We start from the raw sequence: 57,671 nt of genomic DNA, 5'->3' as shown, positions 1-57,671 counted from the left end.
AGCACCGACTCGCCGTCCGCCGGGATGTGTGACACCCGCACCTCACGGCCGTCGACGACCAGCGCGCCGACCTCGGTGAGGGGGACGCCGAGGGACTCGATCACGTGGCCCAGCGTCGAGACGCCATCGGTGGCCAGCAAAGTCGCGGCACCGCGCCGGCCGGGCGGGACGAACAGGGCCAGCTCGGGGGCGACTTCGACGTGGATCTCGGGTGCTTTCACCTGGTCAGGATGGCATGGGGGAGGGGTGGGGCCTCAGGGATTTTCCGTCCCGAGGCCGTGCTGGAGGGTGGTCAGGGTGCGGTCCACCAGTTCGGCGAAGTCGTCGCGGTGGTCGTTCTCGGCCCAGTACAAGGACGTCTCCATCAGGCCGCCGATGAGGGACATCGCCCAGACCCTCACCTCCAGGCTGTCCGGGTCCCGGCCCGTCCGCTCGCCGATGGCGGTGCAGAGCATGCGGCCGGTGACCGACATGCTCTCCATCATGCGGGAGCGCACCGCCGGGACCTGGACCATCAGGTGGGTGCGTAGCCGTGCGACCTCCATGTCCTCCTCGATGCCCGTGCGGACGGCCTCCCGCATCACGTACCGGATGGTGTCCGGCCACGGTTCGTCCGCGGGGCGGGCCCGTAGTTCCTCCAGGAGGAGCGGGTCGTACTCGTCGGTGAGGACGATGTCCTCTTTGGTGGGGAAGTAGCGGAAGACGGTCGACGGTGACACCTCCGCCCGGTCGGCGATCTGCTCGATCGTCGTGGCGTCGTAGCCCTGCTCCTGGACCAGCGCGTACGTCGCGGCGCGGATCGCCTCGCGGGTCTTGATCTTCTTCCGTTCCCGCAGTCCGAGCGGGGGGCGGTCGGTGGAGGGGGTGGGGGTGGTGGGGCGTGCGGCCGTCATGCCGTCATTGTCGGGCATCGGCCTTCGGCGTGACCAGGTCAGGGCCGGTGCTTCGCCCACCTTGCCCGCTCCGGGCCGTCGGTGCGCTCGGCAGGAAGGCGGCGGCCAGCAGCGCCGCGACCAGGGCCGCGCCGCCGCAGACCAGCAGGACGAGGCCCATGCCATGGACGTACGAGCCGTTCGCCGATGTCAGGAGATCGGCTGAGCCCGTCTGTTCGGCCACGAGATGCGCCGCGACCACCGAGTCCCCGGCGGTGTCGGCCGCCGGCGCGGGCAGGCCGGTGATGTCGAGGCGGTCCCGGTAGACGCCCGCGAGCAGGCTGCCGAGCAGGGCGATACCGATCGCGCCACCGACCTGGCGGAGCGTCATCAGCAGGCCCGAGCCGCTGCCGGCCCGGTCGGTGGGCAGGGTGCCGAGGGCGCCGGACATCGCGGGCACGATCGAGAGGCCGAACCCGGCCCCGGCGAACGACAGCCACAGCGCCGTGAAGCCGTAGCCGGAGTCGACCGTCGTACGGCTGCCGAGGAACGCGGCGAAGGACAGCACCACCAGGCCCGCGCTGACCACGGACCGGGATCCGAAGCGAACGACCACGGGTTGCGCGGCCCGCGCGCCGACCAGCACGCCGCCCATCAGCGGCAGCAGTCGTACACCTGTGCCCAGGGCGTCATGGCCGAGGACGGCCTGGAGGTACGGGGGCAGGACGAACATCAGGCCGGACAGGACGAACATGACGAGGGTCGCGGCGAGTGCGTTGAAGAGGAACCCGCGGTGGGCGAGCAGGCCCATGTCCAGCATCGGTCGCACGGCCCGCCGCTCGCGCAGCACCAGTGCGGTGATCAGCACGAACGCCGCGGTGAACATGCCGAGCACCAACGGGTCGCCCCAGCCCCTGGTGGGTGCCTCGATGATCGCGTAGATGAGCGAGCCGAGGCCCGCCGCGGTGAGGGCGGTGGAGACGGTGTCGACCCTGGGGGACGCGGGGTCACGGGTCTCGGGCAGCAGGAAGACGCAGGCGGCGATGCCGATCGCTGCCATCGGGATGTTGATGAGGAACACCGAGCCCCACCAGAAGTGGTTGAGGAGCCAGCCGCCGATGATCGGGCCCAAGGGCAGGCCGAGCGTGGAGCCCGCCGAGACGATGCCGATGGCCTTGGTGCGTTCGTCGGGGGCGAAGAGCGAGGGCAGTACCGAGAGGGCGAGCGGGGTGACCAGTGCGGCCCCGACACCCATCACGGCACGGGCGACGACGACCGCGTTCACGTCCTGGGCCAGCGCGCCCACGACCGAGCCGACGAGGAAGATCCCGAGCCCGACGATCAGCATCCGCCGTCGGCCGAAGCGGTCGCCGAGGAGTCCGGCCGGGAGCATCAGCGCCGCGAAGACGACGATGTACGCGTCCGCCATCCACTGCTGCTCACCTGTGGTGGCGCCGAGCTGCTCGGCCATGGTGGGCAGCGCCACGTTCAGGATCGTCATGTCGAAGCCGAGCACCAGCACGCTCGCGACGAGGGCCCCGAGGGCCCACCAGCGGCGGGGATCGGGAGGTACGGGGGAAGACTGAGTGACAGTAGCCATGAAATGAGAGTAGCTGTCAAAAGATGCTTACTGTCAACCAGTGGCAGCGCTCGCAAAGTGCCCAGGCATACGAAAATGGCCACGGCTCGGGAGCCGTGGCCAGGAAGAGGAGCGGGGGGTGCTATCCGTGCTGGTACGCCACCATCGAGATCCCCACGTAGTGCACGACGAACGCGGCGAGGGTGAAGGAGTGGAAGACCTCGTGGAAGCCGAACCAGCGCGGTGACGGGTCCGGGCGTTTGAGGCCGTAGATGACTCCGCCGGCGCTGTAGAGGAGGCCGCCGACGATCACCAGGACGAGGACGGCGATGCCGCCCGTGCGCATGAAGTCGGGCAGGAAGAAGACGGCCGCCCAGCCCATCGCGATGTAGCAGGGGGTGTAGAGCCAGCGCGGGGCGCCGACCCAGAACACCCGGAAGATGATCCCGGCGAGTGCGGCCGCCCAGATGCCCCACAGGAGCCACTGGCCCTTGGCGCCCGGCAGGAGCAGCATCGTCAGCGGGGTGTAGGAGCCCGCGATGATCAGGAAGATGTTGGCGTGATCCAGTCGGCGCAGGATGCCGTCCATGCGCGGGTTCCAGTTGCCCCGGTGGTACAGCGCGCTCACGCCGAACAGCAGGCAGGCCGTGAGGGCGAAGATCCCGCAGGCGATGCGTCCGCGTGTGGAGTCCGCGAGGGCGGTGAGCACCAGGCCGGCGACGAGCACGGCCGGGAACATGCCGAGATGCAACCAGCCCCGGAGCTTGGGCTTGATCTCCTCGGTGATCTGGTTGATCTCGTCAGTGATCTGGTGGGCGATCTGATGCGGCAGGGATCGCGCGTCGGGGTCGCGGCCGTCGGCCGCCGTCTCCGTGTGCGCGTCGGGGACGGGCGCTGTCATGTTCTGCATCGTACCTACGGGGCCGTAACTTACGGGACCGTGCGGACTGTTCGTGTCGCCGGAAGTGGCCATCGTCTCACGTGGGAGCGGGGATCGGGATGTCCGCGTGAATTGCGGATACCCGCGGTGAAGCGGCGGTGACATACGGAAACCTCCCAGGTGGACGTTGTTGAGTGGTGATGGTCACGATGCTCACGTGGGCGGCCCTCTGGACATATGGGCACTCCCGTCGGATGATCAAATGAGTGCGGTCGACACCGGATGAGCGCCCAGGCATCCCCTCGTGAAGCATCCGGGTCGCAGCCCCCACGGGGCCTCCAACAAAAATCCCTCATCTAGGAGCAATCGTGGCGACCGACATCGCGGCTCCCCCTTCAACCGTCCCCACCACCCACCGAGAACTCGTGGCGTGGGTGAACGAGATCGCCGAACTGACCGAGCCGGACAACGTGGTCTGGTGTGACGGATCCGAGGCCGAGTACGAGCGCCTGTGCGGGGAGCTCGTCGAGAAGGGCACCTTCCGGAAACTCGACCCGATCAAGCGCCCGAACTCCTACTACGCGGCGTCCGACCCGACCGATGTCGCCCGGGTCGAAGATCGCACGTTCATCTGTTCGGAGAAGGAGGAGGACGCAGGCCCGACCAACCACTGGAAGGACCCCGCCGAGATGCGGGAGATCTTCCAGGGTGAGAAGGGCCTGTTCCGGGGCTCGATGCGCGGCCGGACGATGTACGTCGTGCCGTTCTGCATGGGCCCGCTGGGCTCGCCGCTCTCCGCCATAGGCGTCGAGATCACGGACTCCGCGTACGTCGCCGTCTCCATGCGCACGATGACCCGCATGGGACAGCCGGTGCTGGACGAACTGGGCACCGAGGGCTTCTTCGTGCGGGCCGTGCACACGCTGGGTGCCCCGCTGGAGGAGGGTCAGGAGGACGTCCCCTGGCCCTGCAACAGCACCAAGTACATCTCCCACTTCCCCGAGAGCCGCGAGATCTGGTCGTACGGCTCCGGATACGGCGGCAACGCGCTGCTCGGCAAGAAGTGCTACGCCCTGCGCATCGCGTCGGTGATGGCGCGTGACGAGGGCTGGCTGGCCGAGCACATGCTGATCCTGAAGTTGACGCCACCGCAGGGTGAGTCGAAGTACGTGGCCGCCGCGTTCCCGTCGGCCTGCGGCAAGACGAACCTGGCGATGCTGGAGCCGACCGTCCGCGGCTGGACCGTCGAGACGATCGGCGACGACATCGCGTGGATGCGGTTCGGTGAGGACGGGCGGCTCTACGCCATCAACCCCGAGGCCGGGTTCTTCGGTGTCGCGCCCGGCACCGGCGAGCACACCAACGCCAACGCCATGAAAACGCTGTGGGGCAACTCCGTCTTCACGAACGTGGCGCTGACGGACGACGGCGACGTGTGGTGGGAGGGGATGACGGAGGAGACTCCGGCCCACCTCACCGACTGGAAGGGCAACGACTGGACGCCGGACGCCGACGCGCCGGCCGCCCACCCCAACGCCCGCTTCACGGTCCCCGCCTCGCAGTGCCCGATCATCGCGCCGGAGTGGGAGGACCCCAAGGGCGTCCCGATCTCGGCGATCCTCTTCGGCGGCCGCCGCGCCACGGCGGTGCCGCTGGTGACGGAGTCCTTCGACTGGAACCACGGTGTGTTCCTCGGCGCGAACGTGGCGTCCGAGAAGACCGCCGCGGCCGAGGGCAAGGTCGGCGAACTGCGCCGCGACCCGTTCGCGATGCTTCCCTTCTGCGGCTACAACATGGGCGACTACATGGGCCACTGGGTCGACGTCGCCAAGGACAAGGACCCGGCCAAGCTGCCGAAGATCTACTACGTCAACTGGTTCCGCAAGAACGACGAGGGCAAGTTCGTCTGGCCCGGGTTCGGCGAGAACAGCCGCGTCCTGAAGTGGATCGTGGACCGGCTGGACGGTAAGGCGGAGGGTGTGGAGACGCCGATCGGCATCCTGCCGACGGTCGATGCCCTGGACACGGAGGGGTTGGACCTGTCCTCGTCCGACCTGGACTTCCTGCTGACCGTCGACAAGGAGGTGTGGCGGGAGGAGGCGGCGCTCGTTCCCGAACACCTCAATACCTTCGGTGACCATACGCCGAAGGAGCTGTGGGACGAGTACCGGGCGCTGGTGAGCCGGCTGGGCTGAGTGTCCCTCTGAATCTCCGCGGCCGGCCGGATATGGGTTGCCCTGACCAGCGACATCTTCTCGGCCGGCTGCGGATTCTTTGTTTCGCCGGGGAGCTCGGGAGTTCGGGGTTGGTTGGCGACTGCGGGTGAGTGGGGGTTGTTCGCGCAGTTCCCCGCGCCCCTAAAAGACAAGACCCGGCCCCGCGGGCCGAAAAAAGCGGGGCGCAGCCCCTGCTTTCGATTTCAGGGGCGCGGGGAACCGCGCGAGCAACCGCGAACAACCCGCACCCGCCTCACCACCTCATCCACCCGAGCTCTTCCGCGTAAAGGGGGTCGAAGGGGCGCAGCCCCTGGGACACTCGGGGCATCCGCACCGAACCCCGAAATGAGGTGACCGGGGTGCGTACACCCGTAAGTGACCCCATGAAGATCGGCCCGTACAAGATAGTCGGCCGCCTGGGCTCGGGCGGCATGGGCTGGGTCTATCTGGGCCGCTCCCCGGCCGGCCGCGAGGTCGCCGTAAAAGTCGCCCGTCCCGAACTCGCCGCCGAACCCGAGTTCCGCGAACGTTTCGCCCGTGAGGTGGCCGCCGCCCGCGTGGTCAGCGGCGCGTACACCGCCGCCGTGGTCGACGCGGACCCGACGGCCGAACTCCCCTGGCTGGCCACGCTGTACGTCCCCGGCCCCTCCCTCGCGGAAGCGGTCCGCGCCGACGGCCCCCTCCCCGAGGCCCAGGTCCGCCCCCTCGGCGCCGGCCTCGTCGAGGCGTTGCAGGCCATCCACGCCGCCCGCGTCGTCCACCGCGACCTCAAGCCGGCGAACGTCCTGCTCGCCCAGGACGGCCCCCGTGTCATCGACTTCGGCATCTCCCGCGTGGACGGCGCCCCGGGCCTCACCCGCGTCGGCGTCGTCGTCGGCACCCCGCCGTTCATGTCGCCCGAACAGATCCGCGGCGACCGGGTCGGCCCGCCGAGCGACATTTTCTCGCTGGGCGGGGTCCTGGTGTACGCGCTCACCGGCCGCCCGCCGCACGGCAGCGGGGAAGGCGTGAGCGTCGAGGTCGTACGAGGTGAGCCCCGCCTCGACGGCGTACCGTCGGGACTGCGGCCCCTCATCGCCCGCTGTCTGGCGAAGCGGCCCGAGGAGCGGCCGCGACTCGCCGAACTCCTGGCCGAGTTGGTGGGGGAGGCCAGCGGGGCCGAGGTGTGGCCGCCGCCGCAGGTGGCCCGGACCATCGAGGTGCGGTACGAGGAGCTGAAGGAGCGGCACCGGCGGCGTGCGACGAGCGAGTCCGTGCCCTCCTGTCTGATGCTGCACGCGCAGGCGCTGCTCGACGCCGGGCTGACCGATGCCATGGTCGCCGGGGCGGTGGTCCGTGACGGTGCCTGACTCCTACCCGGGCCGTGGCCCCTACCCCGGCCGTGACTCGTACGGGGGCCGTGACTCCGCCTCCGGCCGTGACTCCGCCCCCGGGCGGGACTCGTATCCGGGGCGCAACACCGAGATCCACGACCTCGGCACGCACTGGCGGCAGTTGGTGCAGAACTGGGTCGCCCGGCGGAATTACCACACGGTCCACGACACCGTCTCGGTGTCCCTGCAATTCGATCTCCATGAGGCGGGGCGGACGGTCACGCTGAGATTCATGACCACCAAGAAACTCCTCGTCGCCTTCGCCACGGACGGGAATTTCCTGCGGCACGACCAACTCGCCCTCGCCGCCGCCGCGTCGAACGCATGGAATACCGAACAACTGAACCCCATGCTTTCCGTGTGGGATGTACGCGGGCCGCGCCCCTGTCTCGCGGGAGTCTGCGATCTGCCATTGACATGCCGTATCACCCAGGCGGACTTCGATGCTCTGGCCAATGACTGGGTGGATCGGGCGCGGCAGATGTTCAGTCGTTGCCATCAGGTGTTCAAGTTGTAGAAGTGAAAAGCATACCGATCGGACGTCGGCGGAAGTCGCCGTAAGTACCCCGGCGGAATTCACCAAACCCTTCCGGCCGCGCGGCTGCCTGCTCCACTATGGGAGAGGCTTTTCAGGGCCGCGGGGGCGTGCCTTTCAGGCCACGGGGGGTGGTAGCTGCTTGCCAAGGAGTGTGCACGAGGTCGAATTAGCTCGATCGTGTGATCGTCCGCTTGCGGGCTTGCGGCGCCCTGGGCTGATCGGGCTAACGTGGTCGTGCGATCTGGGACGCCGGGTACGGCGTCAGCGTGCGGGGCCCCTGCTCCACCGGAGTGATGGTTCAGGGCCTCCCCGTCGCCTCTGGCCGTACCCAATTGGCCAGGTCGCGCAGGGAACTGGCCTCCCGGGAACGGACCACGCACGGGATGCGTGTCGCCGCCCCGGGGTCGAGTACGCCGGGGACCAGTACGCCCAAGACCGTTCGGGGCGTGCGGCTGAGGCGGGCTCACTCATGCTCAGTCCACAGGAACGGTTGGTGCGATGGGTGCGATCGGGCGTTTGTCGTTTCTCGGAGTGCTGGTGGGGATGGCGGTCGCGCTGGTGCCGGGGATGACCTCGGCCGGCGCGGCGGCCGCCTCGTGCGACGACCGGCTCACCGAGCAACTGGAGTGCTGGGCCGAGGTGATCAAGGACGGCCCCGTCGTGATCACGCTGAACGCGCCACTGAAGTACGAGGACATCGGCGAGCGGCAGCGCCACGCCATCGAGACGCTGCGCGAGGACCGCCACCCGCTCGTGGTCCAGGTGCGGAACGGCAAGCGCACCGGTGAGGGCGGTACAGCCCTGTTGGTGCTGGCCGAGGGCCGGCTCGTCCACCCCGAGGCCACGATCGACCGGCTGCGGCCCGGCCCGCTGAACAAACTGAGGGCGGCGGGGCTCTGCGCCGGCCAGGAACCGCTGTGCGGGCTGGTCGAGGGCGAGGGCGATCAGCCCGAGCCACTGGACGGCAAGGCGCTGATCGACGCGGGCTTCGCCGCCGACCTCTCCACCCACGTCGACGCCATCAACCCCGTACCGGGCGCCCAGAATCCGTCCAGGCCCGAGCCCTCCACGGCCGAGCCGAAGTCCCCCACGGCCGGCAAGACGTCCGCCGAGGCCATCGGCCGGAAGAACTCCGGCTACAGCGACGCCACCTGGACCGCCCTCTGGATGGGTCTCCTCCTCGCCCTGCTGCTCCTCGCCTTCGTCATCGTGATCCGGCGCTCCAGGGGCCCGGTGGCCGTGGGGCACCGGCCGGCGATGTCGCCCGGGCGTGCGCTCGGCGGTCCCGCGCGGGCGGCGCCGGCCCACGCGGCGCGCGGCGGGGGCGTGAGCGGTGACGAACGCACCGCCCGGCTGCGGGTCGCGCCCGTGCCACGGCACGGGCGGCAGGTGGGGGCCCGCCCGACACACGCGCGGACCGCGGTCGTCCGCACCGAACTGCATCCGCAGGGCTATGTCGAGCTCGACCGGGTGCTGCGCCGGGCCGTGTGGGCCGAGCCCGGGCGGCCGCCGCCCGCGCCCGGCGGGCTCGTCGACGTCGCCGACGCGCGGGAACGCGACTCCGACGTCCTGTACGCCTTCCCGCCCACCGCCGCCCGGCACGCGAAGGGCACGCCGAGGTAAGGCCGGAAACACCGAACCGCAGCGACAGCGAACGTCAGAAAAACCAGGGGGATGAACGATGCACAGCGAATACCCGCCCACCCTGCCGGCGGAGTACGCCGACATCGAGTTCGAGAACAACGCCCAGCGCATGCCGCTCGTGCTCTGCCTCGACACGTCCAGCTCCATGGCCGGCCAGCCGATCCAGACGCTCAACAACGCGCTCGCCGAGTGGACCCGGGAACTCCACGACGACGTGAGCCTCAGCTACAGCGTGGAGGTCGCCGTCGTCACCTTCGGCGGGCAGGGCGTCGGCGCCTGGCGCGGGCCCCACCTCCTCGACCCGCGCACCCGGACGAGCCCCTTCATACCCGCGCACGCCTTCCAGGCCCCCCAGCTCATGGCCGCCGGCGTCACCCTGATGACCGAGGCGCTGGAGCTGGCGATGCACATCGTCGCGGCCCGCAAGAGCGAGCTGCGGGCGTCCGGGCTGCAGTACTACCGGCCGCAGATCTGCCTCGTCACGGACGGTCTGCCCACCGACCCGACCGGCCATCTCACCGACTCCTGGCACCGGCTGGTCCCCGTCCTCGCCGAGGAGCAGCGGGCCCGCCGGTTCCGGCTGTACGCCATCGGGGTCGGCGGGATCACGGACACGGGGGAGCAGGTGCTGCGAGCGTTCGCGCCGAAGTTCAACGCCCGGTTGCAGGGGTTCCCGTTCCGGGAGCTGCTCCAGATGATGTCCGCCAGCGCGGGCGCCGAGCAGAAGGGGGCGGGGGACGAGGTGTTCGAGAAGATCTTCAGCCAGTTCAAGACGCAACGCCCGGCCTGGGAGGCGTGAGTTGACCGCCGCCCCGCCCTGGCGCATCCACGGCCTGAGCGTCGAGGGCTACCGGCACCGGCGTCAGGGCCTGCCCTGCCAGGACGCCTGCGCCTACGCCACCACCTCCTCCGTCGCCGTGCTCGCCGTCGCCGACGGGGCGGGGAGCCGGCCCCGGTCGGAAGAGGGCGCCCGGCTCGCGGTGAAGCTCGCGGCGGAGCACTTCGCGCGGCGGGCCGGGGCGGCCGTGGAGGTACAGCCGGGGGAGGCCGTGCACGAGTTGCTGCGGGACGCCCTGCACGATGTCAGCAAGGACTTCCTCGACCGGACCGGCGCCGACGCGCAGGACTTCGCCACGACGCTCACGGTGGTGGTGCTCGCTCCGGGCTGGATCGGGCACCTCACCGTGGGGGACGGCTTCGTCGTCGTACGGGCCGGGACGGAGGACGGGGAGCGGCAGTTCCATCTGCTGCCGCAGGCCGCGGCGGTCAGTGAGTACAGCAACGAGACGGTGTTCCTGACCTCGCCGGACGTGGCGCGCTGGACGCACACGGAGTGCGTGTCGGACGACGGGGTCGACGGGGTGCTGCTGTCCACGGACGGTCTCGCGCAGGCCATGCTCAACCGGCCGGCCCAGGGCGCCCAGTCCCCGAACCCGTCCTTCGCCGACGCCGTCTTCCGCTCCCTCGACGCCGCCGCCGAGGACGACCGGGACAACAACCTGGCCGCCCTCCTCCGCTCCGACCGCCTGACCGCGCTGAACGCCGACGACAAGACCCTGCTACGAGCCGTCCGCACGACCGGGCGATGAGCTGCGACAGGCGACGACCGGCCCGGACACCGGCGACAACCCGTGACGACTTGCCCGGACACCGGCGACGCCCCGTGACAACCGGCCCGGACACCCGGCGGCGACGCGTGACGGCCGGCCCAACGAACACTCGGAGGTACGGCCATGAGCGGCCGCACGGTCTTTCTCGACGGTAAGCGGGTCACCCTGGCCGAGCTGCCCCTGAAGGGCGGCGGGCAGGCGGCCGTGTTCCCCGTGGTGGGCGACACGGGGATCGTCGTCAAGATCTACCGGGACACGCCCGGGCCGGACCAGGAGCGGCGGCTGGCCCGCATGCTCACCATGTCCCCGCTCGCCGCCCGCCCGACGGACGCCAGCCAGCCGCCGGAGCTGGCCTGGCCCACCGCGATCGCCCGGGGCACGAACGGCGAGTTCCTCGGCTACGCCATGCGCCGCTTCGGCGAACCCCAACACGTCCAGCTGGTCGGCCTGTTCACCCGTGTACAGCGGCTCAAGCTCTTCCCGGACCGGGCCGACTGGCGGTTCCTGCTGGGCGTCGCCTGGAACCTCGCCTTCATGACGGCCCGCATGCACTACGACAACCTCGTCATCGGCGACTTCTCCAGCAGCAACGTCGTCGTCGACGGCAACGGCTTCGTCACCTTCCTCGACTGTGACTCCATCGCTTTCACCGACCCGGTCACCGGCGAACTCTTCCCGTGCCTGATGCACACCACCGACTACTCGTCCCCCGAGCGCCAGGCCGGCGGTCCCGCGACCCGGCAGAGCGACGACTTCGCCCTCGCCGTCCTCGTCTACCAGCTGCTCACCGCCGGCAACCACCCCTTCGGCGGGGTCCCGCACGAGAGCGCCTCCGAGTCGACCGTCAAGGACAACATCGCCGCGAGCTGCAGCTATGTCGTCCGCCCCGAGCGGGTCACCATCCCGCGCGGCACGATCGACCCGTCCGTCCTGCCGACCGAACTCCTCACGCTCGCCAAGGCGGCCTTCGGCCCCGGCGTCCAGGACCCCGCCGCCCGGCCTCCGGCCGAGGCCTGGCTCCGCGCCCTCGACAAGGAACGCGGCCAGGTGCGGGCCTGCACGGTACGGCCGCTGCACACCTACGGCTCCCACCTGCCGACCTGCCCCTGGTGCACCCGCGCGGCGGTCACCGGCCACGACGTGTTCAACGGGCCCCGGCCCACGTCGGTCCCGGTCCCGCCGCCCCAGCCCGACCAGCCCCCGTCCCCGTACGCCGCGCTGAAGCTGCTGGCCGTGGTGATCGGGGTGGTGCTGTTCATCGTGATCGTGACCAACCTCTGAGACGGGCGGTCAGCCCGACCGGTCCTCCAGATACCGCGTGTGGGACTCCTGCCGCCGGGCCTCGGCGTCCCGCAGGGCCGCCGCGAGTCGCCCCAACTCGTCATGCAACAAGGTGAGTTGGCGTTCGAGGTGGCGCTCCGGCGGTTCCGTGCCCGGGGTCAGGCGGGTCCACCAGCGGGTGCGTACGAAGGTGTCGACGGCCTCGGGGACGTCCTGCCGTACGGCCCGGGAGAGGGCGTGGATGCCCTCGGGGTCGCGGGCGAGGACCTCGGCGACCCAGCCGGGGTCGAGGAGCGCGGTGAGGAGTTCGGTCAGCTCGGTGAGGCGGCCGGAGGCGGCGGGCGGCAGCTCGATGCCGGCCAGGTACGCGCGGAGGGTGCCGAAGTCGGCGCGCAACTCGTCGAGCTGGGCGGACGGGTCCGGGAAGTCCGGCAGCGGCGGGCGTTCCGGCGGGGCGATCAGGGCGCCCGCGCCGTACAGGCCGACGACCACGACCGGCCAGTACGGGCCCGCGATCCCCGCGAAGGTCAGGCCGAGCCCGGCGATCCCGAGGGCGCTGCCGGTGAGGTTCTTGCGGGACTCGATGTACGCCAGCACCTTATTGGTAGCCACGGATCTCCTCGAAGGCGCCGTCCAGCGAGCCCTGCTGGGCGTCGAAGAGACGGCCGCCGGTCAGGTCGGCGATGTGCTCCAGTTCGCTCTTGTCGGAGTCGCCGAAGAGGATGGGGAAGACGGGGATCTGCCGCTGGGCGGCGGGCAGCCGACCGTAGAAGTCGTCGAAGTCGGCGGGGCTCGCGCCCTCGGTGTTCTCGCCGTCCGTCATCAGCACGATCGAGGTGAACGTGTCCCGGTCGGCGGTGCCGAGATGCTCGTACGCCTTTTGCAGCGAGGTGTAGATGGCGGTGTCGCCGTAGGCGGACAGCTCCCGGGTGTCCGCGCGGATGCCGTCGAGCCCGGCCTTCGGATCCTCGGGCCGTACGACATGTGTCCGCACGCTCTTCACATCGGACCCGAAGGGCATCAGGGTGACCTCCTCCCGGTCACGGAAGTCGCCGGTCAGCTCGGTGAGGGCGGTCTTCAGCCGGTCGAGGCGGTCGCCCTTCATCGAGCCCGAGGTGTCGAGGACGTACACGGTCCTGGAGGGGCGGCGCAGCTCGTTCTCGTACGCGTCGAGGAGCCCGTCGGCGACCGACCGGGTGCCGGGGAAGGGGAGTTCGCGCCGCCGGGTGGTGTCGAGGCCGGCCGCGGGGCTGACGGAGGCGACGACCGGGCGGCGCAGGGTCTCTGCCGTGATCAGCCGCTGGATGTCCGGGGTGCGCAGGGCGTCGGTGAGCCGGCGTACGTCGTCCCGGACGTCCTTGCTGGTGGACGCGAGCGAGGAGAGCGGATAGTCGGCGGTGACGACCCCGTCGCGCGGCCGGATCACCGTCAGGTCCTTGCGGGACTTCAGCACCGACTCGTAGTTGAGCATCGCGTCGACGTCACCGCGCCGGTCGTACGCCTGGGCCAGCCAGCCCGACGATCCCGACGTCAGTTTCTGCCCCGCGAAGAACTCCTTCAGCCGGGGCGTCGCCTGCGCGACATCGGCGTCCGTGAGCGCGGACTGGGCGTCGGAGAGCCCTGACGCCACGGAGACGAGCGTGGAGAAACCGGAGTTGGAGCGGGAGGGGTCCGTCATGCCGTACGTCAGGTTCCCGTCCGCCACCGCCTCCTCGATGTCCGACCAGGTGACGCTCTCCGGCTTCCAGCCCAGCTTCCGTACGGTCTCGTTCTTCACGCCGATCGCGACCGGGCTGGACATCACCGGCGTCTGAGACACCACCTGCTTCGCCGCGTCCGGGCGCAGCCGCAGATAGTCGTTGGAGGACAGCCAGACGGCGTCGTACGCGTCCTTCGCCCGCCCCTCCGTGAGCAGGTCGACCGCGTCGAGCGTGCCCATGTAGGTGGGCCGGACCTTGATCCCGGTGTCCTTCTCGACCTGCTCCAACACCGGCTTCATATCGGCGAGTTCGCTGGAGGCGAGGACGCGGAGGGTGCCGGGGACGTACTTGGTCGCCTCGGCCGCCGGGGACTCGGTGGACGAGGTGCATCCGGCCGTCACCAGCGCGAGCGCGAGGGCGGCCGCCGCGCGGTGGGCGGAGAGGGTTCCCCTTCTCATACGAGCCCACCCCCTTCCAGTGCCCCCTGAGACCTGCTCCTCTCCAGGTACTGCGTCGCGTGCTGGAGTTCGGAGGTCAGGGACTCGACGGTGGCGGCCATGGTCTCGGTGGCCTGCACCTTGTAGGTGTCGATGGCGTCGAGGGTGCGGTAGATCTGCTGGAAGGCCGAGCGGAGTGTCTCCGCGCCGACGGCCGGGTCGGCGGCGATGCGCTGGATCTCGCCGCTCTGGGTGGCGAGCATCTCGGCGTTGCCGCGGATCAGATCCTCCGTGGTGCCGCGCAGGGCGTTGACCTGGTCGACGACCTTCTTCTGGTTGTCGAGGGCGGAGGCGAGCATCACCGAGATGCGCAGCGCCGAGACCGTGGTGGTGGCGGCCCGGTCGACGCCCTTGATCAGCTCCTCGTTGTTGCGCCGTACGACGTCCATGGCCAGGTAGCCCTGGGCGCAGACGGCCAGCTGCGTGAGCAGGTCCTGGTGCTTCTGCCGGACGGGGAAGAGCACATCGGCGCGCAGGGTGTCACCCTGCTGCGGGTCGACCCCGTCGAAGTGCGTCTGGATGTGCTCCTCGACGGCCGTGTCCAGGGCCTCCGTCAGGACGACGTACTCCTGGAGCTTGCCCATGGTCTCCCACAGCCGGACCCGCTCGGTCTGCAACGCCGCGTTGTCACGCCGCAGTTCGTCCTGGCCGCCGCGAAGCGACCCCACGATCTTGTTCAAGGTCCCCTGCGCGGAGGCGTACTTGGCGACGTGGTCGCGCAGCTTGTTGCCGCCCGGCAGCCGGGACAGGAACTTGCGTCCCTTGCTCGCGGGAAGGTCACGCGGGTCCAGGTCCTCGACGACACGCCGCAGTTCGACGAGCGAGCCCGCGACCTGCGACTGCGCGTCCCCGCCCTTGCTCGGCAGGCTGCGCACGGTCCGCTCCAGCATCCGGTTGGACTGCGCGGCGGCCGTCCGCATCTCGCCCGCGCCGAGCGCGGTGATCTCCCCGACCCGGCCGGCGAACTCCGGCGAGCGGGCGTCGAGGGCCGCGAGCCCCCGTACGTACTCCTCGGCCTTGCGGGCCATGTCCGTCCGCACGGACTCCTCGACCGGCACGAGCCCGCCGGCCTTCTCCCGGGGCACGGCCGCGACCGGCTCGGGGGGAGTGAGGGTGAAGGTGCTGTCTTCGTCGTTCATGTCGTGTGTTCCCCCGTAGTCCTACTGACCCCTGGCCCGGCGCGCCATCTCGTGCAGCACCTCGGAGGTGGGCACGGGCGCCTGCCGGACGGTCAGCTTCCGCATCAGATAGGTGGTGTGGTCGGCGGTCGCCGCCGTGAACTCGGTGGCCGCACCCTGCGGCCGGAACCCGTGCCGGGCCGCCAGCTCGCGCAACTCCGGGTCAGCGCTGAGGAGTTCGCCGAGTGCCCGGCCCTCGTCCGTGACCGGTACGACGGTGTGGTCGCTGAAGACGGTGGTGTCCGGGTAGAGGACGACCAGGTCGTCGACGTTCTGGCCCTCCGTGAGCAGGGCGGCGACCTGCGACTCGTAGACGAGCACGAGCGGATTGCCGACACCGCTGACGAAGTCACGGAACGCCGCGTCGGTGCTCGGCTGCTGGGCGCCCTGGACGCTGATCAGTTCGTGCATGAGCGGCGCGGTCCTGTCGAGGTCCGCCTTGTTCGCGACCACCCGTCCGCCGTTGGCGACGTTGGAGGCGGCGGCGAGATAGAGCGCCCCCGAGTTGGAGGTGGTGGGATCGGTGGTGGCGATATAGAGGAGCCCCATCAACTCCCCGTACTTGTCTGCCCCCTTGAGGTCCTGCCAGGTGCGGCCGCTCTCGGCGGCCTTCAGATAGGCGCCCATGTCGAGGACGCCCCGGCCCCCTTCGAGCGTGGCGAGCCCGTTCTGTCGCAGCACGTCGGCGGCGCCCCGGTGGGCGACCACGACGAGTGGCGAGTAGAAGGGGCGCGGCAGCGGCTCGCGAACGTCGTACTTCTGGGCCAGTTCGTCGGCGGGTGCCTTGCTGGACGGGAAGGCGAAGTCGTACCCGTTCAGATCCAGGCCGTCCATGGCCCAGGATCCCGACGTCTCCGTCTTCACGGTGTAGCCCTTGGCGGCCAGGGCCTTCACCACCTCCGGGTCGGCGAAGAACTCCGCCTTCTCCGACCCGATCACTCCTCGCACGGTCTTCGTTGCCGTGCCCGTGTCCTCTGTCCGGCCCGCCACGACGGCTGCCACCACGCCGCCGATCAGCAGTACCGCGAGGACGATTCCCGCAATGCGTCTCACACCGGGAGAGTGCTCCCGGAACCCAACGTTCCTGCTCGATGCGGGTGAACGGGGGGTGAAGCGGTGGTCCCGGAACGCAACGGGTGGCTTCGCCGGGCCGGGGGGAGCTCGGGGGGTTCGGTTGTTTCGCGGGTGCGGGTGGGTGGGGGCTGGTCGCGCAGTTCCCCGCGCCCCTTGACGGCATGGGTCGCGCCCGGGGTCTTTCAGGGGCGCGGGGAACTGCGCGAGCAACCACGAACCACCCGCAGTCGCCCCACAGTCGACCCCCCGAGCTATTAGGCGCTCAACGGAACACCGGCATGCGCATCCATCCGCTCCGCCGCCAGAATCGCCGCCGCCGTATCCGCACGGGACGCCGCGACGACGAGGGCCCGCCCGGCGAGGGCGTGGGCGCGCCGGTGCAGCTCGCAGACCTCGCGATCTCCGGCGGCATCCGAAGCGGAGCGCACCGGCGGACGCCCGCCCCGCAGCCGGGTGACCTGCGCGGCCAGCGCCTGCGCGGCCTCGTCGAGGTCGTCGGAGGGGGTCAGCGCGCGGAGCTCGTCGGTCGCTGCCAGCAGTGCCGCCAGATGACCCGCGAGCTGGATGTCCAGCTCTTCCTCACGCGAACGGTGAGGGAAGTCGGAGGAGGTCGTGCCGGCCATCGTGTGGACCGACTTTGTGCGGATCGGCTCGTACATGGGATGGCCTCCAAGCTCTTCGGAAGACCAGCCTACCTTGGAATCGGTCTAAAGTTGAGCAAGGTCCGAAGGGCGTGGCGCTACGCCTGAACGCGTGGCGCTACGCCTGTCCGTATCCGTCCAGGAAGGTCCCGATCCGGGTGATCGCGGACCGCAGGTCCGCCACCGTCGGCAGGGTCACGACCCGGAAGTGATCGGGTTCGGCCCAGTTGAAGCCGGTGCCCTGGACGACCATGATCTTCTCCTGCCGGAGCAGATCGAGGACCATCCGCCTGTCGTCCTTGATCTTGAAGACATTGGGGTCGAGGCGCGGGAAGAGATACAGCGCCCCCTTCGGCTTCACGCACGAGACACCCGGGATCTGGGTGAGCAGCTCGTACGCGACGTCCCGCTGCTCCTTCAGTCGCCCGCCCGGCAGCACCAGGTCGTTGATCGTCTGCCGTCCGCTGAGCGCGGCGACCACCCCGTGCTGCCCCGGCATGTTCGCGCACAGCCGCATGTTCGCGAGGATCGTCAGACCCTCGATGTAGGAGTCGGCGTGCGCGCGCGGCCCGGAGATCGCCATCCAGCCCACCCGGTAGCCGGCCACCCGGTACGCCTTCGACATGCCGTTGAAGGTGAGGGTCAGCAGGTCGGGGGCGACCTTGGCGGTCGGGGTGTGCGTGGCACCGTCGTAGAGGATCTTGTCGTAGATCTCGTCCGAGCAGACGAGGAGGTTGTGGCGGCGCGCGATGTCCGTCAGGCCGCGCAGCATCGCCTCGTCGTACACCGCGCCCGTCGGGTTGTTCGGGTTGATGATGACGATCGCCTTGGTGCGGTCGGTGACCTTCCGCTCCACGTCCGCGAGGTCCGGCATCCAGTCGGACTGCTCGTCGCAGCGGTAGTGCACGGCCGTACCGCCGGACAGGGAGACCGCCGCCGTCCACAGCGGGTAGTCCGGGGACGGTACGAGGACCTCGTCGCCGTCGTCGAGCAGGCCCTGCATCGCCATCACGATCAGCTCGGAGACGCCGTTGCCGATGAAGACGTGCTCGACGTCCGTCTCGATGCCGAGGGTCTGGTTGTGCATGACGACCGCGCGGCGCGCGGCCAGCAGCCCCTTCGCGTCGCCGTAGCCATGGGCCGACGACACGTTCCGGAGGATGTCCTCCAGGATCTCGGGCGGACACTCGAAGCCGAACGCGGCCGGATTCCCGGTGTTCAGCTTGAGGATCCGATGCCCCGCCGCCTCAAGCCGCATCGCCTCCTCGAGCACCGGGCCCCGGATCTCGTAACAGACGTTGGCGAGCTTGGTCGACTGGATCACCTGCATGTCCGTGAGCTTACGGCCCGGTAACGCGTTCCGGACCGTGTTTTCCACCACGTGAGACAGTCGCTATACCCCGAAATGCTCCCTCCACCGTCCCCCCTATCTCCCCTCGTACCTCCTCTCTACAATCAGCCAAGGTCCGGGCGCTCCCCCACATTGCCACCGGCCACACGGCAGACATCGCCATACGGCACGCGATACGAAGGCAGCGCAACGAGATGAATGGGGTGGGCGGCGTGGACAGGGCGCACGGGCCGGACCGGAGCGACAACGCCGACGTCCCGAATCCGCCGAACGTGTACCACCCCTTCGGCGACCCCCACGCAACCCCCGCCTACGAGGCCTTCAGGGACCCCGCCGCCGCCCACGGCTGGCAGAACGCCTACGACGACACCGTCCAACTGGACGAGGTCGTGTGGGAGGGTTCGGATTCGGCCACGGGGGGTCCGGGTGGGGGCGGCTTCGGCGGACATATCTCGGGCGGGGACGGCTTCGGCGGAGACGTCTCGGGTGGAGACGGCTTCGGCGGAGACGTCTCGGGTGGAGACGGCCTGGGTCGGGACGGCTCGGGCGGGGGCGGCTCCGCGGTGGCGTATACGTCGGACGGGGCGGGCGGTCCCGAGGCGAGCGGTCCCGGTGCGAAGGGCGGGCCCGGCACCCTCGAGGCTCTGGACGCGGTCGGGCGTCGCGCGCGGCCCGTCGGCGGGCGGCGGGTCACGCTCGGACGGCGTCGGGCCCGGCGGCGCGGCGCGTTGATCGCGGGCGGTATCGGCGCGGCGGTGCTCGGCGGCGCCGCGGTGGCGGGGGTGGCCGGTCTCGGCTCCTCGGATCAGGAGAGCCCGGGCACCCCGGCGTCCGTCGAGTCCGCCCCGGCCGACGCCCGGTCCGGTGACGCGGATGCGGCCTCCCCACCGGCCGGCGGATCTGCCGATACGTCGGCCACGGCATCCTCGTCCCCGGGTGACTCGTCCCCCGGCACCTCCACGAACCCGTCCCCGGCCGCCACGACCCCCGAGTCCTCCGGCTCCACGTCCCCGACCGCCGCCCCGTCCACCTCGCCCTCCGCCACCGCCACCTCCTCGCCCCGGGGCAACTCCAACGGCAACCAAGGCCGCGGCCAAGGAGCCACGAAGGAGCCCAAGTAGCCCACGAGGTCGCTCGGGAGGCGGCCCGCGAGGGGACGTCGCGCGCCGGTGGCACGGAAGCGGCGCGAGCTTCCGGCATACGTCGTATTCCGTCGTATTCCGTTGTAGTCCCGTCGAAGTCCGTCGATGGTGAAGCATGCGCAGCGGCCCGTTGGGTCAGCCATATGAAGTGACCGGTCGGGCAGGCGAGCTGACGCCTCGTCCGTGCCGCGCCCCGCCCTCACCCGCCTCCCGTCCCTCGGCACCGACCCCCACCCCCCGGCCCCCTGGCTCTCTGGCCGAAGATCGCGCGGCCGGAACCAACTCCTTGCTCCTCCTGCACATGGCCTTCACAATGCGCATGACAAACTGCGGTGGCCGAAAGATCTTCCGTCACCCATGTAGCAAGAGGGGACCCCCACATGAGAAAGCCTCTCGTTGCCTCGCTGTTCGCCCTGGTGATCACCGGGGCGGGCGCGGCACCCGCGGTCGCGGCGCCCGAGTCCGCGGACGCGCCCGCGACGACAGCGGTCGCAGCGGAGAAGACGGTGGTCGGCTCGCTCGTCGAGACGGCGAACAAGACCGTGGCCGACCTCACCGGCACGGCCCCGGCGGCACAGGCCGTCACCTTCGCCGGCACCGTCTCGCTCAGCAACTGCTCCGGCTCGGTCGTCCGGATGCCCGACTCCGAGGACAACGACCCGGCGCTGGTGATGACCAACGGCCACTGTCTGGAGAGCGGCTTCCCGGAACCCGGCGAGGTCGTCGTCGACCAGGCCTCCACCCGCACCTTCGGCCTGCTCAACTCCGCCGGCACCCGCGTCGGCACACTCCGCGCCAGCAAGATCGCGTACGGCACGATGACCGACACGGACATGGCGGTGTACCAGCTCACCACCACGTACGCGCAGATCAAGAGCACATACGGCATCGACGCGCTCGTCTACGACACCACCCGCCCGGCCGCCGGCACCGCCATCACCGTCGTCTCCGGGTACTGGAAGCGGACCTACAGCTGCGACGTCGACGGGTACGCGTACCGCCTGCGGGAGGGTGACTGGACCTGGAAGGACTCGATCCGTTACACCTCCACCTGCAACACCATCGGCGGCACATCGGGCTCCCCGGTCGTCGACGACGCCACCAACAAGGTCGTCGGCGTCAACAACACGGGCAACGAGGACGGCGCGCGCTGCACCGTCAACAACCCCTGCGAGGTCGACGCGAACGGCACCGTGACCGTCCGTCAGGGCACCAACTACGCCCAGCAGACCTGGCACGTCCCGGCCTGCTTCGGCGTGGACAACAAGCTGGACCTCAGCGCCGACGGCTGCATACTGCCCAAGCCGTAGCGAACACCCTCATCCGCTCCTGCGGATCGCCCGGCCCGCCAGTACGTCCGTCCGCCGTCCGTCCTCGATGACGAAACGGCCGTCGACCAGGACGTACGGGATCCCGGTGGGCAGGGTGCGCGGTGCCTCGTACGTCGACCCGGCGGCCACGGTCGCCGGGTCGAAGAGGACGAGGTCGGCGCGGTACCCCTCGCGGACGAGTCCCCGGTCCGTGAGGCGGAGCCGCGCGGCGGGACGTGAGGTGAGGTGGGCGACGCACTCCTCCAGGGAGAGCACGCCCAACTCCCTCACGTACCGGCCCAGATAGTGGGGGAACGTCCCGTACGCGCGCGGGTGCGGCTTGTCGCCGCGCAGGATGCCGTCGGAGCCGCCCGTGTGCACGCGGTGACGCATGATCGTCCGCACGTTCTCCTCGTGGCCGACGTGCTGGAGGATCGTGGAGCCGAGCCGGTCCGCGAGGAGGAGCCGACGGGCCGTGACCCAGGGGTCTTCGCCGTGCGCCTCGGCCGACCGCGCGATCGTTCTGCCCACGTACGACGACAGCGCCGGGTCGGCGACGCCCGAGATCTCGATCGTGTCCCACTCGATGGGCACGCCGTGGCAGCCGTCGGCGCCCACGACCTCCATGTGGTGCCGGACGCGCTCGGCCGTCTCCTCGTCCTTCAGCCGCGCGAGAATCGCCTCCGGGCCGCCCTCGCTCGCCCAACTGGGCAGCAGCGCCACGAGAGTCGTACAGCCGGGGGTGTAGGGATACGTGTCCAGGGTGATGTCCGCGCCGGTGGCGAGCGCGTTGTCCAGGAGGGCGAGCAACTCCGGGGCGCGGCCCTTGTTCACGCCGAAGTTCATGGTGGCGTGGGCCAGGTGGAGGGCGCAGCCGGCCTCGCGGGTCAGGGCGACCATCTCCTCGTACGCCTGGAGAGCGCCCGCCCCGTACGAGCGGTGGTGCGGGCAGTAGTAGCCGCCGTACGACGCGACCACCCGGCACAGCTCGGTGAGTTCGGCGTCCTTGGCGTACATGCCGGGGGTGTAGGTGAGCCCCGACGACATGCCGACCGCTCCCTCCCGCAGACCCGCCGCCACCGACTCCCGCATACGGTCCAGCTCTTGGGGCGTGGCCTCGCGGTCCTCCCAGCCCATCGCGAGCATCCGTACGGTGCCCTGCGGGACCAGGTACGCGGCGTTCACGGCGATGCCCGCGCCGCCGAAGCCGTGGTCGAGGCGGTCCAGGTACTCGCCGACCGAGCGCCAGGTGAAGTCGATGTCCTCGCCGTAGCCGTTCCAGCCGGTGATCGCGCGGCGGACCTCGTCGAGGGTGCGGTCGTCGACGGGCGCGTACGACAGGCCGTCCTGGCCGAGGACCTCCAGGGTCACCCCCTGCGCCGCCTTGGCCGTGTGCTCGGGGTCCCGCAGCAGCGCGAGGTCGCTGTGGGCGTGCATGTCGATGAAACCGGGGGCCAGGACCAGTCCCTCGGCGTCCAGCTCCCGCCGGCCCCGGGGGCGCTGGCACCCGGCCGCGGCGGCCTCCTTGACGATCGAGGTGATCCTGCCGCCCGCCACGACCACGTCGGCGCGGTAGGAGGGGTCGCCGGAACCGTCCACGACGTCGACGTCACGGATGACCAGGTCCATGTGTGCCACCTTTCCGGGCTCCGCCCGAGCCGTCTCGTTTCCCGCGCTCCGCGCGGCCCTCATCCACCCGCTCCACCCGTCCCGCCACGGTGGTGCCGGCTTCGCCGGAGCGCTCTCAGAAGAACGTCCGTACGAAGTCCACGACCGTCCCGTCCGCCTCCACCACCGGAATCAGCTGCCACTTGTCGAACGACGTGCACGGATGCGACAGCCCCAGCCCCACCCAGTCGCCGACCTCCAGCGCCGCACCCGCCTCCGTCCGCAGCCACGCGTGCTGGTCGGACAGGCCGGTCACCGTCACCCCGGCGTCGTCGCGGACCGCACCCGTGCCCGCGTCCCGCACGACCTCCACCGACGGCAGATCCAGGTCGTACGCGGCGTCGCGCTTGCCCGCGTTGGCGAAGGCCTGGTCGGGGGAGGGGCGGGAGACGATCTGGGCCCAGAGCCGGAAGGCGGGCTCCAGGGCGCCTTCCTCGGGGACACGGTTGAACGGGGTCACCCGCCGGTAGTGCCCGACGTCGTGCGAGACGTACGCGCCCGACCGCAGCAACTTCAGTACGGGCACGGACAGCTCGGGAATCCCGGCGAACACCTCGGCCACCGCGTCGAACCACGCGCTGCCGCCCGCGCTCACGATCACCTCCTCCAGCCCCGCGAACCGCCCCGCCTTGTCGAACTCGACGGCCAGCGCGGTGAGCCGGCGCAGCCACGCCCCCACCCGCTCCGGGTCGGCCTGCGGCACCTCGCCCTCGTACCCGGCGACCCCCACCAGCCGCAGCGTCTCGACCCCGGCCACCGCGTCAGCGACCGCCGCGCACTCCGCCTCCGTACGGACCCCGGTCCGCGCGCCCTCGCCCGCGCCCAGCTCCACGACGACGTCCACGGGACGCGCGCAGCCGCGTAGCACCGCGTCCATCAGCTCCACACCGCGCACGGAGTCGACGTAACAGACGAGCCGGAAGGACGGATCGGCCGCCAGTTCGGCGGCGATCCAGCGCAGGGCGGCCGGGTCGACGACCTCGTTGGCGAGGAAGATCCGCTCGATCCCGAACTCCCTTGCCACGCGCACCTGATGGGGCACGGCGAGGGTGATACCCCATGCCCCGCGCTCGATCTGCCGCCGGAACAGCTGCGGCGCCATGGATGTCTTGCCGTGCGGGGCGAAGGCGAGGCCGTGGCGGGCGGAGTAGGTCTCCATCAGCGCCAGGTTGTGCTCCAGGCGCTCGGCGGACAGGGCGAGCACGGGGGTGGTGAAACCGCCCGTGAACAGGTTCCGGCCCTGCGCGGCCAACTCGGCCACCGTGAGCCCGGCGGCGTCCGGCGGGAGGCCCTTGAAGCGGTGGTCGACACGTTCCTCCGCGAGACGGGCGAGCGCTTCGGTGCCGGTGCCGAGGGACACGGGGCCTCCCTGATCAGGTCCGTTGCAGTCTCTGCAACATCCATTGCGTATACCGCTTACTGCTGTCTAACATCCAGGCCAACGCCGGGTCAATGGAACCGCCGCGACCTGAGACGACAAGGAGTCATGACCATCGTGAATGCCCCCGACGTCGTCGACGTCGTGGACGTCGTCGCGCTCGGCGAGTCCATGGTCACCTTCCTCCCCACCCGCCCCGGCCGCCTCGCCGACGTCCCCTCCTTCGACCGGGCCATCGGTGGCGCGGAGTCCAACGTCGCGTGCGCGCTCGCGTCGGCCGGGCACGCGGTCCGCTGGGTGAGCCGGCTGGGGGCCGACGGGTTCGGCGATCACCTGGTGGAGGAGATCGGCTCCTACGGCGTCGACGTGGCGTTCGTACGGCGCGATCCGGGACGTCCTACGGGCGTGTACTTCCGTACGGCGGGGGACCGGGACACCGACGCGCACGAGGTCGCGTACTACCGGACGGGGTCGGCGGCGTCGGCGATGGGAGTCCGGACGGTGGACCTGGAAGCGGTGCACGCGGCGCGCGTGCTGCACCTGTCCGGCATCACGGCCGCCCTGTCCGCCGACTGCCTGGGCCTGCTGCGCGAGCTGACGGCCCCCCGGCCGAACCGCCCCCTGGTCTCCTTCGACGTGAACCACCGGCCGGGCCTGTGGCGCGACGCCGACGGCCCGCACGTCCTGCTGGACCTGGCGCGCGGGGCCGACATCGTGTTCGTGGGCGAGAACGAGGCGGTCGAGGCCTGGGGCGTCACAGGCGGCCCGACAGCGATCCGGACGCTGCTGCCGGAGCCGGGAACCCTGGTGGTGAAACAGGGAGCGCACGGAGCCACCCTGTTCGAACGCACGCCCCCACCGGTGGATCAGCCGCGCACGGACGGAAGGGGGCGTGCCGGGGGGTGTCCGCCCGCAGCGGCCGGCGTCCACCACCGGGCACATCCCGACGCGACGGCGCCCGCCGGACCGAGGACGGAGACCCCCCGGCGCGCCCCCGACCCCACCGCCACCGCAGGCGACCCCACGACGGCGCGCACCCGGCCGCCCACAGACACGACCACCTTCGTGCCCGCCCCCACGGTCCACGTCGCGGCAGCGGTCGGCGCCGGCGACGCCTTCGCCGCCGGCTTCCTCTCCGCCACCCTCCGCGCCCTCCCCGCCCGCGACCGCCTCCGCCACGGCCACCTCATGGCCGCCGCCACCCTCACCGTCCCCGGCGACCTCGCCACCCCTCCGCCCCGCGACCACGCCGACCGCCTGGCGGCCCTGGACGACGACGCGTGGGGGAGACTTCGACTCGGCCCCGGCTGGACGCAAGCCGATCAGGCCCACGAGGAGGTACGCACCCCATGAGCCAGACCGTCGACCGAGCGCTGAGCATCCTGCCGCTGCTCGCCGAGGGCCCCGCCGACCTCGGCCAGGTGGCCGACCGCCTGGGCGTCCACAAGTCCACGGCCCTGCGCCTCCTGCGCACCCTCCACGAACACGGCCTCGTCTACCGCCAGTCCGACCAGCGCTACCGCCTCGGCGCCCGCCTCTTCGCCCTCGCCCAGGAGGCCGTGGAGAACCTCGACATCCGCGAGATCGCCCACCCCCACCTCGTACGCCTCAACGAACAGTGCGGTCACACCGTCCACCTCGCCGTCTACGAGGAGAACGAGGTCCTCTACATCGACAAGGTGGAGAGCCGCTACCCGGTCCGCATGTACTCCCGGATCGGCAAACCGGTCGCCATCACGGTCGCCGCCGTCGCCAAGCTCTGCCTCGCCGACCTCCCCGAACCCGAGCGCCGCGCCCTCGCGGAGAGGCTCGACTACCCCATGTACACGGCCCGTTCGACGCCCAACGCCCCCGCCTTCCTCAAGGAGCTGGCGCGGGTACGCGAACAGGGCTGGGCCACCGACCTCGGCGGCCACGAGGAGTCCATCAACTGCGTGGCCGCGCCCATTCGCGGCGCCGACGGCCGGGTCGTCGCCGCGATGTCGGTCTCCGCGCCCAACGTCGTCGTCACCGCCGACGAACTCCTCACCCTGCTTCCCCTGGTACGCCGCACCGCGGACGCGATCAGCGGGGAGTACTCGGGCAGAACCCCGACGACAGACCCCGTATGACCGAGTAACCGACAAGGACCCCCTATGACGGACAAGATCGCTCTCACCCCCAAGACCCACACCGCCCCGCCCGCGAAGTTCTCCCACGGCGTGAAGAAGGGCAACATCCTCCAGGTCGCCGGCCAGGTCGGCTTCCTCCCGGCCGTCGAGGGCCGGCCGCCCACCCCGGCGGGCCCGACCCTGCGCGACCAGACCCTCCAGACCCTCGCCAACGTCAAGGCGATCCTGGAGGAGGGCGGCGCCACCTGGGACGACGTGATGATGATCCGCGTCTACCTGACGGACACGGCCCACTTCGCCGAGCTCAACGAGATCTACAACGACTACTTCGAGAACCACCTGACGGCAGCCCCGGCAGCCCGCACCACGGTGTACGTGGGCCTCCCGGCGGGCCTGCTGATCGAGATCGACGCGCTGGCGGTACTGGACAGCTGAGTCCGACACCCGCGCCCTTCAGGGGCGCGGGGAACTGCGCGACCAGCCACAGACAACCCGCACCCGGCCGCCCTCCCGCACCACCCCCCACAAACCCGCACCCCGTACGGCGATCCCCCCTGCCCAAAAACACCATGCCCCCACCCAGAGGACCCCCAATGTCCCTCCCCCTCGCGGCCACCGCGCCCGCCGAAACCCCACCCCACACCGGCGGCCTGCTCCTCCTCCTGGACGGCACCGCAGGCCTCCTCACCGTCGCCGCCCTCGGCATAGCCCTCCTCCTCTTCCTGATCATCAAGACGAGACTCCAGCCCTTCGTAGCCCTCCTCGCCGTCTCCATAGCCGTCGGCCTCCTCGCAGGCCTCTCGGTCACCGAACTCTTCGGCACAGTCCAGCGAAGCGACGCCGTCTCGACCATCGAGTCCGGCATGGGCGGCATCCTCGGCCACGTCGCGATCATCATCGGTCTCGGCACGATGCTCGGCGCGATCCTCGAAGTCAGCGGCGGCGCCGAGGTGTTGGCGTCCCGCCTCCTGAACCTCTTCGGCGAGAAGCGGGCCCCGCTCGCGATGGGCCTGACGGGCCTGATCTTCGGCATCCCGGTCTTCTTCGACGTCGGCATCTTCGTCCTCGCCCCGCTCGTCTACGCGGCCGCCAAGCGCTCGGGCAAGTCGATCCTCCTCTACTGCCTCCCGCTCCTCGCCGGTCTGTCGATGACCCACGCGTTCCTGCCCCCGCACCCGGGCCCGGTGGCCGCCGCGGCCCTCCTCCACGTGGACCTCGGCTGGGTGATCCTGATGGGCGTCGTCTGCGGCATCCCGGCCGTCCTGGCCGCCTGGGCGTTCTCCGCCTGGATCGGCCGCCGCATCTTCGTCCCCGTGCCGCAGGACATGATGGAGGCGGCCGAGGAGTCCCGTCAGGCGGTGATCGACGAACAGCGCGCGGCCGGTGTGGCGCCGCAGGAGAAGCCGGTCCCGCTCACCACGGTCTTCCTCATCATCGGCACCCCTCTCCTCCTGATCCTCGCCGCGACCTTCTCCTCGATCGCCCTGGACCCCTCCACCCTCCGCTCGGTGATCGAGTTCTTCGGCCACCCCTTCGTCGCGCTGACGATCGCCCTGCTCCTCGCCTACTACCTGCTCGGCATCCGCCGCGGCTGGTCCCGCAAGTCGCTGGAGACCGTCTCGACGTCGTCGCTCAAGCCGGTCGGCAACATCCTGCTGGTGGTCGGCGCGGGCGGTGTCTTCGGCGCCGTACTGAAGGCGAGCGGGGTGGCCCAGGCCCTGTCGGACACGTTCAACGACGTGGGCCTGCCCGTGATCGTGCTCTCCTACCTGCTCTCGGTCGTCCTGCGGGTCGCCCAGGGCTCGGCGACGGTCGCGATCGTCACCACGGCCGGCATCGTGGCCCCGCTCCTCGCGGGCGGCGACCACTCCCAGGCCTTCATCGCCCTCGTCATCATGGCCATCTCCGCGGGCTCGATCTTCGCCTCACACGTCAATGACGGCGGCTTCTGGATCGTCGCCAAGTACTTCGGCATCAGCGAACGGGACACCCTCAAGACCTGGACCGTCCTGGAGACGGTGCTGTCGGTGGCCGGCTTCGCGGTGGCGGCCGTACTGAGCGTGTTCGTATAGAACCGGGCGCCAGGGGTGAGGGTTGTGGAATCCAGATACGGACATATGCCTGGCCCGACTGTTCCCGGCACAGGGTCGTCGACCATACTGCCCGCTGTGGAGCAGCGCATCGGTTCGAACAACCAGCCCCTGGCCGCCGCGGCGGTCGACCCGTCGCACATCCCCGGACTCACGGCACCGGTGTCCGTGAAGAAGGAGAAGCAGGAGGAGCCGGAGGACATCAAGCCGACGGAGCCCGTCGAGCCGGACGAGGCTGCCCCGGACAAGGACGAGCCGGCAACTGCCGAGAAGGCGTCCGGCGAGAAGCCGACCGCTGAGAAGCCGTCCGCCAGGAAGGCGCCCGCAGAGAAGACGTCCGTAAAGAAGACGTCCGTCGAGAAGACCGCAGCGGAGAAGACCTCGGACGACGACGAGGCGGACCCCGAGGCCGAGGCGGACCCCGAGGCCGACGGCGAGAATGAGGCCGAGACCGAGACCGAGGCTGAGACCGAAGCCGAGGCCCCGGCCGACGGCCCCGTCTTCGAGGCCTCCGACCGCCGCGCGAAGATCGTCGCCGACAGCCGTGGCGTACGGCTGCGCCTGGACGACCAGGAGTGCGAGTTCCGCTGGGACGAGATCGGCGCGATCGAGACGGAGTCCCCCCGCTTCGGCAAGCGTTTCACCGTCACGATCCACACCCCCGACCGCCGCTGGTACCCCATCGAGATCGAGGCCAAGGCCAAGTCCGAGCACGCCGCGTGGGAAACGGGGATCGACGAGGTCCTGGACGCGTACTTCGAGGACGGCGAGGACGAGAAAGAGGCTGAGGAAAGCGCCCCCTAAGGGGTGCGGGGAACTGCGCGACCAGCCACATACGGCCCCGCAGTTCCCCCCTCACGGAAGTCCCCGAGCTCTCATCGGCTCAAGCGGCGCAGCCTAGGCGCAGTACTGCGCTTCCTTGCCGATCGACCGGTACATGCAGTCGGAGTTCTCCAGCAACTGCAACACCGCGTCCCGGTTCCGCGCGGTCTCCCGGGCGATGACCTCGTCGGGCGGGTAGAAGCCACCGCCCCCGGCCGACGACGGATACATCTCGAACGTGTAGGCGAAGATCTTCTGGTTGCCCCACAGCCAGTCGTCGATCGACCCGTCCGTGATGTACAGATCACTGGCCTGCTCGGGCGTGTACCCGTTGCTCGCGGCCATCTTCCCGCCGACCGTCGCGAACGCGTTGCGGTCGTCCGCCGTCATCCCCGTCGTCGTGTCGGCGGTCGTGTAGCCGAACGGCCACAGCACCAGCTCGCTGTACGTGTGGAAGTCGATGCCGGTCCTGATCTGCTGGACCCCGCCGACGACCCGGCTGCGCACGAAGTTGGCGACGACCTTCACCTCGGGCGCGGACTCGGCGGCCGTACCCCGGTACGTGTCGGAGGACGGTGTGCCCGACGAACCGCCGCAGCAGCCCCACCGGTAGTTCCAGTTGCGGTTCATGTCCGTGCCGACGGCCGTCGAACCGCTGTTGGGCTGCCGGTTCTTGCGCCACGAGCGGTAGGAGCCGGTGGCGACGTCGTACTCGCCGCCGTCCGGGTTGAGGTCCGGGATGATCCAGATCTCGCGGTTGTTCACCATGTTGGTGACCCGGGAGTCGGTGCCGTAGTCGGAGGTCAGCTCGTTGAGCAGGTAGAGCGCCATCTCGACGGTGAGGTGCTCACGGGCGTGCTGGTGGTGGGTGAACAGCACCTCGGGCTCGGCCTCGTCCGTGCCGACGTTGTCGCTGATCTTGATGGCGACGATGTTCCGGCCCTGGTACGAGGTGCCGATGACCCGCTGGCTGACGATCGAACTGTTGGCCGAGACCACGGAGTTGATCTCGCTCGTCATCTCCGCGTAGTTGTGATAGCGGGAGTCGGCGGACGGGAAGTCGAAGAGCCGTACGTCGTCCTCGCCGTTCGACCGGTCCGGCACCGCGCCGAGCGGTGTGACCTCGTAGCCCTGCTGCTTCAGCTTCTTGACCTGGTCCGCGCGGCCGGAGATGAACACCGAGTGGTCGTCGGCGTCGTCCACGGTCACGCCGGCCTGCTGCAGCGCCGTGCGGGACTTGCTGTCCGAGTGCATATGGACCTCGTACTGGCGGATGTCGTCCGCCGAGGCCTTGGGCCGCTCGGCGCTGGTCGCCGTCGCGTCCTTGGAGGTCGCGGCGACCGGTGCCGCGAGGGCCAGCGCCAGCAGGGTGGCGAGGGCGGCGGTGCGGCGGCCTGATCTCCTGCCCGTGCCGCCGGGCGTCGCCGACCTGCCGCGTATGCGGAGTCGCATGAAGTCTCCTATTTTCTCCAGGAATTCCGGGGTCTCCGGAAGTGGGGAGTGGAGCGGGGGGTGGATCCTTGCGACGTGCCTCGGGCCGGCCGGTGACCGTGAGGTGCCCGGCAGGCCCTGGTGCGGGTGTGGCGCTCATGGTGCGGGTCTGGCATGACCAGGTCAAGAGTGGGGGTGGTGGGTGCGGGGTCCGCGTGGCCGGAACCGGGCTGGAGCAAGTCGTAACGGGGTGGGAAATGCCCGGAGTTGGGGGCGCGCAGTGTACGCACCCGGAACGAGGCACGCGCGCGACACCATGAACGCCGGGGCCACCGGTCGTAAGCCGCACACACTCGCGTACAGGACCATCGGCACCGTACAGCAGCAATTACGGACGTACCCGGGCGGAAAACAGGTATATGCAGGGCAGGAAACGGGTATTCCTCCCCGTGTGCCGGGTACGTGCGGCGGCAACCCTGGAAGCATGCTGCAACTCTCCGGGGGACTCCTACCGGAATCCGGCCCCCATTTCGCCTCGTACCCCCAACCGCCCATGGGTGCGGGCCACCTGAGTGTCGAGTACGACCCCCGTCCCACCGCCGCCGCGCAGGCCCGCGAGCAGGTGCGCAGGCAGTTGGAGGGATGGGGACTGCTCGACCAGAGCGACACGGCGGAGCTGCTGGTGAGCGAGCTGGTCACCAACGCACTGGTGCACGCGGAGAGCCGTCTGAAGCTGACCCTGTCGGCCGCGCACGGCGTACTGCGCTGTGAGGTGTCGGACACGGACGGCCGCCCGCCCCGGGTGCGCCGCGTGACGGAGATATCGGAGAGTGGCAGAGGGATGTTCCTGGTGGACGCGCTCGCCGGGCGCTGGGGCTGCCACCAGGACGGGCCGGGCAAGACCGTGTGGTTCGAGCTCGGCACGTGCGGGGCCGCCGGCTGTGGTCGGCGACAGCCGGAGTAGCCCGCGGAGTTCCGGAGAGCGGCGCCACTCCACCGCCCCCGGAACCACAGCCCGGGCCCCGGCGGCACGCCCAGCCGCCGGGGCCCGTCCCGCCGGACGGCGAGGAACCGGGGAACCGGGGAACCGGGGGGCCGGGGGACCGGGAACCGTGGACCCTCAAGATCACTTCGCGCTTCCTTCACCGCACGCCCCCTTGTGCCCGCCCCCGCTTTGCGCTTTCTTGATCGGCATGGCTGACACCACGGACAACACAGCTGCCGGGGAAGCGACTTCGGCCCCTCGTAAGTCCAGTTGGAAGTACATCGGCCCCGGCATCGTCGTCGCCGCGACCGGCGTCGGCGCCGGCGACCTGGTCGCGACCCTGATCGCGGGCAGCAACTTCGGCTACACCCTGCTCTGGGCGGCCGTCCTCGGCTGTCTCGTCAAGATCTCCCTCGCCGAGGCGGCCGGCCGCTGGCACCTGTCCACCGGCCGTACCCTCTTCGACGGCTGGGCGAGCCTCGGCCGCTGGACGACGTGGTTCTTCGTCGTGTACGTCGTGATCTGGGGCTTCGTGTACGGCGCGGCCGCGATGTCCTCCAGCGCCCTGCCCCTGCAGGCGCTGTTCCCCGACGTCATGGACCTCAAGTGGTGGGCCGTCCTGTGCGGTCTGAGCGGTCTGGTCTTCGTCTGGTTCAACAAGTACGAGGTCTTCGAGAAGGTCATGACGGTCCTCGTGGGCGTCATGTTCGTGGTGACGGTCTACCTGGCGATCAGGGTCACCCCGAACCTCCCGGACGCGCTGGCGGGGTTGTTGCCGGTCCTCCCCGACGAGCCGGACTCGATCCTCAACACCCTCGGTCTGATCGGCGGCGTCGGCGGCACGATCACACTGGCCGCGTACGGCTACTGGGTCAACGCCAAGGGCTGGACCAACACCGGCTGGATGAAGGTCATGCGCCTCGACAACCGGGTCGCGTACGCCACCACCGGCATCTTCGTCATCGCCATGCTCTTCGTCGGCGCCGAACTGCTGCACTCCGCCAACATCGCCATCGCGAGCGGCGACAAGGGCCTGATCCAGCTCGGCGACATCCTGGCGGACGAGTACGGCACGGCCACCGCGAAGTTCTTCCTGATCGGCTTCTTCGCCACCTCGTACACCTCCCTCATCGGCGTCTGGCACGGCGTGAGCCTGATGTTCGCGGACTTCGTGGAGCGTTTCCGCCGGAAGGGAGCGGTGACGGGCGAGGAGGTCGCCTCCGGCCGACGCGAGAAGTCCTGGCCGTTCCGCGCGTACCTGCTCTGGCTGACCTTCCCGCCCATCGTCCTGCTCTTCCAGGGCCAGCCGTTCCGCCTGATCATCCTCTACGGCGTCCTCGGCGCGGCCTTCCTCCCCTTCCTCGCGGGCACCCTCATCTGGCTCCTCAACTCCTCCCGTACGCCCCGGGAATGGCGCAACGGGATCGTCAGCAACGGGATGCTGGCGATCGCGGGCCTGCTGTTCCTGGTCCTGGCGGTGAAGCAGATCTGGGACCAGCCGTGGGCGGACTTCTTCTGACGCCGGGCCGGGGAGTGGGGCCTGGGAGGTCGCTAGCCGAGCGTCTTCCACTTCTCGCTGGTGGCGATCTCCTTGAGCTGCGCCATGGTGAGCGCGGGGGTGTCGCGGGTCGCGGCCGTGTGCTGGGCGCCGGAGTTGAAGGCGCTGATCACGACCCGCAGCCCGTCGGTGCGGAGCGTGTCCACGGTCCACATGACGACCCCCTCGCCGCCCTTCTCACCGGGCTCCTGCCGGGTGGCGACCTTCGTGCCGTCGGGCAGGGTCTCGGCGTCGGCGCCGAACAGCGCGTCCGCGACGTCCGCCATCCCCGGCTGCACATTGATCTGCACCAGGCTCTGCCCCTTGCCGTCGTCGAGGACCACGTACGCGAACTCCGATTCCTGACCCCCCTTGCCGACGATGTCGACGCCGTCGGGGAGGAGACCGGTGAGGGTCTTCTGGACGGTGTCGCCGGCGACCATCGGGGGGGCGACGGAGGTGGAGCCGCCGGAGTCCGAGGAACCGGGGTCGGAGGAACCGGAGTCCGAGGAACCGGGGTCGGAGGAACCGGAGTCCGAGGAACCGGGGTCGGAGGAACCGGGGTCGGAGGAACCGGAGTCGGGCCTCTCCGTCGACGACCTCTCCTTCTCCTCCTGGTTCTCCTTCCCCGACTCCTCCGGAATGGCGTCGATGGCCGTGCGCCAGCCCGGCGCGGTGACGATTTCCTTCAACTGCGCGGTGGACAGCGGCGGTTCGTCCCGGGTGATCGGGGCGTCCTTCTGGGCCTCGGCGTTCCACTCCATGACGCTGACGTCGTACCCGTCCGGGGTGACCAGCTGCGCGTACCAGTGCTTGGTGTCCACACGGCGGTCCGGGTACTCGTACCCCTGGAAGAGCATCAGCCGCGAACCGTCCGGCAGCGTGCTCTCCGTGCAGGAATCGAACTCGACGAACGTCTTGTCCGGGCAGTCGGTCAGCTGCTGTGCGTTCTCGCTGTCGGCCTCGATCCGCCCGAGCCCGACCTGTACGGCCGCGCCGCCCGCGCCGTCGTCGTAGACGACCTGCGCGTACGGCCCCAGCGCCGCGCCCGTGCCGCGAGCCGACTCCCCGCTGAACTTCCCCCTCGGCAGCAGATCCTTGAGCTGCCGCAGGAGTTGGGCGCCGGACACCTCGCCGTCGTCGTCCCTGGGCCCCGGCTCGGTGGACCGCGCCGCCACGGACTGCTTCTCGCCCCCGTCACCGGCCCCGGGCAGCAGCATCGCCCCGCCCACCCCGACGAGCGCGATCCCGGCGACCCCGCCCAGCATCGCCGCCCGCCGGCGGAACAGCAGCCGCCGGCCGCGTACGGCTCCGCCGCTGACCATCGCGTGTCCATCGGTCTCGAAGGTGTCACCGGCCCGGCGCAGGGCGGCGCCGAGCCTGCCCTCGAAGGGGTCTTCGTGCTGGTCAAGGGGCATGACGAACCGCCGTTTCTGCGAGTGGGTGTGCGTGTGTGGTGGAGTCTTGGCCGGCGTCTTGAAGGCGCTCAGGGGGTGACGTACTCACCGATGCCGTCCCCGAGGAGGACGCGCAGTCGGGCGAGGGCGCGGACGCAGCGCGTGCGCACCGCCGACGAACTGGCGTTCATCGCCGCGGCGGTCTCCTCGATGGACCGGTCCTCCCAGTAGCGCAGGACGACCACGGCCCGGTCCTTGGGCGGCAGTTGGCCCAGCGCCTCGATGAGGGTGAGCCGCAGGGAGGCGTCAGAGCCGGGCGCGGCGGGCGCGTCCGGAATCACGTCCGTGGCCCGTTCCTTGCTGCTGCGCCGCCGCTGATGAGCGAGGAAGGTTCGGGTCAGCACGGTCTGCGCGTACCCGGCCGGGTTCTCCGCCCGCCGTACCCGCCCCCACTTCACGTACAACCGCCCGAGCGTCTCCTGCACGAGGTCCTCGGCGAGATGCGTGTCCCCGCCGGTGAGCAGACACGCGGACCGGTACAGATGCCTCGCGCGCGCCGCCGCGAACTCCTGATATCCGTCCGCGCGGACTTGTCTCATCTCTGGCTCCCCCTGGGTGAGCTCGCGAAGGCCGTCGTCTCCGCTACATCACACTTCTTTGCTTCTCACTTCATTGATGCGGTGACCCCCGGGGAATGTTTCATGGGCGGGGGAGGGATACGGTGCGCTACGAGTCGCACCAACGGGGCAGAGGAACGTACAGCCATGGGCCACCCTGAGCAGGGCCACCAGCCACCACCACCGCCGCAGCCGTGGACACCGCCGGGCGGCCAACAGGGCTTCGGCCCCCCGCCCCCGCCGTACGCGCCCCCGAGCACGCCTCCCGGCCCGCCGCCCCAGCCGCAGGGTCAGCCGTCTCCGCCGTACGGGCAGCCACCTCAGCCGTACGCGCAGCCGCCGCAGCAGCCCCAGCCGTATGGCCAGCCGGCGCAGCAGCCCCAGCCGTACGGCCAGCCGGCGCAGCAGCCCCAGCCTTACGCGCAGCCGGCGGCGTCTCCCGCCGGGCAGCCGCCGCACGCGTACGCCCAGCCGCAGGCAGCCCCGGGGGCCCCCGGAGCGCCGGGCGCCCCGGCCCAGGGCCCGGAGTTCCTGGCCGTCGACCGCCACAACTCCGTCGTCATCGACGCCTCCGGCGTGGCCTTCGAGGACCACGGCATATCCATCGACTTCCCCTGGCCCGAGATCCGCAGCATCCACTACAAGGCGAGCGGCAACGGCAAGTCCCTCATGGTCGCCGCCATCCACCTCGACGGCAGCTTCTACGAGTGCACGGTCGAGGCGAAGCCGAGGGAACGCCTTCACCAGTGGTTCGGCCAGCTGGCCCATGTGTTGGGCTACTACCGCCCGATGGGATAGCCGCGTCATTCCCGACGGGCCCTGCGGCTCGCCCGTCTGGGCCATGCGCCATCTGACGACGACGGCGGAGCCGTGGGCGGGCGACGCGGTCAGCCGATCGCCTGCCTGATCTCGGAGCGGACGCGGGCGGTCCGGTCGGCGAAGGCGGCCATGTCCACTTCCTCGGGTTCCTGGGCCGAGATCTCGGTCGTGACCTCGCCGACACTGGCGATGGTGTTGCCATCGGCCCACGCGCACATCGCGAGCGTGGCCCCGGTCTCGTCCAGGGCGAGTACCTGGCAGGTGATGGTCACGTCCGAGCCGGCCGGTTCGAAGTCCGTCGGCTCCTGGACGACGGTGACGCCGGCGGCCGTGGCAGCGCCTCGGAGCATCGCATCAGGTGATGTGCCGTCCTTGAACCGCCCGTACATCCCCGAAATCGACAACTGACCCACGGTCTCGTCGCCGTCGGCGCCGTACATCCCGACGACTCCCTCGACATCACGCGCGTACGAGGCGTCCTTCATCTGCTCCGCCGCTTCGTCGCCCTTGGAATCCGAGAGGTCCTGCGTCAGTTCGTACTCGCCGTCGAGGAGCGTCGTCGGCAGCGTCAACTCGTACTCGGCAACGGGGAACCCACTCACCGGCTCCCGCACGCTGTTGAGCCCGATACCCAGACCGCCGATCACAGCCAGGCCGACGACCCCGCCCACGATCCCGAGGGCCAGCCCGACACCACCCTTCTTCTTCGGCGGAGGAGCCCACACCGGAGGATGGGGATGCGGGTACGGGGCCCCATAGGGAGGAGCGGGCGGCTGACCGTAGGGCTGCTGCGGCGGGTACGGCTGGCCGTACTGGGCTTGGGACGGTTGGCTGTACGGGGCTTGGTACGGCTGACCGTACGGGCCACCCTGCGGTGGGCCGTACGGGGGCTGGGGCTGCGGGGGCATGGACACGCCAGAACGCTACTGCACATGCCCCAGCGGACTCAGAGCAGGTGATCCACCTTGCCCGCCTTGATGTCGAGGATGAGCGTGCGGAGCGCTTCGCGAGTGTCGGTGAGGTAGGTGTCCTCGGCGCCGGCTATGGCGATGTAGGCGTTGCCGGTGGGGTCGGTGCCGAGGCGGAAGCAAGCCGATCCTTCGGCGCAGAAGGGGTCTTCCCACGTGATGTCGGCCATGGTCGTCTCCTCAGAGTTGGCTGGCGATGTCCTGGATGAAGGCGCGCGACTCCTCGGGAGACAGTGCGCGCTCCTCCATCCAGTCCAGTTGGGCGCGGTACTTGGACAACTGGGCCTCCTGGTAAAGAAATTCCGGCCCGTGGGTGCTGTCGACCTGCACGGTGTCGAGCTGCGGGACGGGGCCTTCCATGTAGATCACGGTCTGCCCCGCCCCGGGGAACGAGCCTGCGTCGAAAGGGAAGACCCGTAGGGACACGTTGGCCCACTCCGACACGGTGAGCAGATGCTCAAGCTGGCCGCGTGCGACCTTGCGTCCGCCGAACTGCATGCGCAGCGCCGCCTCGTGGAGTATTCCGACGTACTCCGTGGGGTGGTCGTTCCGCAGCACCCGCTGCCGCTCCAGGCGGTGCGCGAGCCGCAGGGCGATCTCATGGTCGGGCAGCGGCGGCAGCGCGGCCTTGAAGACGGCCTGGGCGTGGTCGCTGGACTGGAGGAGCCCAGGCATGTGGATCAGGTGAACGCTGCGCATCCGCACGGCGTGGTGTTCCAACTCGGCGATGTCGAGGAGTCCGGCAGGAAGACTGCCCCGGTACCTCTCCCACCAGCCCCGCGCGGTGGGCTGGGCCATCGCGACCAGGGCGCTGACGTACGCCTCGTCGTCGCAGTCGCAGTTGCAGGCCAGCGTACGTAGCCGCTCGGCGCTGATGGCGCGTGTGCCGGACTCGATGTTGGAGATCTTGCCCCGGTCCACGCCGAGCAGTCCGGCGGCGTACTCCCCGGTCATGCCGGCGGCGGTGCGCATCCTCCGTACCTCCGCGCCGAGCCTCTTCTGTCGCTCCGTCGGAGATGTCCTCCCGGCCATGCCGTTCCTTCCTCGAAGACAGCCTGGGTGGTGCTTGTGTTTCCTCAAGCATGGGGCAACATAACCCTGCATGCCCTACAGTCGGTAATGAACAAGCTACACACGGCAGTTGCTGCCCCGAAGGGAACCCCCATGCCCGAAGCGACCTCGGCCTGCCCTGTCCCGCCCGCACGCTCCTCCTCGACGGCTCCCCGCCCCTGGGAATGCCGCCTGGACCTGCCCAACGACCCCCGAACCCCGCACATCGCCCGCCACACGATCCGCGCGGCCCTCCTCGGCCACGCCTGCTCCCAGGACCTCACCGACACAGCGGAACTACTGACCTCGGAACTGCTCTCCAACTCCGTGAAGCACTCCGACGGCCTCATCGTCATCACCCTCCGCACCCGCCACGACCACATCCACGTCGCCGTCATGGACAACCACCCCGAACTCCCCAACCCCCTCCCCTCCACCACCGACCAGGAATTCGGCCGAGGCCTGTTCCTGGTCGACGCATTGGCGGACGTCTGGGGCCGCTACCCCGTCACCGGCGACTTTCGAAGGCGTGGCTGGAAGGTGGTGTGGTTCGAGCTGTCGACCGCCCGCGAGTGACTGTGTTCGCCCCCAGGTCGTGGTCGGCGGGGGCGACGCGGTAATGACTTCCAGCCTGTCCCCTTCTGAGCTCGGGGTCTGCTGCGGGCGCTGGAAAATGACTAGTGAGTCAATCGGCATTGGGCTGGTGAGATGGGTTTCGGATCTCCTGGGCAGCAGTCTGGAGTTCCGAGTCCGTCATGTCGCCGGCTCCCGGAGGGCTGGGTCGACCGCATAGGCCTCCAAGGCAGGCGGAGAGGGCTGCATGCTGTTCGTTTTCCGGATGCTTGCACCCTATGTCTTCATCGTCACGCTTGAGTTGTGGTGGAGGAAATGATGACCCCCCTTTCCAGTGCGGCGATTCCGTGTCCGGACAGTCGGACCTTGGCGCTGTGGGGCGGACTGACGAAATCCACTAGCTGTTCGTATCGGTTAATCCAGTCAAGGGTCATGGATGATGAGGAATGGGTAGCATCTGATGTTGTTCCGATGGTGAATGTCTGACCTGTTCGTACGACACCTCCTACGCATCGGACAATGCATACGGCGGTCGTAGCTTCGCGCTCTTCTACGGAGTAGATCTGCAGCTTTCCTGTTTGCATGTCATCCATTCCTGTAGGCCTCCGCAATGAAGAGCTTGGGGCTCCAAAGCCGGGTTGCCGGAGCCACCTGCGAACTCCAGAACACTCCATGTCACCCGACGTGGAATCAACTCTTTTCGAACTCACAAGTGGCCGTCATGCCCTTGGCCGGGTTGATCATCCCTTCGGGATGGGGATCTGCTGCAGGCGTTGGAGGATGAGGTCGAGATCCGACAGTGCCCTGAAGCAGAATTCCTGATCCTGCGTATTTACAGAGTGAACGACGTTCGCGAATGCTGGGTTGTCGAGCCCTTGTGCTTCGCGCAGAATCCGTGTTGGCACTAGGACCCAATTTTTTCTTGTCCTGTCGAGTGTCCAATCGACTTGGGTTGGCAGTGCTCTTACTGCATCTTCCATGAGGCGCGCGACGTCTTCTTGGGCAGACCTGTAGCGCCACCCCAAGTACGGCACCTGCGGGTATCCGTATACAGGGTGCTTCTCTGTAGGTAGTGAAAACCAGGCGAGTTCTCCAAACCTGCTGAGTACTTGCATTGCGCGCGTACTGCGGGTCGACATATAGGAATCCATTCGAACATCACCAGAGAGGGCCTGAGTACCCGCCGTCTTGGACGAGTAGCTTCTTTCCAGGGTTCAGCAGTCGGAACTGCTCTCCAACTCCGTGAAGCACTCCGACGGCCTCATCACCGTCACCTCTCCGCACCCGCCCCGACCACGTCCACGTCGCCGTCCTGGACAACCACCCCGAACTCCCCAACCCCTCCCCTCCACCCCTGACCGGGAATTCGGCCGAGGCCTCTTCCTTGTCGACGCGCTGGCGGACGTCTGGGGCCGCTACCCGGTCACCGGCGACTTTCGAAAGCGTGGCTGGAAGGTGGTGTGGTTCGAACTGTCGACTGCCCGCGAGTGATGACGCGTAACCCCGGACTGCGATGGGCGAGTTACCTATTTGTCTGCCGTTGTGCTCTGTCGCGCCTCGGATGGGAGAGGCTGGAGCGTTATGTGGAGGGCCTTCGCCGTCGAGGCTTTCCCCAGGAGGCCGTGAGGAAATAAATCCACCAGACCGGGTTGATGAAGTTGAGCCAATTCTTCCTGTTTTTGAGATGGCGCTCCCAATAATCGTCCTGATCCTCTACGGAGCCAATTTTATTGGGCGGCGCATAGTCGAGAATTGGGACGAGGTCTCGAACTGTCGATGGGCGCCACATGTGAAGAACGTAGACCATCCAAGCGCCGTGTGAAGCGGAAAGTCCTGATGGTCTGACGTTAACTCGCGCCCCATTGCAGCAGAGCTCGATTCCTCTTGGTGAAAGTTCTGAGCGCATGGATCGCAATGCCTGGAAGATATTATCTCCGCTGGCCACTGACTCAATGCCGTTGGGGGATTCCAGACGAAGGCGCCAGGGTCCGTCTCCTTCGACCAGAACCTTCCACCGGGCTTCCTGCGCGTCAACTTGGACAAGGATTGGAATTTCTTCGTTCATCCTGTGTATCCCGGGTTTTCGATGACCTCGTCTGTGGGCATTGCGTATCGCCATCGCCGTGCGCGCACAATGTCGCTTGGGTCGATGTTCCTGAATATTATCTCTCGTTCTGACGGGAAGCCTGTGCCATTGATCCAGGATCGAATGGCCCCACCAAGTGCCCGATTCACATCCACGCCGTATCCTGCGCCACGGATCTCGTACACCCAGGTGCCGCGCCCTCGGGCCGACTGCGGGAAATTACCTGCCTCTGATTCCTTCGTGCTTGTGCCAACCCAGTTGGAGGGCGTGTCCTCGAGGGCATATTTACCGATGTCTTCGTTGGCTCCCTTCGGTGAGAAGCCATTCTGAAATACTTCTTCGGGGATCCTTGAATCTCCTCTATATACTACTTTAGGCTCAACTACCGCTTTGCTTGGGACGCCGAAGTCATCCGCGACTCGCTGGCGACAAGGGGTGAGTCCGTCGGGGTCTATCGCTTCCAATGGGTTGTGGACGTAGGCTGCGGGGTTTGGCGCTGGGGCGAGGCCGAGCGGGTCGCTGGTGAGGTAGCGGGCCGTTTCGGGGTCGTAGTGGCGGAAGTAGTTGTAGTGCAGGCCCGTTTCCGGGTCGTAGTACTGGCCGGGAAAGCGGAGAGGTGTGTAGGTGGCACTGTTGGAGGCCCAAGCCGTCGTGCCCCACAGCGTGCTCCGCGCCCGCCAGGCGATCCAGCCTTGCTCGTCGACGAGTTCGCTGGGTGTGCCTACCAAGTCCGTGACTATGGCGAAGAAACGGGAGTCGATTTCCTGCTGCGGAGCATCAGTAGCGGTGATGCGTTCTGTCTGGGTGATGGGACGTAGACCCTGGTGGTCCCAGGTGAGAGTGACTGGGTTGGGCAGGCTCGAAGACGTGGTGGTTTGCTCGCAGAGGGTTGCGCCGTCCCAGGCGAACTCCACCTGCTCGACGACGGTTTCGCTGTCCTTGGCGAGGCGCAGTTTGGCTGTGCGGCGGCCCAGCGGGTCATACGTGTACCGCCAGCGTGTGCCGTCCGGTGTCGTCACCGATGTCAGGCGGTCGTCGGCGTTCCACTCGTAGCGCCAGGTGTCTGGTTTGCGGGACAGGCGGGTCTTCTGGCGGAGGGTGATACGGCCCAAGGCGTCGTGTTCGTAGCGGACGCCTCCCGCACGGGTGATGCGGGTGCCTGTGTAGGTGCGGGGGCCGGTGGCCTCCTGGCCGGGGTGGTCAGACGGCCACGATGCCGAAGTCTGGTTCCCCGCCTCGTCGTAGGCGTACGACTCCGTCCAGTTCCCCGCGTGCACCGCTGTCACTCGGCCCGCCCGGTCCACATCGAAGCGGCGTGAACCGGAGAGTTGGTCGTCGATGCCGATGAGGTTGCCGTCGGCGCGGTAGGTGTAGGTGCGGTGCTGGACCGAGTGGTCGTCCGCACCCCGTACCGACTGGGTCGCCAGGCGGCCGAGGGCGTCGAAGGTGTGTTCCAGGGTCACCGACTCGCCGATGCGCCGGGTGAGTTCACGGCCGGTCGAGTCGTAGGTGAAGTCGATGGTGCGGCCCGAGGCCACCATTCCCGTGCGGCGGCCGGACGTGTCGTAGGACCACGTCGTCGTGGCGCCTGTCGGCGTCGTCCGGGAGGTCTGTCGGCCGAACTCGTCGTATCTGTACTTCAGCTCACGGCCGTTGACAGTCTCCGAGCGCACGCGGCCAAAGCGGTCGCGCAGGATCGACAACGTCGCTTCTGCCCCGGCCGCGTGGGCGAGCTGGTCCGTCATGTCGTACGCGTACGTCGTGACTTCGCCCGCCGCGTCCTTGCGGGTCACCTGTCCCAACTCGTTGCGCTCGAATGACACGACGTGGCCGAGCGCGTTCGTGCGGGAGGTCAGTCGGCCCGCACCGTCGTGGGTGTAGGTGAGGGTGCGGTCGTCGAAGTCCGTCTCGGTGACCAGGTTGCCCGCTGCGTCGTACTCGTAGCCCCACGTCAAGCCCTGCGGGTTGGTCACCCGCGTCAGGCGCAGCTCCTTGTCGTGGTCGAACGCGTAGCGCACGCCGTCCGGGCCCGTGCGGGCTGTGAGGAGGTCGAAGTGGGTGTACTCGAAGTGGGAGATGCCGCCCATCGGGTCGGTGTGGGTGACGCAGTTGCCCTCGCCGTCGTACGTCCACGACTCCGTGGTGCCGTCGGCGGCCGTGCGGCGGGCGAGGTGGCCCTCGGTCGTCCACTCCAGCCGGGTCACCGCACCGGTTGGGTCCGTGAGGGTGACGGGTCTGCCGAAGGGGTCACGTTCGTAGCGGGTGACCGCGCCGAGGGGGTCCGTGATCTCCACAGGGAGACCGGCCAGGTCGCAGCGGATGGTCGTCGTGTGGCCGAGGGGGTCCGTTACGGCGGTCAGGTGGCCCGAATCGGTGTACGTGAAGTGGGTGGTGTGGCCGGTCGGTCCGGTCACCGATGTGCGGTTGCCCCGCTCGTCGTACCTCTGGCGGACGACCGTGCCGTCCGGGTTCACCACCCGTACCGGCAGACCGAGTTCGTTGTACTCGGCCCTCGCCTCGCGGCCGTCCGGGCGGGTGACGACGGTCGGGTTGCCGGCCTCGTCGTAGCGGAACGTGGTCGTGTGGCCGAGGGGGTCCGTGCGGGAGAGGAGGCGGTTGTAGCGATCTCGTTCGTAGCGGGTGACCGCGCCGAGCGGGTCGATGTCGGCGACCACCTGCCAGTCGTCGTTGACCAGGAAGCGGCGGGTGTGCCCTTCGCCGGTCGTCGTCCTGGTGACGCGTAGGCCGGTGTCCGGGTCCGTGCCGTCGTACGCCACACGCAGGGACATGTGGCCCGCCGAGCCGCCTTCAGCGATGCAGCGGTCCTGGTCGTCGTACGCGTACGTGTAGCCGCGGCCGTTCGTGTCCGTCCACGAGGTGACGCGGCCCGCCTCGTCGTAGGTGAAGCGGAGCGGCAGGCCGGAGGAGTTCACGATCTCGGTCAGGTTGCCGTCCGTGTAGGCGTAGCGCTTCAGCTCCTGGGCGGTGGCGGCCAGGTGGAGCGCTGTGACGCGGCCTGCTTCCGCGGTGATGCGTACGTCGTAGCCGGCGCTGGAGACGATGCCGAGCGGGGTGCCCTCGGTGTCGTATTCGAAGGTGAGCCAATTGCCGTTGCGGTCGTCGATCTGTTCGATGACGGCCAGGTCGTCGCGTCGGTCGGTGAAGTGCCAGACGTGCGATCATCGCATCGGCGTGCTGCGGGCTGCAACGCCGTTGCCTTTGCCGCCGCGTAGCACGCCTTGCTGATCACCTCGCAGAAGCAGAAGCAGAGGCAGAAGCAGATTACGAGGACGAGGACGAGGACGAGCCCGGCCGCTCCCGGTACTCGTCCACGACCGCCCGCTCCAGCACCGCCGTCTCGCCCAGTACCGTCCCCTTCTTCCCGCTCACGCCGTCCGTCGTCAGATAGGTGCGTTCGCCGAGGTAGGTCAGGGCCTCCCGGTCGAAGATCCACTCGGTGGCCCATCCCGACCGCCCGTCGACGCGGCGGATGCCGACGCCGTGCCGCCCGGCCGGGTCGACCGCGTCCTCGATACGGGTCACCCCCGGGATTTTCGCGGCGGCCCCATAAAGCGCGGCGGCGGTCTTCGGTGGCATGACCGACGCGTTGAGCAGTTCGCCGATCTTGTCGAAGACGGCCTGTGACCGCTCCTGGTCCTCGAACGGCTTGATGAGGCGGTGGAGTTCGGCGAGCAGCTCGTCGGGGTCGGTGGGCAGGGCGGCCAGCCACTTGTATGTGGGACGGTCGATGCCGGCCGGGACACCCGGCGACCCCGGCGGCAACAGCTCCCGCAGCGGGAAGTAGTCACCGTTCTCGTAGTGCAGGGCCAACTGCTCCACCGGGCCCGGCTCCTGCGACACCCACGCCTCCAACGTGTGCAGCTTCCCCGGCACGTACACACTGTTCTGGTCCTTGGCCTCCGCCCCGGCCGTCAGGAGCTTCACGTAGACCAACTGGTCGTCGCGCACCGGCTCGACCTCCGTCTCCGCGGCGACGTCGGCGATCCGGTCGAGCAGGACGACGGCACTCTCGCCGTCGGACTGCCGCAGGCCGTAGCCGGAGTCCGTGGCCGTGACGAGGCCGACGGTGATCGCCCCGGCCAGCGTCAGCGCCGCGGCGGGCAGCCACAGTGCCGGGCGCGGCAGCCTGGGGCGCGTCCGCCGGGCGGCCGCGGGGGTGGAAACGGCGGGGGTGGTGGCTCGGTCGTCGTCGATGAGCTGCATCAAACGGTCCTTGTGGTGGGCGAGGGGACCAGGCGGAACGTCCCTTTCGGGCGGGGGCGGCAGCAGTCGGGCCAGCTCCTCGTTCATCGGGAACCCTCCTGAATCTCCTTGAACGGAAGGGCCGCGAACGCGGCCTCACCCTCTACCTCTCCGCGGCGACGTCCCGGTTCCCTATGATTTGTGCGCGTTTCCGCTCCACCATGGGTGCGTCTCTCCGCCCGCTCCTCGCTCAGCCGCTCGTCCGTGAGCCGGCTGAGCCTCGCCCTCGCCCGCGACAGCCGCGACCGTACGGTCCCCACCGGGACGCCCAGCGCCTCGGCCGCCTGCGCGTAGTCGAGGCCGGACCACACGCACAGCGCCAGCACCTCCCGCTCCCCGCGCCGCAGCCGGCCGTACACCTGTCGTACGGCGGCGAGCCGGCGCGCGTCGTCGAGGCGCCCGGCGGTCTCGTCGGCGAAGTCGGCCACCGGGTCCGGGGCGGGGCGGCGGGCCAGGAAGGCCAGGCGGCGGCCGAGGCCGCGGTTGGCGTTGCGGGCCTTGTTGGTCGCCATGCCCAGCAGCCACGGCTTCAAAGTGCCGCCGTCCGGCTCCAGTTGCTCCCGTGTGCGCCAGGCGTCGAGGAAGGTGTCGGCCATCACCTCCTCGGCCGTCGACCAGTCGCCGGTGAGCCGATAGGCATGGTTGTAGACGGCGCGCGCGTACGCGTCGTAGACCTCCGCGAAGGCCTCCCGGTCCCCGGCCCGTATCCGCGCCCGCACAGGGTCACTCATCTCGCATGCACCTCTTACACCTCACACCCATGTCTCTCCGCGAGGTGGGGGCGGTTCCGGTGACCTGCGCCACAGCCGGGCGGCGGGGAGGTGGTGCCGACGGGGGAGGAGGTGCCGACCCGCCGCCCCTGAGCCGGCCATCAGCGTGCAATTCGTAGGTGCTTCGTAGGCCCTTCGGAGGTCCTTCGTAGGCCCTTACGTAGGGCCCTTCGTAAGGCCTACGGCAACCCGTGCACGTGCGGCCCCACCGCGTTCGACCAGGCGTTCCCCGCCGTGGCGTCCCAGTTGGTCGACCAGGTCATCGCGCCCCGCAGGCCGGGATAGGTCCGCGGCGGCTTGAAGGAGCCGCAGTTCGTGCCGCGGGTCAGGCAGTCGAGGGCGTTGTTCACGACGGTCGGCGACACGTACCCGCTGCCCGCGCCCCGCGTCGAGGCCGGCAGGCCCAGCCCCACCTGGGACGGGGCGAGTCCGCCCTCCAGCTGGATGCAGGCGAGGGCGGTGAGGAAGTCCACGGAGCCCTGGCTGTAGACCTTGCCGTCGCAGCCCAGCATGGAACCGCTGTTGTAGTACTGCATGTTGACGACGGTCAGGATGTCCTTCACGTTCAGGGCCGTCTGGAAGTACCCGTTGGACGTGGACTGCATGTCGATGGTCTGCGGGGCCATCGTGAGGACGAGCGAGGGGCCCGCCTGCGACGACAGGGACCGCAGCGCCTGTGTCATGTACGTGGCGTTGAGGCCGTTCTCCAGGTCGATGTCGACGCCGTCGAAGCCGTAGGTCCGCATCAGGGAGTACACCGAGTTCGCGAAGTTCGTCGCGGACACGGCATCGTTCACCGCCACCGTGCCGCGCTCACCGCCCACCGACACGATGACCTTCTTGCCGGCCGCCTGCTTGGCCCGGACGTCCGCCTTGAACTGGTCGACGGTGTAGCCGCCGAGGCCCGCCGAGTCGAGGGTGAAGGTCACCGCGCCCGGGGTGGAGGTGGCGTCCGCGAAGGCGACCGCGATGATGTCGTACTGCGCCTGGACGTCGGAGAGCTTCTGGACCGCCGCCCCGTTGTTGAAGTTCTGCCAATAGCCGGTCACGGCGTGCTTGGGGATGCCCGTGCCGCCGCCCGGAGTCGTCGTGGTCGTCCCCGTCACCGCGGCCGACTTCGCCGACTCACCCGCGGCGTTGGCCGCCGTGATCTGGAAGGTGTACGAGGTGGAGGCGGCGAGCCCCGTCACCGTCGCCGAAGTGCCGGTGACCGACTGGACCTTCGTGCCGCCCCGGTAGACGTGGTAGCCCGTGGCGCCCGACACCGGGTTCCAGGCCAGCGACACCGACGAGGACGTCGAGCCCGACACCGTCACCCCGGCCGGGGCGGAGGGGATCGTGGACGGCTGGTCGCCGCCACCGCCGCCGTCGGGGCCGAAGACGGACACGTCGTCCGCGTAGTACGCGGCCTGCCCGTACCAGCCGTGCGTGTACACCGTCACCGAGGTCGTCGAGGTGCCCGTGGTGAAGGTCGTCGACAGCTGCTTCCAGGCCGTCGAGTCCGGGGTCCACGTCGACACGTCCGTCGTGCCGGTACCGGTCGCACCCAGGTACGCGTACCCGCCCCGCACCCAGGCGCTCAGCGTGTACGTCGAGTTCGGCTTCACGGCCACGGCCTGGGTGCAGCGGGCGTTGTCCTGCCCGGCGGGGGTCGCCCGCAGTGCGCCCGCGCCGGCGTGCACGGGCGAGGCGACAGCCGTACCGCTGCCCGCCGAGCAGGTCCAGTTCGCGAGCCCCGACTCGAAGCCGGCGTTCTTGGCGTTGTTGATGTCCGCGGCGGACGCCGGGCCGGCGCCCGCGAGCGTGAGGGCGAGTGCGGTGGCGACGGCCCCCGACCAGAGCCGCATCCGACTCCGCATCCGCATCGGTATCCGTATTCGTCGGCTGAGTCCGGGCATGCCTCGTTCGCGGTGCACTGGGGCCTCCGGTGGGGGAGTGGAGTGGGGCATGAGGACGGTGGCCACCGCTGGACGTACAAGGTGGTCCAGACCAATCGAGTTTGTCAATACTCCCCGCACGGGACCTGTTCACCCGTCCGGGTATCCCAACGCCCGCTCCCACCTGCCGAGTTGAGGCATATGCGTCTCACTCTGCGTGGATACGGCCGCACCTTCCGTGAGTTGATCAAGGAGATTCGGTGTTGATCGGGGCATGCCGTGGATATGGTGCTGATGCAAGACGATGCAGGAGGGGCGTCGAGGGCGACGTCGATCCTCACAGGGGCCATCTGGGGCGGTGGTCGACCACCCCGCCGCAGTGAACGGGGTGGTGTGCAGCGTGCCGACCGCGATAGCCGTCACCAGTTCCGACCTGGTGCTCCCACCGCATGACCGGCAGACCCCGCCCGCAGTCGTACAGCCGCAGGAGACGCTCGAAGGCTCCCTGCTCGGCATGCACGCGCTCATCGAGCAGCACGGCTACGTCATCGCCCTCCACTCGGCCTCCGACGAGTCCGCCGTCACCCGGCGGCTGCACACCGTCCGCTCCGTGCTGGAGAGCGACCGTATCGCCCTGCTCGGCGTCGATCTGCCGCCGCTCGGACTCGCCCTGCTCGCCCAGCAGTTGCGCCAGCTGTCCATGTGCGACTTCAGCCCCGGAGTGCTCGCCTCCTCCGTACGCCTCCTCGCGCACTACATCTACGCCGGCGCCCTCCTCGGCTCCGTCGCCAAGCTCGACCGGGTGCCCGTCACGCTGAAGTCGCACGCCAAGTCGTGGGTGCCGGGCGCGCAGTTCGCCGTACTGGCCAACCCCCGGCCGCAGCTCGTCCGCCTCAACACCGCCGAGCCGGAGCCCCTCGCGGGTCCCGAGTTCGGCACGCGGCTGCTGGTCGCGCAGGGGCCGCAGCCGCCGTCCGACTGGGTCACCGCGACGCTCGCCCCGGCCTGGCAGGTGCAGGGGTCCCTGCCGGTGCCGCTGCCGGAGGGGTCCGCGCGTTGGTGGGGGACCGGGAAACTCGTCGAGTTCGCCGCCGGCCTGTCCGACGTCTCCGTGCTCTACCAGCTCGTGTCGTCCGTACGCCGCGAGACGTGCCACTGGTGCGGCCTCGAACTGATCGGCGACCGCTGCGGGTTCTGCGCGGCCCCGTTACGGGAACCGGAACCACCACCCGTCCGCGCGCTGCCACGGGGGATCACATGACAGCCGTACGACAACTCCACAGCCCTCCCGAGGCCGCACGACCGTAAGGCCTCGAGGGCAGCCACCACCGGCCCGACCGCCCGACCCCGTCCGTTCCCCCGCCCCGATCGAGGTTGTCCGGATCATGAACTCACGCCAGCGCCGCGGCGTCGTCCTGCTGGTCCTCTCGGCCCTGTGTGCCCTGGCCGCCTTCGCCGGGGTGCTCTCGGTGATCCGTGACGTGAACTCGAAGGTCGGGCCCGAGGTGACGGCGTACCGGCTGAAGAGCGACATCGCGCCCTACAAGGAGCTGTCGGCGGGCCAGTTCGAGAAGATCACGATGCCGGAGCGGTGGCTGTCCACCACGGCGGTCACCGATCTGGCGCAGATCCGCGGGAAGATCGCCGTCACCCAGCTGGAGAAGGGCTCGCTGCTCCAGTCCGACATGATTGTCGACCGGCCCGAACTCGACCCCGGGCAGCAGGAGATCGCGATCATGATCGACGCGTCCACCGGCGTGGCGGGGAAGATCAACCCGGGGTCGCGGGTCAACATCTACGCCACGTTCGAGGAGAAGGACAGCGACTCGGGCAAGGACACGTCCAAGCTGATGGTCGCCGACGCCCGTGTCATCGACGTCGGCAAGCTGACCGCCCTCGAAGCCGGACAGTCCAGCAGCGACCGCCGGCGCACGGCGACGGAGGCCGTTCCGATCACCTTCGCGCTCGACACCGCCGACGCCCAGCGCGTCGCGTTCGCCGAGTCGTTCGCCGAGCACGTCCGTCTCGCCCTCGTCGGGGGCGGGGAGGCCACGGTCGTCGTACCGGACGACCGTTCGTACACCCTCGACGAGGACAAGTAGGAGGCCGCGCGATGAGGTCGGTCCGGAACGTCCCAACGAGGATTCCCCGAACGGGGGTGCGTCGAATGCCGCTGCGGGTGGGCGTGCCCCGGGTGGGCATGCTGAGGGGGGTACGGCGAACGCGGGTGCCGTGGGCGGCGAGTGGGCCTCGGGTGCCGAGCGAACCCTGCTGGTGTGAGGCGGCCGAGCCCCACACGTCCGCGAACGGAACGGGGATCCGCCGATGACCATCCGCATCCTCCCCGCCGTCGGGGACGTCGACTCGGCCCGCGCCCTCACCACCCTGCTCGGCCAGCTGTCGGACGCCGAACCGGCGCCGCACGTCTCCGACTCCACCGCCCTGCTCGACACCCTCGCGCGCCTGGCCGCCGAGTCACTGGACGAGCTGCCGGAGGTGGTGCTGATCCATGAACGGATCGGCCCCGTCCCCGCGCTGGACCTGGTCCGCGACCTCGTCCTGCGCTTCCCGGCGGTCGGCGTCGTCCTCATCACCTCCGACCCGAGCACCGGCGTCCTCACCGCCGCCATGGACTCCGGCGCCCGCGGCATCGTCAACCTCCCCCTCTCCTACGACGCCCTCGCCGAACGCGTCCAGGCCGCCGCCGCCTGGTCGGCCGGCATGCGACGCCACCTCGGCAGCAGTACGCCGGAGCTGTACACGGGCCCCGGCGGCACCGTCGTCACGGTCAGCGGAGCCAAGGGCGGTGTCGGCGCGACCGTCACCGCCGTCCAACTCGCCCTGGCGGCCCGCGCGTCCGGCCGTACGGTGGCGCTGCTCGACCTCGACCTGCAGTCCGGGGACGTGGCCTCCTACCTGGACGTGCAGTTCCGCCGCTCGGTCGCCGACCTGGCCGGCATCGCGGACATCAACCCCCGCGTCCTCCAGGAGGCGGTCTTCGCCCACGACACCGGCATCGCCCTCCTCCTCGCCCCCGCCGAGGGCGAACGCGGTGAGGAGGTGACGGACCGCGTGGCCCGCCAGGTCCTGGCCGCCCTGCGCTCCCGCCACGACGTGGTGGTGGTCGACTGCGGCTCCCAGATGAACGCGGCCACGGCGGCAGCCGTCGAGATGGCCGACCAGGCCCTCCTCCTGGTCACCCCGGACGTGGTCGCGGTCCGCGCCGCCAAACGCATGGTCCGCCTCTGGGACCGCCTCCAGATCCGCAAGGCCGAGGAGACGCTGACGGTCGTCAACCGCCACTCACGCGGTACGGAGATCCAGCCGTCCCTGGTCGAGAAGGTCACCGGCACGAAGGTGGCCCGCGCCGCCGTCCCCGCCGCCTTCAAGGAACTCCAGTCCGTCGTCGACGCGGGCCGCCTCCAGGACCTCGACGCCCGCTCGGTGGTCAAGCAGGCGCTGTGGGCGCTGGCGGGGGAACTGGAACTGGTCGCGGCGCCGGAGCACGGCGGGGGCGGCCGCCGCCGTAGGTCCTCGGCGGACCGGGGCGCCCTCGTCCTCCGCCGCAAGGGCGGCGACCGGGGCTCGGTGACCCTCGAATTCGCCGGCATGTTCCCCCTGATCCTGGTCACCATGGCGATCCTCTGGCAGGCCGCCCTCTACGGCTACACCTACTCCCTCGCCGGCAACGCCGCCGACGAGGCCGCCCGCGCCGCCACCGCCGCCTACGCGGTGGACGGCGACGTCGCGGGCGCCTGCCAGGCCGCCGGCGCCCAGAACCTCCCGGGCGCCTGGAACGACACCTCCATCGACTGCGCCCCGAACGGCTCGATCATGCAGGCCGAGGTCGAGGCCAACGTCCCCCTCTTCTTCCCCGGCTTCGACGCCGGCTGGACCGTCAACGGCGAGGCGGGCGCGGCCCTGGAGGGTGACCCACAATGACCCCGACCAGCCTTTCCCGCCCACCCCACACCGAGGCAGCCCTCAACACCCCCGTACTCGCGCGCCCCCCGTGGCCGCTCCCGGACGGAGCCAGGCCACCCACCCCGGCACTCACGAGACCCGTACGGCGGCTCGGCCGCGTACGCACGAAGGACGAGAACACCGACGACGCGCCCCTCGTACGGCGGCTCGGCCGTGTACGCACGGAGGGCGAGAACACCGACGACGCGCCCCTCGTACGGCGGCTTGGCCGTGTACGCACGAAGGACGAGAACACCGACGACGCGCCCCCCGTACGGCGGCCCGGCCGCGTACACACGGAGGGCGAGAACACCGACGACGCGCACGCCGACGGCGGGGCAGCCGCGTACGAGCGGTGGCGCGCACACCAGCGGCGCGGCACTCGCGTACGGCGAGAAGGGGGCGTGTCGGGGGGTGTCCGCCCGCAGCGGCTGGCGCGTCAACAGGTTCCACTTCTCCGGCCGACCGATTCCGCGCCAGACCGAGGACGGATACCCCCCGGCGCGCCCCCGACCCACCCCCGAACCGAAGGCGCCCCACCCACCACGGCGGGAAAGCCACCCCGCCACCGCTGGAACGACCGAGGCGCCTCGATCCTGGAGTTCGCCGGCTTCCTTCCCATCCTCCTCCTCATAGCCATGGCGGCGATTCAGCTGGGCCTCGTCGGCTACGGCATCAGCCAGGCCGGCTCGGCGGCGAGGGCGGCAGCGAGGGCCGAGTCGCTGGAACCCGGGGCCGGCGCAGCGGCCGGCGTAGCCGCAGCAAGCGCCTGGCTGAACCCCGACCCCGCAGTGGGCCCCGGCACCGACACCACCACAGCCACGGTCACCGTCACCGTCCCCTCGGTGATCCCCCTCTTCGACCCGGTCACCGTGGAACGCAGCGCCACCATGCCCAACGACAACGACAACGACAACGACAACTGATCAACCCCCCCAACACCCCACCCCCACCCCCACCCCGAGAGGAGTTGACGAGAAGATGAGCCTGCGATCCCGTATCGCCACCCCCGACGAAGGGGGCACCGGACGCGAGGACGGACACCTCGTGGCCGTCTACCGCGCCAAGCTCCTCGAAGAGATCGACCTGGCCGAGATGTCGGCCCTGACGGCAGCCGACCGCAGGGCCCGCCTGGAACGCGTACTGGGCCACATCATCAGCCGAGAGGGCCCGGTCCTCTCCTCCGCCGAACGCTCCCAACTCATCCGCAGGGTCGTCGACGAGGCCCTGGGCCTGGGCGTCCTCGAACCCCTCCTCGCCGACGCGTCGGTCACGGAGATCATGGTCAACGGCCCGGACTCGATCTTCGTGGAGCGAGGCGGCCGCGTAGAACAGCTCCCGCTCCGCTTCGCCTCCACCGACCAGCTCATGCAGACCATCGAACGCATCGTCTCCACGGTCAACCGCCGCGTGGACGAGTCGAACCCCATGGTCGACGCCCGCCTCCCCACCGGCGAGCGAGTCAACGTCATCATCCCTCCGCTCGCCCTCACCGGCCCGACCCTCACGATCCGCCGCTTCCCCCGCGCGTACACCCTCCCGGAGCTCATCGGCCTCGGCTCCCTCGACGAGCAGATGCTGATGCTCCTCGCCGCGTTCGTACGGGCCCGCTTCAACGTGATCGTCAGCGGCGGTACCGGCACCGGAAAGACGACCCTCCTCAACGCCCTCTCCGGCCTGATCCCGCCCCGCGAGCGCATCATCACGATCGAGGACTCCGCCGAACTCCAGCTCCAGCAGGAGCACGTGATCCGCCTGGAGTCCCGCCCCGCGAACATCGAGGGCAAGGGCCAGATCACCATCCGCGACCTGGTCCGCAACTCCCTCCGTATGCGCCCCGACCGCATCATCGTCGGTGAGGTCCGAGGCGGCGAGACCCTCGACATGCTCCAGGCCATGTCGACGGGCCACGACGGCTCCCTCGCCACGGTCCACGCCAACTCCGCCGAGGACGCCCTGATGCGCCTCCAGACCCTCGGCTCGATGTCCGAGGTCCTCATCCCCTTCGAGGCCCTCAAGGACCAGATCAACTCGGCGGTGGACGTGGTCGCCCAGCTCACCCGCTTCGCCGACGGCTCCCGCAAGATCACCGAGATCGCCCTGCTCGTCTCGCACGGCCGCGAACAGTTCCGTATCGCCACGGTCTCCCGCTTCGTCCCCGACCCCCTCGGCGCCGACCGCGTCGCCCACGGCCGCTTCGAACACCTGCCGATACCCCGCTCCGTCGCGGAGAAGCTGTACGTGGCCAACGAGCCGCTGCCCCCCGCGTACGGCGTGGCCGAGGCCATCGACGTACTCAACACCCGCCAGGCCATCGGATAGCCCCGAGGAGGTAGGACCCGACATGGCAACCATGACGACCATGGACAACTCCACCCTGCTGGCCCTCGGCGCCACCGTCCTCGGCGGCACCCTCGCCGTCGCGGGCGCGCACTCGTACGCCTCCGGCCGCGCCCAGCGCCAGGCCCTGGTCGACCGCCTCGCGGGCAGCCCGGGCGGCCCCCTGCGCACAGCGGCGGGACGCGTACGACGCTTCACGGCCGTCGACCGCCGCCTGCGCCGCACCCGCCTCGGCCGCGCGATCCACCTGCGCCTGACGACGACGGGACTCGACCTGACGGCGGGCGAGTTCGCCACGTACGTCGCCATGGTCGTCGTCGCCCTGTGGCTGATCGCCGCCGGCACCCTCGCCCCGTTCTTCGGCCCGATCGCCGGCGCCGTGGGCATCTGGAGCGCGGCCATCTTCCTCAACTGGCAGCGCCAGAAACGCATCGAGGCCTTCATCAACCAACTCCCCGACGTGGCCCGCCTCCTCGCCAACGCCACCGCCGCCGGCCTCGCCCTCCGCACGGCCCTGGCGATGGCGGCGGAGGAGCTGGAGGCCCCGGCTGGCGAGGAACTGGCCCGGGTCGCCGACCAGTTGGCGCTCGGCCGCTCGGTCGACGACGCCCTCGGCGAACTCGCCGAACGCCTCCCCTCCCGCGAACTGATCGTCCTCGTCACCACCCTCGTCCTGTCCAACAAGGCGGGCGGCACGGTGGTGAGTTCCCTCCGCAACCTCACCCAGACCCTGGAGGACAGGAAGGAGACCCGCCGAGAGGTCCGCACGATGCTCTCCGAGGTCAACGCGACGGCCTTCACCGTCCCCCTCCTGGGCCTCGGCTCCCTCCTCCTGATCAACTCCTCGAACGACGGCGCCCTGGCCCGAGTGACCGGCTCCCCCCTGGGCCAGGCTTTGGTCCTGATCTCCATCGGCCTCTACACGGTCGGCTTCTTCGTCATCCGCCGCCTCGGCAAGATCGAAGTGTGAGGCGGGACATGAACCGGAATCTGCGGCGGGACCTGAACCGGCATCCGAGTCGGGACCTGAACCGGCATCCGAGTCGGGACCTGAACCGGCATCCGAGGCGGAAGCGCACGGACCCGAGGCGACGATGGCGATGGCGATGACGATGGCGATGACGACGGCGATGACGACGGCGAAGACGACGGCGATGACGACGGCGATGACGATGACGACGATGTTGCCCTTCCTCCTCGCCCTCCTGACGGCCATCGCCGTCGCGGGCGTCTTCCTGGGCATCCGCATGATCCGGGCCGACGCGAAACTCCCCAGCGACCTGGTCCTCGCCCTGGAGGTGGGCGCCACCCGCGTCTCGAAGACCGGCTCGGCCGTCGACCGCCTGGGCATGCGCTTCGCCCCCCTGGTCCTCCGCCTCATGGGCCCCCGCCGGGTCGAGGCCAAACGCCGCCGCATCGACATGGCGGGCAACCCCGGCGGCCTCACCCTCAACCGTTACGCCGCCCGCCGAGCCGTCTACGGCTTCTTCGGCGCCTTCATGGGCCTGGTCTTCCTCACCAGCGACCGGCCCCTCTTCGCCGCCTTCACCTTCGCCTTCGGCCTCCTCGCCGCCGACGCCGCGATCTGGCAGGCCATCCGCGACCGCAAGGACGTCATCGACCGCACCCTGCCGGACTTCCTGGACGTGCTGGCGGTCGTGGTCTCGGCCGGCCTGGGCTTCCGCCAGGCCCTGGACCGCGTGGCGGAGAAGTACGAGGGCCCGTGGGCCGACGAACTGAGCATCACCCTCCGCCAGATGGACATGGGCGTGAGCCGCCGCCAGGCCTTCGACGAACTCCGCAAACGCAACTCCTCCGAACAGGTCGCCCAGTTCGTCTCGGCCCTCCAACAGGGCGAGGAACTGGGTTCCCCCATCGCCGAAACCCTGATCCAACTGGCCGCCGACATGCGCCGCACAGACGCCCAGAACGCCCGCCGCCGAGCCGCCCGCACCATCCCCAAGGCCACCCTCGTCACCCTCGTCTTCATGCTCCCGGCGACGATGATCCTCATCGCCACAGGCATGTTCCTCGGCTCAGGCACCAACTTCGGCGAGATCCTGGGCCGCTGATGAGCCCCCGCCTGCGTTCCCGCCTCCTTCCCCAGGTGTCCCAGCTGCGGGCAGTCATGTCGGCGAGGGCCTTGGCGGCCTCCGCCCCAGCCTGCGGGCAATCGTGCCGCTGGGGCGATGGGGGTCCCCCCGCTCGAGCGAAGTCGAGAGTGGGGGAGGGTGGGCGCAGGCGGCACCCGGCAAGCGCCGGTGAGCGCCTCCAACCCCCGCCCGGCCCCAGCGAAGGGGAACGCCTCCGACCCCCGCCCAGCCCCACCACCGGCTACCTCCAGGACGACGCGCAGCCCCCCGCCACCCTCCGCCTCCAGCTCAACGCCCTCCAGGCCCTCGCCCGCCAAACCTTCGCCGTCCGCCTCACCACCCTCACCATCGGCACCCCCTTCGCCATGGCCAACACCACGGACGGCCCCCCGACCCACGCCGTACTCATCGCCGCGGTCCTCGGCATCACCATCTCCTACGGCATGCTCAGGGACTGGCACCGCTTCGCCCCCCGCCTCCTCGCCCACCCCACCCTCATGGCCCTGGACCTCCTCTTCGGCGCGGTCCTCCTCCTCACCGCCTCCCCGGCCTCCCCCCTCGCCTACGCCACGGTCTGCACGCCCCTCCTCTCCGGCCTCCTCTACGGCTGGCGCGGCGCCGGCGTCCTCACCGGCCTGCAACTGGCCGTCCTCCTCACGATCCACCGCGCCTGGGAACACCGCCCCGGCGCGGGTGCCAACACCCTCCTCATCGCCGGCTTCTGCGTCGCGGCCGGCATCATCGGCGTAACCCTCCGCAATCTGATGTTCCGCTTCGGTACGGCCACCCAGGCGCTCTCCGAAGCCACGTCCCGCCTGGCCGTCGCCGAGGCCGTGGAGTCGGAACGCGCCCGTCTCGCCCGCGAACTGCACGACTCGGTGGCCAAGACGCTCCACGGCCTCGCCCTGGCCGCAGACGCCCTGGCAACCTCGGCGGACCGCCCCGACCCCGACCCCACCCTGGTGAAACAACAGGCGGCCCTCGTCGCATCGGCGGCCCGCCGAGCCGCCACCGAATCCCGCGACCTCCTCACGGACCTACGCCGCCACACCGACCTGACGACGACACCCCCACCCACGGACCTGAAAACCGAACTGACCACGCGGACGAGGGACTTCGCGACCCGCACCACCCTCCCCACCCACCTGACCCACACGGGCGAGACACCCCCACCGCTCCCGCCCGAAACGACCCACCACCTCCTGGCGATCACGGCGGAGGCCCTGGAGAACATCCACCGCCACGCGCGGGCGACGACAGCGGAGGTGTCCGTGGAGGTCACCCGGAACACCCTCCACCTCACGATCAAGGACAACGGCGTAGGCCTCCCACCCACCCTCACCCTCGAAGCGGCGCAGAAATCCGGCCACTTCGGCATCCTGGGCATGGCGGAACGCGCCGCCCGGATGGACGCGGCCCTGCACCTGGAATCGGACACCACCGGCACACGGGTGACCCTGACCCTCCCCCTCTCCGCCCCCACCACCCCCGAAGCCCCCCAACAGGAGGCCGCTCATGCCTGACCAGCACCAGGCACTCCCCGGCCCACCCCTGCGCGTACTCGTCGCGGACGACAACCCGGTGGTCCGCGCCGGCCTCACCGCCCTCCTCTCCGCGCACCCCGACATAGAGGTGGTGGCCCAGGCCACGAACGGCGACGAGGCGGTACGCGAAGCGAGCCGACACCACCCGGACGTCGCTCTCCTCGACGTCCGCATGCCCGGCACGGACGGCCTCACCGCGCTCCCCGAACTGTCCGCTCTCTGCCCTGTGATGATGCTGACGTACAGCACGGAACCCGAGGTCGTGGCCGAGGCGCTGCGCCGGGGCGCGGTCGGCTACCTGGTCCACGGCGAGTTCACGGCCCCCGAACTGATCACGGCGGTACGCGACATGAGGGAAGGCCGCCCGACGATCTCTGCGACTGTCTCAAGTTCGCTCGGCGTT

Annotated in this window: 48 protein-coding genes and 1 pseudogene (2 of these 49 running past the window's edge); 27 read left to right on the top strand and 22 right to left on the bottom strand. The window is 69.8% G+C overall.

Features of this window, described 5'->3' with window-relative positions; all coding sequences use genetic code 11:
* The 4 genes from JIX56_RS15750 to trhA form a co-directional block, all read right to left on the bottom strand.
* On the bottom strand, positions 1-221 hold the start of the coding sequence (locus tag JIX56_RS15750; protein ID WP_257541203.1) for a Mut7-C ubiquitin/RNAse domain-containing protein. The gene continues 505 nt to the left of window position 1, outside the view; 221 of the gene's 726 nt are visible here — the first part of the coding sequence; the start codon lies at positions 219-221; its stop codon lies off the left edge, out of view.
* Positions 222-254: 33 nt separating this feature from the next.
* Positions 255-893 carry a TetR/AcrR family transcriptional regulator gene (locus tag JIX56_RS15745; protein ID WP_257541201.1) on the bottom strand — a complete coding sequence of 213 codons (639 nt, stop codon included), beginning with the start codon at positions 891-893 and terminating at the stop codon, positions 255-257.
* 4 nt (positions 894-897) lie between these two features.
* Complete coding sequence (locus JIX56_RS15740; protein ID WP_257541199.1) at positions 898-2,472, bottom strand: MFS transporter; 1,575 nt, start codon at positions 2,470-2,472, stop codon at positions 898-900.
* Positions 2,473-2,593: 121 nt separating this feature from the next.
* Complete coding sequence (trhA, locus tag JIX56_RS15735; protein WP_443031825.1) at positions 2,594-3,352, bottom strand: PAQR family membrane homeostasis protein TrhA; 759 nt, start codon at positions 3,350-3,352, stop codon at positions 2,594-2,596.
* A gap of 347 nt (positions 3,353-3,699) precedes the next feature.
* Here trhA and JIX56_RS15730 point away from each other — a divergent pair, with 347 nt between their 5' ends.
* The 7 genes from JIX56_RS15730 to JIX56_RS15700 all read left to right on the top strand — a co-directional run bounded on the left by JIX56_RS15730 (position 3,700) and on the right by JIX56_RS15700 (position 11,993).
* Positions 3,700-5,526 (top strand): phosphoenolpyruvate carboxykinase (GTP), encoded by a 1,827-nt coding sequence (locus tag JIX56_RS15730; RefSeq protein ID WP_257541195.1) that lies wholly within the window; start codon positions 3,700-3,702, stop codon positions 5,524-5,526.
* A gap of 380 nt (positions 5,527-5,906) precedes the next feature.
* A complete protein-coding gene (locus JIX56_RS15725) occupies positions 5,907-6,896 on the top strand; it encodes a serine/threonine-protein kinase (protein ID WP_257541193.1) in 990 nt (329 codons plus the stop codon).
* Positions 6,883-7,437, top strand: coding sequence for a hypothetical protein (locus JIX56_RS15720; protein ID WP_257541191.1), 555 nt, complete (start codon positions 6,883-6,885; stop codon positions 7,435-7,437). Before JIX56_RS15725 ends, JIX56_RS15720 begins: the two co-directional genes overlap by 14 nt.
* A 519-nt stretch (positions 7,438-7,956) precedes the next feature.
* Complete coding sequence (locus JIX56_RS15715) at positions 7,957-9,081, top strand: hypothetical protein (RefSeq protein ID WP_257541189.1); 1,125 nt, start codon at positions 7,957-7,959, stop codon at positions 9,079-9,081.
* 58 nt (positions 9,082-9,139) lie between these two features.
* Complete coding sequence (locus tag JIX56_RS15710; RefSeq protein WP_257541187.1) at positions 9,140-9,901, top strand: vWA domain-containing protein; 762 nt, start codon at positions 9,140-9,142, stop codon at positions 9,899-9,901.
* 1 nt (position 9,902) lies between these two features.
* Positions 9,903-10,691 (top strand): PP2C family serine/threonine-protein phosphatase, encoded by a 789-nt coding sequence (locus JIX56_RS15705; protein ID WP_257541185.1) that lies wholly within the window; start codon positions 9,903-9,905, stop codon positions 10,689-10,691.
* A gap of 144 nt (positions 10,692-10,835) precedes the next feature.
* Positions 10,836-11,993 carry a hypothetical protein gene (locus JIX56_RS15700; RefSeq protein ID WP_257541183.1) on the top strand — a complete coding sequence of 386 codons (1,158 nt, stop codon included), beginning with the start codon at positions 10,836-10,838 and terminating at the stop codon, positions 11,991-11,993.
* Between the two features lie 9 nt (positions 11,994-12,002).
* Here the strand turns inward: JIX56_RS15700 and JIX56_RS15695 are convergent, their stop codons facing one another.
* The 6 genes from JIX56_RS15695 to JIX56_RS15670 all read right to left on the bottom strand — a co-directional run bounded on the left by JIX56_RS15695 (position 12,003) and on the right by JIX56_RS15670 (position 18,413).
* Complete coding sequence (locus JIX56_RS15695) at positions 12,003-12,605, bottom strand: hypothetical protein (protein WP_257541181.1); 603 nt, start codon at positions 12,603-12,605, stop codon at positions 12,003-12,005.
* Positions 12,592-14,151, bottom strand: coding sequence for a substrate-binding and vWA domain-containing protein (locus tag JIX56_RS15690; protein WP_257541179.1), 1,560 nt, complete (start codon positions 14,149-14,151; stop codon positions 12,592-12,594). The genes JIX56_RS15695 and JIX56_RS15690 overlap by 14 nt, the downstream gene beginning before the upstream one ends.
* The gene (locus JIX56_RS15685) at positions 14,148-15,329 is read right to left on the bottom strand and encodes a toxic anion resistance protein (RefSeq protein ID WP_257541178.1); all 1,182 of its coding nucleotides are present in this window, start codon (positions 15,327-15,329) and stop codon (positions 14,148-14,150) included. The genes JIX56_RS15690 and JIX56_RS15685 overlap by 4 nt, the downstream gene beginning before the upstream one ends.
* 21 nt (positions 15,330-15,350) lie before the next feature.
* Entirely contained in the window at positions 15,351-16,421 is a 1,071-nt protein-coding gene (locus JIX56_RS15680; protein WP_257541177.1) for a substrate-binding domain-containing protein, read from the bottom strand.
* Between the two features lie 275 nt (positions 16,422-16,696).
* Positions 16,697-17,101 carry an SCO4983 family protein gene (locus JIX56_RS15675; RefSeq protein ID WP_257541175.1) on the bottom strand — a complete coding sequence of 135 codons (405 nt, stop codon included), beginning with the start codon at positions 17,099-17,101 and terminating at the stop codon, positions 16,697-16,699.
* A 100-nt stretch (positions 17,102-17,201) separates the two neighbouring features.
* Positions 17,202-18,413 (bottom strand): pyridoxal phosphate-dependent aminotransferase, encoded by a 1,212-nt coding sequence (locus JIX56_RS15670; protein WP_257541173.1) that lies wholly within the window; start codon positions 18,411-18,413, stop codon positions 17,202-17,204.
* Between the two features lie 233 nt (positions 18,414-18,646).
* On the opposite strand from JIX56_RS15670, the gene JIX56_RS15665 reads away from it, so the two are divergent.
* Together JIX56_RS15665 and JIX56_RS15660 are read left to right on the top strand one after the other, a co-directional pair.
* A complete protein-coding gene (locus JIX56_RS15665) occupies positions 18,647-19,555 on the top strand; it encodes a hypothetical protein (protein ID WP_257541171.1) in 909 nt (302 codons plus the stop codon).
* Positions 19,556-19,956: 401 nt separating this feature from the next.
* Positions 19,957-20,886 (top strand): trypsin-like serine peptidase, encoded by a 930-nt coding sequence (locus JIX56_RS15660; RefSeq protein WP_257541169.1) that lies wholly within the window; start codon positions 19,957-19,959, stop codon positions 20,884-20,886.
* 9 nt (positions 20,887-20,895) lie between these two features.
* On the opposite strand, the gene JIX56_RS15655 is transcribed toward JIX56_RS15660, so the two are convergent.
* Complete coding sequence (locus JIX56_RS15655) at positions 20,896-22,515, bottom strand: N-acyl-D-amino-acid deacylase family protein (RefSeq protein ID WP_257541167.1); 1,620 nt, start codon at positions 22,513-22,515, stop codon at positions 20,896-20,898.
* Positions 22,516-22,630: 115 nt separating this feature from the next.
* The gene (locus tag JIX56_RS15650; RefSeq protein ID WP_257541165.1) at positions 22,631-23,914 is read right to left on the bottom strand and encodes an amino acid deaminase; all 1,284 of its coding nucleotides are present in this window, start codon (positions 23,912-23,914) and stop codon (positions 22,631-22,633) included.
* Between the two features lie 126 nt (positions 23,915-24,040).
* On the opposite strand from JIX56_RS15650, the gene JIX56_RS15645 reads away from it, so the two are divergent.
* From JIX56_RS15645 to JIX56_RS15625, 5 genes are all read left to right on the top strand, one after another.
* Positions 24,041-25,285: a sugar kinase gene (locus JIX56_RS15645; RefSeq protein WP_257541163.1), complete on the top strand. Its 1,245-nt coding sequence runs from the start codon at positions 24,041-24,043 to the stop codon at positions 25,283-25,285.
* The gene (locus tag JIX56_RS15640) at positions 25,282-26,043 is read left to right on the top strand and encodes an IclR family transcriptional regulator (protein WP_257541161.1); all 762 of its coding nucleotides are present in this window, start codon (positions 25,282-25,284) and stop codon (positions 26,041-26,043) included. The genes JIX56_RS15645 and JIX56_RS15640 overlap by 4 nt, the downstream gene beginning before the upstream one ends.
* A 24-nt stretch (positions 26,044-26,067) precedes the next feature.
* Positions 26,068-26,478, top strand: coding sequence for a RidA family protein (locus JIX56_RS15635; protein WP_257541159.1), 411 nt, complete (start codon positions 26,068-26,070; stop codon positions 26,476-26,478).
* A 158-nt stretch (positions 26,479-26,636) separates the two neighbouring features.
* Positions 26,637-28,115 carry a GntP family permease gene (locus JIX56_RS15630; RefSeq protein ID WP_257541157.1) on the top strand — a complete coding sequence of 493 codons (1,479 nt, stop codon included), beginning with the start codon at positions 26,637-26,639 and terminating at the stop codon, positions 28,113-28,115.
* Positions 28,116-28,211: 96 nt separating this feature from the next.
* On the top strand, positions 28,212-28,937 hold the full coding sequence (locus JIX56_RS15625; protein WP_257541155.1) for a hypothetical protein: 726 nt from the start codon (positions 28,212-28,214) through the stop codon (positions 28,935-28,937).
* A 93-nt stretch (positions 28,938-29,030) separates the two neighbouring features.
* Here the strand turns inward: JIX56_RS15625 and JIX56_RS15620 are convergent, their stop codons facing one another.
* The gene (locus tag JIX56_RS15620; protein ID WP_257541153.1) at positions 29,031-30,407 is read right to left on the bottom strand and encodes a M14 family metallopeptidase; all 1,377 of its coding nucleotides are present in this window, start codon (positions 30,405-30,407) and stop codon (positions 29,031-29,033) included.
* A gap of 532 nt (positions 30,408-30,939) precedes the next feature.
* Between JIX56_RS15620 and JIX56_RS15615 the strand changes: the two genes are divergently transcribed.
* Together JIX56_RS15615 and JIX56_RS15610 are read left to right on the top strand one after the other, a co-directional pair.
* Positions 30,940-31,350, top strand: a complete 411-nt coding sequence (locus JIX56_RS15615) for an ATP-binding protein (RefSeq protein WP_257550891.1) — start codon at positions 30,940-30,942, stop codon at positions 31,348-31,350.
* A gap of 229 nt (positions 31,351-31,579) precedes the next feature.
* On the top strand, positions 31,580-32,890 hold the full coding sequence (locus tag JIX56_RS15610; RefSeq protein WP_257541151.1) for an Nramp family divalent metal transporter: 1,311 nt from the start codon (positions 31,580-31,582) through the stop codon (positions 32,888-32,890).
* 32 nt (positions 32,891-32,922) lie between these two features.
* Here the strand turns inward: JIX56_RS15610 and JIX56_RS15605 are convergent, their stop codons facing one another.
* Together JIX56_RS15605 and JIX56_RS15600 are read right to left on the bottom strand one after the other, a co-directional pair.
* A complete protein-coding gene (locus tag JIX56_RS15605; RefSeq protein ID WP_257541149.1) occupies positions 32,923-34,326 on the bottom strand; it encodes a hypothetical protein in 1,404 nt (467 codons plus the stop codon).
* Between the two features lie 68 nt (positions 34,327-34,394).
* Complete coding sequence (locus JIX56_RS15600; RefSeq protein ID WP_257541147.1) at positions 34,395-34,904, bottom strand: SigE family RNA polymerase sigma factor; 510 nt, start codon at positions 34,902-34,904, stop codon at positions 34,395-34,397.
* Positions 34,905-35,069: 165 nt separating this feature from the next.
* On the opposite strand from JIX56_RS15600, the gene JIX56_RS15595 reads away from it, so the two are divergent.
* A complete protein-coding gene (locus JIX56_RS15595) occupies positions 35,070-35,720 on the top strand; it encodes a hypothetical protein (RefSeq protein WP_257541145.1) in 651 nt (216 codons plus the stop codon).
* Between the two features lie 89 nt (positions 35,721-35,809).
* Here the strand turns inward: JIX56_RS15595 and JIX56_RS15590 are convergent, their stop codons facing one another.
* The 3 genes from JIX56_RS15590 to JIX56_RS15580 all read right to left on the bottom strand — a co-directional run bounded on the left by JIX56_RS15590 (position 35,810) and on the right by JIX56_RS15580 (position 37,741).
* On the bottom strand, positions 35,810-36,466 hold the full coding sequence (locus JIX56_RS15590) for a hypothetical protein (RefSeq protein WP_257541143.1): 657 nt from the start codon (positions 36,464-36,466) through the stop codon (positions 35,810-35,812).
* Between the two features lie 221 nt (positions 36,467-36,687).
* A complete protein-coding gene (locus tag JIX56_RS15585) occupies positions 36,688-36,879 on the bottom strand; it encodes a hypothetical protein (RefSeq protein ID WP_257541142.1) in 192 nt (63 codons plus the stop codon).
* A gap of 10 nt (positions 36,880-36,889) precedes the next feature.
* Positions 36,890-37,741, bottom strand: coding sequence for a helix-turn-helix domain-containing protein (locus tag JIX56_RS15580; protein ID WP_257541140.1), 852 nt, complete (start codon positions 37,739-37,741; stop codon positions 36,890-36,892).
* A 132-nt stretch (positions 37,742-37,873) separates the two neighbouring features.
* Here JIX56_RS15580 and JIX56_RS15575 point away from each other — a divergent pair, with 132 nt between their 5' ends.
* Positions 37,874-38,335, top strand: a complete 462-nt coding sequence (locus JIX56_RS15575; protein WP_257541138.1) for an ATP-binding protein — start codon at positions 37,874-37,876, stop codon at positions 38,333-38,335.
* 2,058 nt (positions 38,336-40,393) lie between these two features.
* Here the strand turns inward: JIX56_RS15575 and JIX56_RS15570 are convergent.
* The 4 genes and pseudogenes from JIX56_RS15570 to JIX56_RS15555 form a co-directional block, all read right to left on the bottom strand.
* Positions 40,394-43,591 (bottom strand): annotated as a pseudogene (locus tag JIX56_RS15570) (RHS repeat-associated core domain-containing protein); the annotation flags it as partial.
* Positions 43,592-43,700: 109 nt separating this feature from the next.
* Entirely contained in the window at positions 43,701-44,729 is a 1,029-nt protein-coding gene (locus JIX56_RS15565) for a CU044_5270 family protein (protein WP_257541136.1), read from the bottom strand.
* Positions 44,726-45,412, bottom strand: coding sequence for an RNA polymerase sigma factor (locus JIX56_RS15560; RefSeq protein WP_257541134.1), 687 nt, complete (start codon positions 45,410-45,412; stop codon positions 44,726-44,728). The genes JIX56_RS15565 and JIX56_RS15560 overlap by 4 nt, the downstream gene beginning before the upstream one ends.
* Positions 45,413-45,630: 218 nt before the next feature.
* Entirely contained in the window at positions 45,631-47,298 is a 1,668-nt protein-coding gene (locus JIX56_RS15555; RefSeq protein WP_257541132.1) for a chitinase, read from the bottom strand.
* 430 nt (positions 47,299-47,728) lie between these two features.
* Here JIX56_RS15555 and JIX56_RS15550 point away from each other — a divergent pair, with 430 nt between their 5' ends.
* The 9 genes from JIX56_RS15550 to JIX56_RS15510 all read left to right on the top strand — a co-directional run.
* The gene (locus tag JIX56_RS15550) at positions 47,729-48,589 is read left to right on the top strand and encodes a hypothetical protein (RefSeq protein WP_257541130.1); all 861 of its coding nucleotides are present in this window, start codon (positions 47,729-47,731) and stop codon (positions 48,587-48,589) included.
* Positions 48,590-48,713: 124 nt separating this feature from the next.
* The gene (gene cpaB, locus JIX56_RS15545) at positions 48,714-49,430 is read left to right on the top strand and encodes a Flp pilus assembly protein CpaB (protein ID WP_257541128.1); all 717 of its coding nucleotides are present in this window, start codon (positions 48,714-48,716) and stop codon (positions 49,428-49,430) included.
* Positions 49,431-49,653: 223 nt separating this feature from the next.
* Positions 49,654-51,270, top strand: a complete 1,617-nt coding sequence (locus tag JIX56_RS15540; protein WP_257541126.1) for an AAA family ATPase — start codon at positions 49,654-49,656, stop codon at positions 51,268-51,270.
* A complete protein-coding gene (locus JIX56_RS15535; RefSeq protein WP_257541124.1) occupies positions 51,267-52,217 on the top strand; it encodes a TadE family protein in 951 nt (316 codons plus the stop codon). Before JIX56_RS15540 ends, JIX56_RS15535 begins: the two co-directional genes overlap by 4 nt.
* Before the next feature lie 55 nt (positions 52,218-52,272).
* The gene (locus JIX56_RS15530) at positions 52,273-53,613 is read left to right on the top strand and encodes a CpaF family protein (RefSeq protein ID WP_257541122.1); all 1,341 of its coding nucleotides are present in this window, start codon (positions 52,273-52,275) and stop codon (positions 53,611-53,613) included.
* Positions 53,614-53,653: 40 nt separating this feature from the next.
* The gene (locus JIX56_RS15525; protein WP_257550889.1) at positions 53,654-54,601 is read left to right on the top strand and encodes a type II secretion system F family protein; all 948 of its coding nucleotides are present in this window, start codon (positions 53,654-53,656) and stop codon (positions 54,599-54,601) included.
* A 211-nt stretch (positions 54,602-54,812) separates the two neighbouring features.
* A complete protein-coding gene (locus JIX56_RS15520; RefSeq protein ID WP_443032039.1) occupies positions 54,813-55,703 on the top strand; it encodes a DUF5936 domain-containing protein in 891 nt (296 codons plus the stop codon).
* 149 nt (positions 55,704-55,852) lie between these two features.
* Positions 55,853-57,247, top strand: coding sequence for a sensor histidine kinase (locus JIX56_RS15515; RefSeq protein ID WP_257541120.1), 1,395 nt, complete (start codon positions 55,853-55,855; stop codon positions 57,245-57,247).
* Positions 57,240-57,671, top strand: partial view of a response regulator transcription factor gene (locus JIX56_RS15510; protein ID WP_257541118.1) — the 5' portion only. Its footprint extends 339 nt past the window's final position; only the first 432 of its 771 coding nucleotides appear in the window; it begins with the start codon at positions 57,240-57,242; the stop codon falls past the right edge of the window. Before JIX56_RS15515 ends, JIX56_RS15510 begins: the two co-directional genes overlap by 8 nt.

It is taken from the genome of Streptomyces sp. CA-210063 (assembly GCF_024612015.1).
Lineage (GTDB): Bacteria > Actinomycetota > Actinomycetes > Streptomycetales > Streptomycetaceae > Streptomyces.
Note: the sequence above shows the minus strand (reverse complement) of the source record. Positions and strands in the feature narration are given on the sequence as shown.

What these genes read in the sequence shown, in the direction of transcription:
- JIX56_RS15715 (WP_257541189.1), top strand. Translation starts at nt 7,957, where the DNA reads ATGGGTGCGATCGGGCGTTTGTCGTTTCTCGGAGTGCTGGTGGGGATG.
- JIX56_RS15560 (WP_257541134.1), bottom strand. Translation starts at nt 45,412, where the DNA reads ATGAGTGACCCTGTGCGGGCGCGGATACGGGCCGGGGACCGGGAGGCC.
- JIX56_RS15645 (WP_257541163.1), top strand. Translation starts at nt 24,041, where the DNA reads ATGACCATCGTGAATGCCCCCGACGTCGTCGACGTCGTGGACGTCGTC.
- JIX56_RS15565 (WP_257541136.1), bottom strand. Translation starts at nt 44,729, where the DNA reads ATGAACGAGGAGCTGGCCCGACTGCTGCCGCCCCCGCCCGAAAGGGAC.
- JIX56_RS15605 (WP_257541149.1), bottom strand. Translation starts at nt 34,326, where the DNA reads ATGCCCCTTGACCAGCACGAAGACCCCTTCGAGGGCAGGCTCGGCGCC.
- JIX56_RS15675 (WP_257541175.1), bottom strand. Translation starts at nt 17,101, where the DNA reads ATGTACGAGCCGATCCGCACAAAGTCGGTCCACACGATGGCCGGCACG.
- JIX56_RS15555 (WP_257541132.1), bottom strand. Translation starts at nt 47,298, where the DNA reads ATGCGGCTCTGGTCGGGGGCCGTCGCCACCGCACTCGCCCTCACGCTC.
- JIX56_RS15580 (WP_257541140.1), bottom strand. Translation starts at nt 37,741, where the DNA reads ATGGCCGGGAGGACATCTCCGACGGAGCGACAGAAGAGGCTCGGCGCG.
- JIX56_RS15670 (WP_257541173.1), bottom strand. Translation starts at nt 18,413, where the DNA reads ATGCAGGTGATCCAGTCGACCAAGCTCGCCAACGTCTGTTACGAGATC.
- JIX56_RS15610 (WP_257541151.1), top strand. Translation starts at nt 31,580, where the DNA reads ATGGCTGACACCACGGACAACACAGCTGCCGGGGAAGCGACTTCGGCC.
- JIX56_RS15745 (WP_257541201.1), bottom strand. Translation starts at nt 893, where the DNA reads ATGACGGCCGCACGCCCCACCACCCCCACCCCCTCCACCGACCGCCCC.
- JIX56_RS15525 (WP_257550889.1), top strand. Translation starts at nt 53,654, where the DNA reads ATGGACAACTCCACCCTGCTGGCCCTCGGCGCCACCGTCCTCGGCGGC.
- JIX56_RS15655 (WP_257541167.1), bottom strand. Translation starts at nt 22,515, where the DNA reads ATGGACCTGGTCATCCGTGACGTCGACGTCGTGGACGGTTCCGGCGAC.
- JIX56_RS15530 (WP_257541122.1), top strand. Translation starts at nt 52,273, where the DNA reads ATGAGCCTGCGATCCCGTATCGCCACCCCCGACGAAGGGGGCACCGGA.
- JIX56_RS15660 (WP_257541169.1), top strand. Translation starts at nt 19,957, where the DNA reads ATGAGAAAGCCTCTCGTTGCCTCGCTGTTCGCCCTGGTGATCACCGGG.
- JIX56_RS15540 (WP_257541126.1), top strand. Translation starts at nt 49,654, where the DNA reads ATGACCATCCGCATCCTCCCCGCCGTCGGGGACGTCGACTCGGCCCGC.
- JIX56_RS15740 (WP_257541199.1), bottom strand. Translation starts at nt 2,472, where the DNA reads ATGGCTACTGTCACTCAGTCTTCCCCCGTACCTCCCGATCCCCGCCGC.
- JIX56_RS15700 (WP_257541183.1), top strand. Translation starts at nt 10,836, where the DNA reads ATGAGCGGCCGCACGGTCTTTCTCGACGGTAAGCGGGTCACCCTGGCC.
- JIX56_RS15595 (WP_257541145.1), top strand. Translation starts at nt 35,070, where the DNA reads ATGGGCCACCCTGAGCAGGGCCACCAGCCACCACCACCGCCGCAGCCG.
- JIX56_RS15535 (WP_257541124.1), top strand. Translation starts at nt 51,267, where the DNA reads ATGACCCCGACCAGCCTTTCCCGCCCACCCCACACCGAGGCAGCCCTC.
- JIX56_RS15635 (WP_257541159.1), top strand. Translation starts at nt 26,068, where the DNA reads ATGACGGACAAGATCGCTCTCACCCCCAAGACCCACACCGCCCCGCCC.
- JIX56_RS15615 (WP_257550891.1), top strand. Translation starts at nt 30,940, where the DNA reads ATGGGTGCGGGCCACCTGAGTGTCGAGTACGACCCCCGTCCCACCGCC.
- JIX56_RS15685 (WP_257541178.1), bottom strand. Translation starts at nt 15,329, where the DNA reads ATGAACGACGAAGACAGCACCTTCACCCTCACTCCCCCCGAGCCGGTC.
- JIX56_RS15585 (WP_257541142.1), bottom strand. Translation starts at nt 36,879, where the DNA reads ATGGCCGACATCACGTGGGAAGACCCCTTCTGCGCCGAAGGATCGGCT.
- trhA (WP_443031825.1), bottom strand. Translation starts at nt 3,352, where the DNA reads ATGACAGCGCCCGTCCCCGACGCGCACACGGAGACGGCGGCCGACGGC.
- JIX56_RS15600 (WP_257541147.1), bottom strand. Translation starts at nt 34,904, where the DNA reads ATGAGACAAGTCCGCGCGGACGGATATCAGGAGTTCGCGGCGGCGCGC.
- cpaB (WP_257541128.1), top strand. Translation starts at nt 48,714, where the DNA reads ATGAACTCACGCCAGCGCCGCGGCGTCGTCCTGCTGGTCCTCTCGGCC.
- JIX56_RS15575 (WP_257541138.1), top strand. Translation starts at nt 37,874, where the DNA reads ATGCCCGAAGCGACCTCGGCCTGCCCTGTCCCGCCCGCACGCTCCTCC.
- JIX56_RS15620 (WP_257541153.1), bottom strand. Translation starts at nt 30,407, where the DNA reads ATGCGACTCCGCATACGCGGCAGGTCGGCGACGCCCGGCGGCACGGGC.
- JIX56_RS15710 (WP_257541187.1), top strand. Translation starts at nt 9,140, where the DNA reads ATGCACAGCGAATACCCGCCCACCCTGCCGGCGGAGTACGCCGACATC.
- JIX56_RS15630 (WP_257541157.1), top strand. Translation starts at nt 26,637, where the DNA reads ATGTCCCTCCCCCTCGCGGCCACCGCGCCCGCCGAAACCCCACCCCAC.
- JIX56_RS15640 (WP_257541161.1), top strand. Translation starts at nt 25,282, where the DNA reads ATGAGCCAGACCGTCGACCGAGCGCTGAGCATCCTGCCGCTGCTCGCC.
- JIX56_RS15520 (WP_443032039.1), top strand. Translation starts at nt 54,813, where the DNA reads ATGTTGCCCTTCCTCCTCGCCCTCCTGACGGCCATCGCCGTCGCGGGC.
- JIX56_RS15690 (WP_257541179.1), bottom strand. Translation starts at nt 14,151, where the DNA reads ATGAGAAGGGGAACCCTCTCCGCCCACCGCGCGGCGGCCGCCCTCGCG.